This is a genomic window from Streptomyces sp. NPDC053048, assembly GCF_044547045.1.
GTDB lineage: Bacteria > Actinomycetota > Actinomycetes > Streptomycetales > Streptomycetaceae > Streptomyces.
In genome coordinates, this window is record NZ_JBITZS010000001.1 from 393,493 (window position 1) to 449,683 (window position 56,191).

At 72.0% G+C, this 56,191-nt stretch carries 54 protein-coding genes, 2 tRNA genes and 2 pseudogenes (2 of these 58 running past the window's edge); 37 read left to right on the forward strand and 21 right to left on the reverse strand.

The annotated features are described in order from the left end of the window. The 7 genes from nadD to ACIG36_RS01975 all read left to right on the forward strand — a co-directional run. Positions 1-78: the end of a nicotinate-nucleotide adenylyltransferase gene (gene nadD, locus ACIG36_RS01945; protein WP_399920310.1), read on the forward strand. Its footprint begins 534 nt before the window's first position; the window shows 78 of its 612 coding nt (coding positions 535-612); the start codon falls outside the window, past its left edge; its stop codon occupies positions 76-78. 50 nt (positions 79-128) lie between these two features. Beyond that, a complete protein-coding gene (locus ACIG36_RS01950) occupies positions 129-1,667 on the forward strand; it encodes an LCP family protein (protein WP_399920312.1) in 1,539 nt (512 codons plus the stop codon). 159 nt (positions 1,668-1,826) lie between these two features. Continuing rightward, positions 1,827-2,267 (forward strand): ribosome silencing factor, encoded by a 441-nt coding sequence (rsfS, locus tag ACIG36_RS01955; protein WP_399920316.1) that lies wholly within the window; start codon positions 1,827-1,829, stop codon positions 2,265-2,267. Beyond that, entirely contained in the window at positions 2,264-2,917 is a 654-nt protein-coding gene (locus tag ACIG36_RS01960; RefSeq protein WP_399922131.1) for a histidine phosphatase family protein, read from the forward strand. Before rsfS ends, ACIG36_RS01960 begins: the two co-directional genes overlap by 4 nt. Positions 2,918-3,040: 123 nt before the next feature. After that, positions 3,041-3,113: transfer RNA gene (locus tag ACIG36_RS01965), tRNA-Ala, on the forward strand. A 125-nt stretch (positions 3,114-3,238) separates the two neighbouring features. Next, complete coding sequence (locus tag ACIG36_RS01970; protein ID WP_071963321.1) at positions 3,239-3,472, forward strand: hypothetical protein; 234 nt, start codon at positions 3,239-3,241, stop codon at positions 3,470-3,472. Between the two features lie 160 nt (positions 3,473-3,632). Beyond that, a tRNA-Ala gene (locus ACIG36_RS01975) sits at positions 3,633-3,705 on the forward strand. A 68-nt stretch (positions 3,706-3,773) separates the two neighbouring features. Here the strand turns inward: ACIG36_RS01975 and ACIG36_RS01980 are convergent. Together ACIG36_RS01980 and ACIG36_RS01985 are read right to left on the reverse strand one after the other, a co-directional pair. After that, the gene (locus ACIG36_RS01980; RefSeq protein ID WP_399920319.1) at positions 3,774-5,282 is read right to left on the reverse strand and encodes an NADH-ubiquinone oxidoreductase-F iron-sulfur binding region domain-containing protein; all 1,509 of its coding nucleotides are present in this window, start codon (positions 5,280-5,282) and stop codon (positions 3,774-3,776) included. Positions 5,283-5,305: 23 nt separating this feature from the next. Next, positions 5,306-6,028, reverse strand: a complete 723-nt coding sequence (locus ACIG36_RS01985) for a hypothetical protein (protein WP_399920323.1) — start codon at positions 6,026-6,028, stop codon at positions 5,306-5,308. 289 nt (positions 6,029-6,317) lie between these two features. On the opposite strand from ACIG36_RS01985, the gene ACIG36_RS01990 reads away from it, so the two are divergent. The 5 genes and pseudogenes from ACIG36_RS01990 to ACIG36_RS02010 all read left to right on the forward strand — a co-directional run. Further along, complete coding sequence (locus ACIG36_RS01990; RefSeq protein WP_399920326.1) at positions 6,318-9,206, forward strand: leucine--tRNA ligase; 2,889 nt, start codon at positions 6,318-6,320, stop codon at positions 9,204-9,206. Between the two features lie 170 nt (positions 9,207-9,376). After that, positions 9,377-10,162, forward strand: coding sequence for a hypothetical protein (locus tag ACIG36_RS01995; RefSeq protein WP_399920329.1), 786 nt, complete (start codon positions 9,377-9,379; stop codon positions 10,160-10,162). 160 nt (positions 10,163-10,322) lie between these two features. Beyond that, on the forward strand, positions 10,323-11,168 hold the full coding sequence (locus tag ACIG36_RS02000; protein ID WP_399920332.1) for a DegV family protein: 846 nt from the start codon (positions 10,323-10,325) through the stop codon (positions 11,166-11,168). Between the two features lie 153 nt (positions 11,169-11,321). Further along, the gene (locus ACIG36_RS02005; protein WP_399920335.1) at positions 11,322-12,206 is read left to right on the forward strand and encodes a helix-hairpin-helix domain-containing protein; all 885 of its coding nucleotides are present in this window, start codon (positions 11,322-11,324) and stop codon (positions 12,204-12,206) included. Beyond that, positions 12,203-14,740, forward strand: a pseudogene (locus ACIG36_RS02010) (ComEC/Rec2 family competence protein); the annotation flags it as partial. The gene ACIG36_RS02005 and the pseudogene ACIG36_RS02010, both read left to right, overlap by 4 nt. 19 nt (positions 14,741-14,759) lie before the next feature. Here ACIG36_RS02010 and ACIG36_RS02015 read toward each other — a convergent pair. Then, on the reverse strand, positions 14,760-15,038 hold the full coding sequence (locus tag ACIG36_RS02015) for a hypothetical protein (protein WP_399920338.1): 279 nt from the start codon (positions 15,036-15,038) through the stop codon (positions 14,760-14,762). A gap of 72 nt (positions 15,039-15,110) precedes the next feature. Between ACIG36_RS02015 and holA the strand changes: the two genes are divergently transcribed. Continuing rightward, a complete protein-coding gene (gene holA / locus ACIG36_RS02020) occupies positions 15,111-16,100 on the forward strand; it encodes a DNA polymerase III subunit delta (RefSeq protein WP_399920342.1) in 990 nt (329 codons plus the stop codon). 284 nt (positions 16,101-16,384) lie between these two features. On the opposite strand, the gene rpsT is transcribed toward holA, so the two are convergent. After that, positions 16,385-16,651 (reverse strand): 30S ribosomal protein S20, encoded by a 267-nt coding sequence (gene rpsT, locus ACIG36_RS02025; protein WP_399920345.1) that lies wholly within the window; start codon positions 16,649-16,651, stop codon positions 16,385-16,387. 208 nt (positions 16,652-16,859) lie between these two features. Here rpsT and lepA point away from each other — a divergent pair, with 208 nt between their 5' ends. From lepA to ACIG36_RS02050, 5 genes are all read left to right on the forward strand, one after another. Further along, positions 16,860-18,731 carry a translation elongation factor 4 gene (gene lepA / locus ACIG36_RS02030; protein WP_399920347.1) on the forward strand — a complete coding sequence of 624 codons (1,872 nt, stop codon included), beginning with the start codon at positions 16,860-16,862 and terminating at the stop codon, positions 18,729-18,731. A 264-nt stretch (positions 18,732-18,995) separates the two neighbouring features. After that, a complete protein-coding gene (locus ACIG36_RS02035) occupies positions 18,996-20,885 on the forward strand; it encodes an AMP-dependent synthetase/ligase (RefSeq protein ID WP_399920350.1) in 1,890 nt (629 codons plus the stop codon). A gap of 388 nt (positions 20,886-21,273) precedes the next feature. Beyond that, positions 21,274-22,992, forward strand: coding sequence for a SpoIIE family protein phosphatase (locus tag ACIG36_RS02040; RefSeq protein WP_399922134.1), 1,719 nt, complete (start codon positions 21,274-21,276; stop codon positions 22,990-22,992). Between the two features lie 27 nt (positions 22,993-23,019). Then, positions 23,020-24,252 carry a radical SAM family heme chaperone HemW gene (gene hemW, locus ACIG36_RS02045; protein WP_399920355.1) on the forward strand — a complete coding sequence of 411 codons (1,233 nt, stop codon included), beginning with the start codon at positions 23,020-23,022 and terminating at the stop codon, positions 24,250-24,252. A gap of 101 nt (positions 24,253-24,353) precedes the next feature. Then, complete coding sequence (locus tag ACIG36_RS02050; RefSeq protein WP_399920358.1) at positions 24,354-24,911, forward strand: Uma2 family endonuclease; 558 nt, start codon at positions 24,354-24,356, stop codon at positions 24,909-24,911. On the opposite strand, the gene ACIG36_RS02055 is transcribed toward ACIG36_RS02050, so the two are convergent. Together ACIG36_RS02055 and ACIG36_RS02060 are read right to left on the reverse strand one after the other, a co-directional pair. After that, on the reverse strand, positions 24,892-25,731 hold the full coding sequence (locus ACIG36_RS02055; protein ID WP_399920361.1) for a DUF3097 domain-containing protein: 840 nt from the start codon (positions 25,729-25,731) through the stop codon (positions 24,892-24,894). The two genes, ACIG36_RS02050 and ACIG36_RS02055, sit on opposite strands and share 20 nt — an antisense overlap. Positions 25,732-25,749: 18 nt before the next feature. Beyond that, a complete protein-coding gene (locus ACIG36_RS02060) occupies positions 25,750-26,496 on the reverse strand; it encodes an MBL fold metallo-hydrolase (protein WP_399920365.1) in 747 nt (248 codons plus the stop codon). Positions 26,497-26,802: 306 nt separating this feature from the next. On the opposite strand from ACIG36_RS02060, the gene hrcA reads away from it, so the two are divergent. The 7 genes from hrcA to ACIG36_RS02095 all read left to right on the forward strand — a co-directional run bounded on the left by hrcA (position 26,803) and on the right by ACIG36_RS02095 (position 33,498). Further along, positions 26,803-27,819, forward strand: coding sequence for a heat-inducible transcriptional repressor HrcA (gene hrcA / locus ACIG36_RS02065; RefSeq protein ID WP_399920368.1), 1,017 nt, complete (start codon positions 26,803-26,805; stop codon positions 27,817-27,819). Beyond that, positions 27,820-28,959 carry a molecular chaperone DnaJ gene (gene dnaJ / locus ACIG36_RS02070; RefSeq protein WP_399920371.1) on the forward strand — a complete coding sequence of 380 codons (1,140 nt, stop codon included), beginning with the start codon at positions 27,820-27,822 and terminating at the stop codon, positions 28,957-28,959. It abuts the gene before it with no gap. 167 nt (positions 28,960-29,126) lie between these two features. Further along, positions 29,127-30,200: a nitronate monooxygenase gene (locus ACIG36_RS02075; protein WP_399920374.1), complete on the forward strand. Its 1,074-nt coding sequence runs from the start codon at positions 29,127-29,129 to the stop codon at positions 30,198-30,200. Positions 30,201-30,319: 119 nt separating this feature from the next. Continuing rightward, positions 30,320-31,069: a 16S rRNA (uracil(1498)-N(3))-methyltransferase gene (locus ACIG36_RS02080; RefSeq protein WP_399920377.1), complete on the forward strand. Its 750-nt coding sequence runs from the start codon at positions 30,320-30,322 to the stop codon at positions 31,067-31,069. 119 nt (positions 31,070-31,188) lie between these two features. After that, on the forward strand, positions 31,189-32,028 hold the full coding sequence (locus ACIG36_RS02085; RefSeq protein WP_399920380.1) for a LuxR C-terminal-related transcriptional regulator: 840 nt from the start codon (positions 31,189-31,191) through the stop codon (positions 32,026-32,028). A 77-nt stretch (positions 32,029-32,105) separates the two neighbouring features. Further along, entirely contained in the window at positions 32,106-32,900 is a 795-nt protein-coding gene (locus ACIG36_RS02090) for a response regulator transcription factor (protein ID WP_399920383.1), read from the forward strand. A gap of 193 nt (positions 32,901-33,093) precedes the next feature. Next, a complete protein-coding gene (locus ACIG36_RS02095; protein WP_399920386.1) occupies positions 33,094-33,498 on the forward strand; it encodes a DUF6193 family natural product biosynthesis protein in 405 nt (134 codons plus the stop codon). A 46-nt stretch (positions 33,499-33,544) separates the two neighbouring features. Here ACIG36_RS02095 and ACIG36_RS02100 read toward each other — a convergent pair whose 3' ends face one another. Together ACIG36_RS02100 and ACIG36_RS02105 are read right to left on the reverse strand one after the other, a co-directional pair. Then, positions 33,545-34,207 (reverse strand): DUF3592 domain-containing protein, encoded by a 663-nt coding sequence (locus tag ACIG36_RS02100; protein WP_399920389.1) that lies wholly within the window; start codon positions 34,205-34,207, stop codon positions 33,545-33,547. Positions 34,208-34,385: 178 nt separating this feature from the next. Beyond that, positions 34,386-34,793 carry a hypothetical protein gene (locus ACIG36_RS02105; RefSeq protein ID WP_399920392.1) on the reverse strand — a complete coding sequence of 136 codons (408 nt, stop codon included), beginning with the start codon at positions 34,791-34,793 and terminating at the stop codon, positions 34,386-34,388. A 181-nt stretch (positions 34,794-34,974) separates the two neighbouring features. Between ACIG36_RS02105 and ACIG36_RS02110 the strand changes: the two genes are divergently transcribed. The 3 genes from ACIG36_RS02110 (at position 34,975) to ACIG36_RS02120 (ending at position 36,750) form a co-directional block, all read left to right on the forward strand. Further along, positions 34,975-35,424 carry a GNAT family N-acetyltransferase gene (locus tag ACIG36_RS02110; protein WP_399920395.1) on the forward strand — a complete coding sequence of 150 codons (450 nt, stop codon included), beginning with the start codon at positions 34,975-34,977 and terminating at the stop codon, positions 35,422-35,424. Between the two features lie 79 nt (positions 35,425-35,503). Next, complete coding sequence (locus tag ACIG36_RS02115) at positions 35,504-36,007, forward strand: cupin domain-containing protein (RefSeq protein ID WP_399920398.1); 504 nt, start codon at positions 35,504-35,506, stop codon at positions 36,005-36,007. Beyond that, positions 36,004-36,750: an SDR family oxidoreductase gene (locus ACIG36_RS02120; RefSeq protein WP_399920402.1), complete on the forward strand. Its 747-nt coding sequence runs from the start codon at positions 36,004-36,006 to the stop codon at positions 36,748-36,750. The genes ACIG36_RS02115 and ACIG36_RS02120 overlap by 4 nt, the downstream gene beginning before the upstream one ends. Here ACIG36_RS02120 and ACIG36_RS02125 read toward each other — a convergent pair. Both ACIG36_RS02125 and ACIG36_RS02130 read right to left on the reverse strand, forming a co-directional pair. Then, positions 36,747-37,028 carry a DUF397 domain-containing protein gene (locus ACIG36_RS02125; protein ID WP_399920405.1) on the reverse strand — a complete coding sequence of 94 codons (282 nt, stop codon included), beginning with the start codon at positions 37,026-37,028 and terminating at the stop codon, positions 36,747-36,749. The genes ACIG36_RS02120 and ACIG36_RS02125 overlap by 4 nt on opposite strands. Before the next feature lies 1 nt (position 37,029). After that, positions 37,030-37,893, reverse strand: a complete 864-nt coding sequence (locus ACIG36_RS02130; RefSeq protein WP_399920408.1) for a helix-turn-helix domain-containing protein — start codon at positions 37,891-37,893, stop codon at positions 37,030-37,032. A gap of 155 nt (positions 37,894-38,048) precedes the next feature. On the opposite strand from ACIG36_RS02130, the gene ACIG36_RS02135 reads away from it, so the two are divergent. Then, positions 38,049-38,588: an ATP-binding protein gene (locus tag ACIG36_RS02135; RefSeq protein ID WP_399920411.1), complete on the forward strand. Its 540-nt coding sequence runs from the start codon at positions 38,049-38,051 to the stop codon at positions 38,586-38,588. Then, entirely contained in the window at positions 38,582-38,851 is a 270-nt protein-coding gene (locus ACIG36_RS02140) for a DUF6255 family natural product biosynthesis protein (protein WP_399920415.1), read from the forward strand. Before ACIG36_RS02135 ends, ACIG36_RS02140 begins: the two co-directional genes overlap by 7 nt. On the opposite strand, the gene ACIG36_RS02145 is transcribed toward ACIG36_RS02140, so the two are convergent. The 4 genes and pseudogenes from ACIG36_RS02145 to ACIG36_RS02160 all read right to left on the reverse strand — a co-directional run bounded on the left by ACIG36_RS02145 (position 38,790) and on the right by ACIG36_RS02160 (position 44,714). Beyond that, positions 38,790-41,147 carry a galactose oxidase-like domain-containing protein gene (locus ACIG36_RS02145; RefSeq protein ID WP_399922137.1) on the reverse strand — a complete coding sequence of 786 codons (2,358 nt, stop codon included), beginning with the start codon at positions 41,145-41,147 and terminating at the stop codon, positions 38,790-38,792. The two genes, ACIG36_RS02140 and ACIG36_RS02145, sit on opposite strands and share 62 nt — an antisense overlap. Positions 41,148-41,242: 95 nt before the next feature. Then, a pseudogene (locus ACIG36_RS02150) lies at positions 41,243-41,746 on the reverse strand (GtrA family protein); the annotation flags it as partial. Positions 41,747-41,790: 44 nt separating this feature from the next. Next, positions 41,791-43,461 (reverse strand): ArnT family glycosyltransferase, encoded by a 1,671-nt coding sequence (locus ACIG36_RS02155; RefSeq protein WP_399920418.1) that lies wholly within the window; start codon positions 43,459-43,461, stop codon positions 41,791-41,793. Further along, positions 43,458-44,714, reverse strand: a complete 1,257-nt coding sequence (locus tag ACIG36_RS02160) for a glycosyltransferase (RefSeq protein ID WP_399920422.1) — start codon at positions 44,712-44,714, stop codon at positions 43,458-43,460. The genes ACIG36_RS02155 and ACIG36_RS02160 overlap by 4 nt, the downstream gene beginning before the upstream one ends. 204 nt (positions 44,715-44,918) lie before the next feature. Here ACIG36_RS02160 and ACIG36_RS02165 point away from each other — a divergent pair, with 204 nt between their 5' ends. From ACIG36_RS02165 to ACIG36_RS02175, 3 genes are all read left to right on the forward strand, one after another. Beyond that, a complete protein-coding gene (locus ACIG36_RS02165) occupies positions 44,919-45,449 on the forward strand; it encodes a hypothetical protein (protein WP_399920425.1) in 531 nt (176 codons plus the stop codon). 83 nt (positions 45,450-45,532) lie between these two features. Beyond that, the gene (locus ACIG36_RS02170) at positions 45,533-45,889 is read left to right on the forward strand and encodes a histidine triad nucleotide-binding protein (protein ID WP_399922140.1); all 357 of its coding nucleotides are present in this window, start codon (positions 45,533-45,535) and stop codon (positions 45,887-45,889) included. A gap of 4 nt (positions 45,890-45,893) precedes the next feature. Continuing rightward, positions 45,894-46,802 carry a ribonuclease Z gene (locus tag ACIG36_RS02175; protein ID WP_399920428.1) on the forward strand — a complete coding sequence of 303 codons (909 nt, stop codon included), beginning with the start codon at positions 45,894-45,896 and terminating at the stop codon, positions 46,800-46,802. A gap of 76 nt (positions 46,803-46,878) precedes the next feature. On the opposite strand, the gene ACIG36_RS02180 is transcribed toward ACIG36_RS02175, so the two are convergent. After that, entirely contained in the window at positions 46,879-47,679 is an 801-nt protein-coding gene (locus ACIG36_RS02180; RefSeq protein WP_399920431.1) for an HAD family acid phosphatase, read from the reverse strand. A 161-nt stretch (positions 47,680-47,840) separates the two neighbouring features. Between ACIG36_RS02180 and ACIG36_RS02185 the strand changes: the two genes are divergently transcribed. Next, the gene (locus ACIG36_RS02185; RefSeq protein ID WP_399922143.1) at positions 47,841-48,926 is read left to right on the forward strand and encodes an S-(hydroxymethyl)mycothiol dehydrogenase; all 1,086 of its coding nucleotides are present in this window, start codon (positions 47,841-47,843) and stop codon (positions 48,924-48,926) included. Positions 48,927-49,011: 85 nt separating this feature from the next. Here ACIG36_RS02185 and ACIG36_RS02190 read toward each other — a convergent pair whose 3' ends face one another. Further along, positions 49,012-49,905 (reverse strand): NAD(P)-dependent oxidoreductase, encoded by an 894-nt coding sequence (locus ACIG36_RS02190; RefSeq protein WP_399920434.1) that lies wholly within the window; start codon positions 49,903-49,905, stop codon positions 49,012-49,014. Between the two features lie 141 nt (positions 49,906-50,046). Between ACIG36_RS02190 and ACIG36_RS02195 the strand changes: the two genes are divergently transcribed. Both ACIG36_RS02195 and ACIG36_RS02200 read left to right on the forward strand, forming a co-directional pair. Further along, a complete protein-coding gene (locus tag ACIG36_RS02195) occupies positions 50,047-50,403 on the forward strand; it encodes a winged helix-turn-helix transcriptional regulator (RefSeq protein ID WP_399920437.1) in 357 nt (118 codons plus the stop codon). A 281-nt stretch (positions 50,404-50,684) separates the two neighbouring features. Then, positions 50,685-51,059, forward strand: a complete 375-nt coding sequence (locus ACIG36_RS02200; protein WP_399920440.1) for a hypothetical protein — start codon at positions 50,685-50,687, stop codon at positions 51,057-51,059. Positions 51,060-51,223: 164 nt separating this feature from the next. Here ACIG36_RS02200 and ACIG36_RS02205 read toward each other — a convergent pair whose 3' ends face one another. The 5 genes from ACIG36_RS02205 to ACIG36_RS02225 form a co-directional block, all read right to left on the reverse strand. Then, positions 51,224-51,655 carry a DoxX family membrane protein gene (locus ACIG36_RS02205; RefSeq protein ID WP_399920443.1) on the reverse strand — a complete coding sequence of 144 codons (432 nt, stop codon included), beginning with the start codon at positions 51,653-51,655 and terminating at the stop codon, positions 51,224-51,226. A 59-nt stretch (positions 51,656-51,714) separates the two neighbouring features. Continuing rightward, positions 51,715-53,019 (reverse strand): hemolysin family protein, encoded by a 1,305-nt coding sequence (locus tag ACIG36_RS02210; protein WP_399920446.1) that lies wholly within the window; start codon positions 53,017-53,019, stop codon positions 51,715-51,717. Next, positions 53,016-53,513, reverse strand: a complete 498-nt coding sequence (gene ybeY, locus ACIG36_RS02215; protein WP_399920449.1) for an rRNA maturation RNase YbeY — start codon at positions 53,511-53,513, stop codon at positions 53,016-53,018. Before ybeY ends, ACIG36_RS02210 begins: the two co-directional genes overlap by 4 nt. Positions 53,514-53,527: 14 nt before the next feature. Beyond that, the gene (locus ACIG36_RS02220) at positions 53,528-54,523 is read right to left on the reverse strand and encodes a PhoH family protein (protein ID WP_399920452.1); all 996 of its coding nucleotides are present in this window, start codon (positions 54,521-54,523) and stop codon (positions 53,528-53,530) included. A gap of 128 nt (positions 54,524-54,651) precedes the next feature. Beyond that, a complete protein-coding gene (locus tag ACIG36_RS02225) occupies positions 54,652-55,848 on the reverse strand; it encodes a carbohydrate kinase family protein (protein ID WP_399920455.1) in 1,197 nt (398 codons plus the stop codon). 77 nt (positions 55,849-55,925) lie between these two features. Here ACIG36_RS02225 and ACIG36_RS02230 point away from each other — a divergent pair, with 77 nt between their 5' ends. Beyond that, positions 55,926-56,191 carry the start of a 6-phospho-beta-glucosidase gene (locus tag ACIG36_RS02230; RefSeq protein WP_399920458.1) on the forward strand. 1,084 nt of this gene lie beyond the right edge of the window, so 266 of the gene's 1,350 nt are visible here — the first part of the coding sequence; it begins with the start codon at positions 55,926-55,928; its stop codon lies beyond the right edge, outside the window.

Below are 56,191 nucleotides of genomic sequence, written 5' to 3' on the forward strand. Positions count from 1 at the left end.
GAGCCCGTCTGGTACTTGGTGCCCGACGGTGTGGTGCGCTACATCGACAAGCGCAAGCTGTACCGTCACGACGGCTGAGACCGGCCACGGGCGGCCGGCTCCGGCTCGACGGTCATCGAGGGGCGCTGGTGAACGACCGACAGGACCCGTACGCGCAACAGCAGGTGCACGGTTATGACGCCTACGGGCAGCCCGTGTACCGGCCCGACGCCCCTGAACGCGTGTACGACCAGTACGGGCAGCCGGCTCAGCGGTCCCGGGAGCCTCGGCAGCAGGCCGAACAGGAGTGGATCCCCCGGCAGGCGGGCCCGTCCGCACCGGACTTCGCACTGGACTCCGCGTCTGCCTCCGCGTCCTCACCCGCGTCCGCCTCCGCGCCGCCGCGGATTCCGGAGCCCCGGCCGGCCGCCGCCCCGGCGCCCGCCGGTGACTACCGCGCCGAGCAGTTCTCCTTCCTCGAGGAGCCGGACGAGGACTCCCAAGATGTCATCGACTGGCTGAAGTTCAGCGAGAGCCGCACCGAGCGGCGCGACGGGCGCAGGCGCAGGGGCCGCAATCGCCTCGCCGCCCTCGCCGTCGTGCTCGGCCTCGTGGTCGCCGGCGGCATCACCTGGCTCCTGCTGTCCGCAGGTGGCGACGAGGGTGCCGCGCCTGCGGCGGGCGGCGCCCAGCAGCGGGACGTGATCGTCGTGCATCTGCGGCAGACGACCGGCGGCGTGAGCTCGACGGCCCTGCTGGTCGACAACGGGACGGCCCACAGGGCCACCGCTCTCCTGCTGCCGAACGCGCTGGCCGTCGCCCAGGAGGGCGGCGGCGCCACGACGCTCGGCGGCTCCGTCCAGGACGCGGGCACCGGCGGCACCCGGGACGCGCTGAACGCCCTGCTGGGCTCGGGGATCAAGGGCAGCTGGCGGCTGGACACCCCCTACCTGGAGAACCTGGTCGAGCTGGTCGGCGGCATCACTGTCGACACCAACACCACCGTGCCGGGCGCGGAGCCCGGTGAGCGCCCTCTGGTCGACCGGGGCGCGGGCCGGAGGCTCGGGGGGCGGGAGGCGGTCGCGTACGCCGTCTACCGGGCGCCCGGCGAGGGGCAGGAGCGGCAGCTGGCACGGTTCGGGCAGGTCATGCGGGCGGTGCTGGGGAAGATGTCCGGGGACGCGGGGACGGCGACCGGCACGGTCGAGTCGCTGGCCCAGATCCCCGACCCGTCACTGAGCACCCGGCAGCTGGGTGCCTCGCTCGCGCACCTGGCGGAGCGGGCCCGGCAGGGCTCGTACGAGACCCGCGTCCTGCCCGTGCGGCCGGACGGCACGCTCGCCGGGCCGGCGGCCGACTCCGTCGTCAGGGAGGTGCTGGGCGGCACGGTGCGCGCCCCCGGCCGGGACGCCCCGCCCCGGGTGAGCGTGAAGAACGCCACAGGCGGCGCCCCGGCGGGCGGCTCCGCGCGCGTGACGCTCGTCAACGGCGGCTTCACCTACGTCGACGCCGGCGCGGCGAAGGCCCCGCGGAAGGCCTCCGCCGTGCTCTACGCGGACGACGGCCGGGCGGGTGAGGCCAAGGAGGTGGCCAGGACCCTGGGGCTGCCGGAGGGCGCGGTGCGCAAGGGCGAGGGCGCCGCCGGCGCCGACGTCACCGTGGTCCTGGGCCAGGACTACAAGGGCTGACCGGGGGCGGGGGCGGCCGGCGGCGGCCAACGGGGACCGGCGGGGGCCTGGGCCGGCGGGCCGGTCGGTCGGCAGGCAAGGGCGGAAAACCCCCGGAGCGGCACCGGCGGGTCGTGAGACCCTTGAGGCGTACTGACCCTCTTTACGAAAGCATGGCTTGTGACCGCCACGGACCGCTCCATCGAGCTCATCCAGGCCGCCGCCCAGGCTGCCGCCGACAAGCTCGCGCACGACGTCATCGCCTACGACGTCAGCGACGTACTGTCGATCACCGACGCCTTCCTGCTGGCCTCGGCCCCCAGCGACCGCCAGGTCAAGTCGATCGTCGACGAGATCGAGGAGCGGCTGCTCAAGGAGCTCGGCGCCAAGCCGGTGCGCCGTGAGGGCGACCGCGACGCCCGCTGGGTGCTGCTGGACTACGTCGACATCGTCGTGCACGTGCAGCACAGCGAGGAGCGCGTCTTCTACGCCCTCGAGCGGCTGTGGAAGGACTGCCCGGAGATCGAGCTGCCCGCCGACGCCGTCGCCACGCGCGGCAAGGGCGAGGAGCACGAGCGGGACCGGGCCGCCGCGGGCGACCTGGACGGAGGCCTGAGCTGAGCGGCGGCGGGGCCGCCCGCGGCCGCCGGATCGTGTTGTGGCGGCACGGTCAGACCTCGTGGAACGTGGAGCGCCGCTTCCAGGGCTCCACGGACATCGAGCTGACCGGGACCGGCGTCGCCCAGGCGCGCCGGGCCGCCCGCCTGCTGGCCTCGATGCGGCCGGACGCCGTGGTCGCCTCCGACCTCAAGCGGGCCAGGGCCACCGCCGCGGAGCTCACGGCCGTCACCGGGCTCGAGGCCTCCCACCACGCCGAGCTGCGCGAGACGTACGCGGGCGAGTGGCAGGGCCTGACCCACGACGAGATCATGGAGCGCTACGGCGAGCAGTACGCGGCGTGGAAGCGCGGCGAGCCCGTGCGCCGCGGCGGCGGCGAGCTGGAGACCGAGGTGGCCGAGCGGGCCGCGCCGGTCGTGCTGTCGGCCGCCCGGGAGCTGCCGGACGGCGGCACCCTGGTCGTGGTCAGTCATGGCGGCACCATCCGCACCACCATCGGCCGACTGCTGGGCCTGGAGCCCGGCTCCTGGGAGGCCCTGGGCGGCCTCAGCAACTGCTGCTGGTCCGTGCTGGGCGAGGGCGCGCGCGGCTGGCGCCTGCTGGAGCACAACGCCGGGACGCTGCCGGAGCCGGTCCTCGGCGACGACGACTGAGGCACCCGGATGCCGGCCGAGGGACGCCTGGGGCCCGATTTCACATCTGGGCAGGTCGCAGGCTAAAGTTCTTCTTGTTCGCGGGGAACGCGGGGGAAAACCTCCGGGGGATCCGAGAACAGCGGGGCTATAGCTCAGTTGGTAGAGCGCCTGCATGGCATGCAGGAGGTCAGGAGTTCAATTCTCCTTAGCTCCACAGTCCGGACGATCCCGTCCCCTGATCACAGGGGGCGGGATTGTTGCTGTTCCCGCGCGGTGCCGTGGCAGAATCGGACAGCCGGGAGTGAACGCTGCCGAAGGGGAGGGGGTGGGAGCTGACCCATGGGTGCTCACAGCCGAAAGTGCGACTGGTGCGGCAGTGGAACGCCGATCGTCCGCGACATGGAACCGCTCAACTCCGAGTACCAGTACTGGTGTGTGGAGTGCGCGCGGGCGCTGATCATAAAAGGCGACCCGATCGAGACCTACCGTGAGCTCGAGGGCGAGCCGATCTACGGACGGCTGCTCGACGAGCACTGCGCCCTGAAACGGTTCTACTCCTTCGCCACCGCCTGAGGCCGTCGCCGTCACACCCGCAACATCCGGTGGAAATCGGTCAAAACGGGCCCAGGTGGGCCGTGACGGAAACCGATTTGGCGGATAGGGGGGAGGTCCGTGTAATGTTCTCCGTGTCGCCAGGGAGGCCGCAAGGAAACCCCGGCGGAAAACAGAACAAGGGGCTATAGCTCAGTTGGTAGAGCGCCTGCATGGCATGCAGGAGGTCAGGAGTTCAATTCTCCTTAGCTCCACAGGGAAAGAGCGGGTCGTCCGGATGGACGGCCCGCTCTTCGTTTGTCCTCTTCCCGTCGGGTTTCCGCTAGCGGTCCCGCTCCAGGCGCAGGGCCAGCGCCGGGCAGCGGCGTACGGCCCGCCGCACACGGGCCCGCAGGTGACCGGGCACCGCGGCGTCCGCGAGCGCGGGGAATCCGTCCGGCCCGAGGCGTACGAGCTCCGGCAGTAGCCCCGCGCACAGCCCGTGGCCCTCGCACAGGGTCCAGTCCACCGCCAGCCGCTCCACGCGCGCGTCCCCTGCGGCGCCGCCGGGTGCGGGCAGCGGCAGCACGCCCGTCGTGGCCCGCCCGCAGCCGCCGCCCAGGACGTGCGCGGCCAGATCGTCCGTGAACGCCGCCAGGGCGCTCAGCACGAAGCGCGCCGCCCCGTCCGGGTGCCCGCACGCCCCGCGCCCGCGCACGGCGCCCGCGGCCTCCCGTACGGCCTCCAGGGCGCCGCGCCCGCCTCCGGCCACCACGTCCGCCAGCGCTCCCGCCAGGGCCGGCAGGCCCAGCCCGCAGGGCCCGCACTGCCCGGCCGACTCCGCGGCCAGCCAGTGCGCCACCCGGACCGCCTCGCCCAGCGGGCAGGTGTCACCGGGCAGCGGCAGCACGGCGCCGGCCCCGAGGGTCGCGCCGAGGGCCGCCAGCGCGTCCCGCGAGAGCACCGCACCGGCCGCAGTCGTCCCCTCCAGCCAGCAGCCGTGGTAGCCGCCGACCAGCACCCCCTGGGGAGCCGGTACGGCCCCGCACCGCTGCAGCACGTACGACAGCGCTGTACCGGCCGGAGCCTCCACCACACGCGCGCGTGCCACCGCGCCGGAGACGGTGAGCAGGAGGGTGCCGGGCTCGTCCGGGGTGCCGGTCGTGGCGTGGCGGGAGGCGCCCAGGCGGGCGGCGACGGCGAGTTGGGCGTAGGTCTCGGCGTTGGACAGCAGCGTCGGCAGGCCGCTCAGGCCCTGCTCGGCCGCGCGGACGTGCCGGCCCCGGGGGAGCGGGGGGCCGCCGTCGGCGGCACGCAGCAGGGCGGACGACTCGCCGGAGACCATGCGCTCCGGCAGGCGCACGACCCGGGTGCGCACCGATCGGCCGCGCCGGTCGGACAGGCCGCGCTCGCCCAGTGCCTCCTGTACGGAGGCCTCGGTCGCGGTCCGGGTCACCCCGATCACCAGGGTGCCGGCACCGAGCGCCTCGGCGGCCAGCAGGGCGCCGTCCAGCACCAGGTGCGGAGCCCGCCGCAGCAGGACCGCGTCCTTGCGGCAGGCCGGCTCGCCCTCGCACCCGTTGACGACCACCGCCGGAGGCACGCCGCGCCGCCGTGCCGCGCTGCCGGTGGCCCGCAGCTTCCGGGCGAAGGGGAAGCCCGCGCCGCCGCGTCCGCGCAGGGAGACGGCCTCCGCCAGCCGCGTCAGCTCGTCCTCGGTGAGGCGGGGCGCCGTGCCGTGGGCGGCCAGGTGCGCCCGGCGGTCCAGCCGCCCGGCCGCCTCGAAGCCGGCCGTCAGGCGGGGCGGGCCCAGGGCCAGGACGCCGGGCAGGTCGGGCAGAGGGGCGTTCACGGCGCTCCCGGCTTCCCCGGCGCTCACGTCCGCCGTCCCGGCGCGGAATCGGCCGGCGCGGGGACGCTGCCCGCCCGCGCGATCTGCCGGCCGTCGGCGGGGCCGCCGGTCGGCGCGGACGGCGCGGACGGCAGGGGGCGGGCCGGGGGCTCCTTGCCCGCCCTTCCCGCCGCGTGCGCCCCGGCGGGCCGGCGGCGTAAGAGGGCCGGCAGCGCCCCTCGCGCCCGCAGCAGGCGGAACAGCAGCGCTGCGGCCACCGCCGAGAGGCTCAGGGCGTAGCACGCGGTCACCCAAGCCGCCGCGGGACGCCCGGCGTTGAGTCCGTGCAGCACGGCGGCGCACCACGCGCCGTACGCGCAGGCGTGCAGCGAGCGCCAGCGGCGGGCGGTGTGCCCGCGCCCGGCGAAGGCACCCCGCAGGACACCGGTCGCGACTGCCGTCACCATCAGGTAGGCGGCGAGGGAGCCCAGCCCCAGCAGTACGCCGGGGCCGCGCGCGCCGGAGGCGAACGGCACGAGGGCAGCGAGGGCCGGTGCGTGCGCGGCGGCGACCTTGACGGCGACGTGCGCCAGGAGGAAGCCGAGGGCCGCGACGGCGGTGGCCCGGTGCACGGCCTGGGCGAGCAGCCGGGCGCGGGGGGTGAGGACCGGGTGGCCGGCGGCGATGAGCCCCCAGACGACGGTCGCGGTGAGCGAGACCAGGGCGAGCACGCCCCCGGTCTCGTCGAGGAAGCGGGGCAGGTCCATGCCCCGGCACGTTAGGCAGCTGTTCGAGAGCGGCGGGGCGCTTCGCGCAACCCCGGTGCGCGGCGGCGCGGCGCTGCTAACGTCGGCGGTGCCCTTGCCTCGGTGCGGTACCTTCCGCCGCTGCGGTAATCTGAGCCCATGCGTGCCGTACGCCTCCTGCTTAGCGAGCCGCGCTGATCAGCACCGACCGGTGACTTCCGGTCGGCATCGGCGCGGCGTCCCCTCCTGTGCGAGGGGCTTTTTCATTTGCGGCGCAGGCAGAGACGACGATCGATGGAGCTTAAGGACGATGAGCGAGACCCCCACCGCCGCCGAGGTGGCCGCCCCGCACCGCTACACGGCCGCCCTGGCCGCGGACATCGAGGCGCGCTGGCAGGACTTCTGGGACGCCGACGGCACGTACGAGGCGCCCAACCCCGGCGGTGAGCTCGCGGGCGACCCCGAGGTCGTCGCCCGGCCCAAGAAGTTCATCATGGACATGTTCCCGTACCCGTCGGGCGCGGGCCTGCACGTCGGTCACCCGCTGGGCTACATCGCCACCGACGTCTACGCGCGCTACCACCGCATGACGGGCCACAACGTCCTGCACACCCTCGGCTTCGACGCCTTCGGCCTGCCCGCCGAGCAGTACGCGGTGCAGACCGGCACCCACCCCCGGGTGTCCACCGAGGCCAACATCGACAACATGAAGGCGCAGCTGCGCCGGCTGGGCCTGGGCCACGACAAGCGCCGGTCGTTCGCGACGATCGACCCCGCGTACTACAAGTGGACCCAGTGGATCTTCCTGCAGATCTTCAACTCCTGGTACGACGAGGAGGCGAAGAAGGCCCGTCCGATCAGTGAGCTGATCGACCGGTTCGAGAGCGGCGAGCGCGAGGTTCCCGGTACGCGCGCGTGGGGCGAGCTGAGCGCCGCCGAGCGCGAGGAGGTCCTGGGCGGCTACCGCCTGGCCTACGCCTCGGACGCGCCCGTCAACTGGTGCCCCGGCCTGGGCACGGTGCTGGCCAACGAGGAGGTCACCGCCGACGGCCGGTCCGAGCGCGGCAACTTCCCCGTCTTCAAGTCCAAGCTGCGCCAGTGGAACATGCGCATCACCGCCTACGCGGACCGCCTGCTGGACGACCTGGACGCCCTGGACTGGCCCGAGGCCATCAAGCTGCAGCAGCGCAACTGGATCGGCCGCAGCGTCGGCGCCCGCGTCGACTTCGCCGTCGAGGACCACCCCGAGGCCAAGGTCACCGTCTTCACCACCCGCCAGGACACCCTGTTCGGCGCGACCTACCTGGTCGTGGCGCCCGAGCACCCGCTGGCCGTCTCCGACCGCGACAACGGCGGCATCGTCCCCGCCGCCTGGCCGGAGGGCACCCACGAGGACTGGACCGGCGGGCACGCCACCCCGGCCGAGGCCGTCGCCGCCTACCGCAAGGAGGCCGCCGCCAAGTCCGACGTCGAGCGCCAGGCCGACGCCAAGGAGAAGACCGGCGTCTTCACCGGCGCGTACGCGATCAACCCCGTCAGCGGCGACCGGATCCCCGTCTTCACCGCCGACTACGTCCTGATGGGCTACGGCACCGGCGCGATCATGGCCGTCCCGGCGCACGACAGCCGCGACTTCGCCTTCGCGCGCGCCTTCGACCTGCCGATGCGCTGCGTCGTCCGGCCCGCCGACGACCGCGGCACCGACCCGGCCACCTGGGCGGACTCGTTCGACTCCTACGACGCCGAGATCATCGACTCGGCGGGTGCGGACATCTCCCTGGACGGCCTGGTCGTCCCCGACGCCAAGACCCGGATGGCCGAGTGGCTGACCGAGCGCGGCATCGGCGAGGCCACCGTCAACTTCCGCCTGCGCGACTGGCTGTTCAGCCGCCAGCGCTACTGGGGCGAGCCCTTCCCGATCGTCTACGACGAGGACGGCGTCGCCCACGCGCTGCCGGAGTCGATGCTCCCGCTGGAGCTGCCCGAGGTCGAGGACTACGCGCCGCGCACCTTCGAGCCGAACGACGCCGACACCTCCCCGGAGACCCCGCTGTCCCGCAACGAGGACTGGGTCAACGTGGAGCTGGACCTGGGTGACGGCCCCAAGACGTACCGCCGCGAGACCAACACCATGCCCAACTGGGCCGGTTCCTGCTGGTACGAGCTGCGCTACCTGGACCCGCACAACAACGAGCGGCTGGTCTCCGCGGACGCCGAGCGGTACTGGATGGGCCCGCGCGAGGGTCAGCCGCACGGCGGCGTCGACCTGTACGTCGGCGGCGCCGAGCACGCCGTGCTCCACCTGCTGTACGCCCGCTTCTGGTCGAAGATCCTCTTCGACCTGGGCCACATCTCGTCCGCCGAGCCGTTCCACAAGCTCTACAACCAGGGCATGATCCAGGCGTACGTCTACCGCGACGCGCGCGGCATCGCGGTGCCCGCCGCCGAGGTGGAGGAGCGCGACGGCGCGTTCCACTACCGGGGCGAGAAGGTCAGCCGGCTGCTCGGCAAGATGGGCAAGTCCCTGAAGAACGCCGTCACGCCGGACGAGATCTGCTCCGAGTACGGCGCCGACACCCTGCGCCTGTACGAGATGGCCATGGGCCCCCTGGACGTCTCCCGCCCCTGGGACACCCGGGCCGTCGTCGGCCAGTACCGCCTGCTGCAGCGCCTGTGGCGCAACGTGGTGGACGAGGCCACCGGCGAGGTCACCGTCGTCGACGCCGAGCCCGACGAGGCGACGCTGCGCGCCCTGCACAAGGCCGTCGACGGCATCGGCCAGGACATGGCGAACCTGCGTTTCAACACCGCGATCGCCAAGGTCACCGAGCTGAACAACTTCGTGACCAAGCTGCGCGAGGTGCCGCGCTCCGTCGCCGAGCAGATGGTGCTGCTGGTCGCCCCGCTGGCCCCGCACATCGCCGAGGAGCTGTGGCGCAAGCTGGGCCACACCGACTCGGTCGTCCACCGCGACTTCCCCGTCGCCGACCCCGCGTACCTGGTCGACGAGGCCGTCACCTGCGTCGTCCAGATCAAGGGCAAGGTCAAGGCCCGTCTGGAGGTCGCCCCGTCGATCTCCGACGAGGAGCTGGAGAAGGTCGCCCTGGCCGACCCGGCGGTCGTCGCCGCGCTGGGCGGGGCGGGCATCCGCAAGGTCATCGTCCGGGCGCCGAAGCTGGTGAACATCGTTCCGGCGTAACGGCCGGGACAGCGCACCGGGGGTAGCCCCTGAGGGCAGGTCCGGGGTTCCGCAGGAACCCGGGGCCTGCCCTTTGCGTTTACGGTGGAGGGGTACGGGTACGGCCCGTTGATGGTCCGTCGATGGCCTCTTGGACCTTGTTGCAGCTGTTGAGGAGCTGAGGAGCGCATATGGAAGCCGCCGCCGCGATCATCGCCGTGATCTGCGCGATCCTCGTGGCCTTCGCGGTGATCGCCACGGTCAGGGCGGTGCGGGCGGTCAAGCGCGGCGTGGACCGCACGGTCACCCAGGCGCGGCGCACGGTCGAGGACACCCGTCTGAAGGCCAGGCAGTACATCCAGCCGGGCGCGGCGGGCGAGGTCGCCCAACTGCGCGTGAAGCTGCGGACGTCGATGCGCGCCACCCAGGACGTGCTGCGGGCCGGGGTGCCGGACGACTCCTCGCTGTCCGAGTCGATGGCGCTGTTCGAGCGGCTCAGCGCGCACGGCCGCGAGCTCGACGAGGAGCTGCGCAAGCTCGAGGACGAGCCCGACCGCGAGCGCGTCACGGCGCGCCTGCCGGACCTGCGCGAGCGGACCGAGCGCGTCACGGACTCCGCCGACTCGCTGCGCTGGGCGGCGCAGGACCGGGCGCGGCGGTTCGCGGAGGACGACCTGACGCTGCTGAGCGAGCAGATCCGCATGGAGGCGGGGGCGCTGCGGCATTGGGAGGACGGGGCGGAGGCGCCGGCCGCGGGCGGGGCTACCGGTTCTGCGGCTGGGTCTGCGGCTGGTGCCGCGTCTGGTTCTGCGCCTGGTTCTGCGGCGCCGAAGCCTGCGGCTTCGGCTGGGGCCGGGGCGGGCACCGGTGGCGGTCCCGATCCGGAGCGTCCGGCGATCGACGGGCGGAATGACCGGTGGCAGCCCGGGTACTCCTGGCAGAAGACGAAGCGCACGCGTCCGGAGAGCACTGCCTGAGGCGGGCACGTCGCGGCCGGTCCGGAGGCGGTCGGGCCGGAGGCAGTCGGGTCGGCGGCCTCCGGACCGGCGGCGGTGGGCCTGGATGATCGGCCGGAAGTGATCACGCGTATCCGGCTCGTACTGCCGTCCACGCGGCCCGACGGGTAACCTCCGGGGCATGTCCCGCCATGTCGCGATCATCACCGATTCCACGGCCTACCTGCCGCAGCAGGAGATGGAGCGGCACAGCATCACCGCCGTACCGCTGACGGTCGTCCTGGGCGACGAAGCGTTCGAGGAGGGCACCGAGGTCTCCGCCCGGTCGGTCGCCCAGGCCCTGCAGAAACGCAAGCCGGTGACCACCTCCCGCCCCGGCCCCGACGTCTTCGCCGCCGCCTACCGCGAGGCGGCCGCCGCCGGTGCCGAGGGAATCGTCTCCCTCCATCTGTCGGCCGAGCTCTCCGGTACGTACGACGCGGCTGTCCTCGCGGCTCGCGAGGCGCCCGTGCCGGTCCGGGTCGTGGACACCGGCATGGTCGCGATGGCCCTGGGCTTCTGCGCGCTGGCCGCCGCCGAGACCGCGCGGGCGGGCGGCACGCTGGACGAGGCGGTCGCCGCCGCCGAGAAGCGTGCGCACGGCACGGCCGCGTACTTCTACGTCGACAGCCTCGACTATCTGCGGCGCGGCGGCCGCATCGGCGCGGCGCAGGCGCTGCTCGGCTCGGCGCTGGCCGTCAAGCCGCTGCTCCAGCTGGACGGCGGCCGCATCGAGCCGCGGGAGAAGGTCCGCACCGCCTCGAAGGCGATCGCCCGCCTGGAAGAGATCGTGGTCGAACGGGCCAGCGTCGCCCCCGTCGACATCGCCGTCCACCACCTGGCCGCCGCCGAGCGCGCCGCACAGCTGGCCGAGCGGCTGCGGGAGCGGGTGCCCGGCCTGGTGGACCTGCACGTCAGCGAGGTGGGCGCGGTCATCGGCGCCCACACGGGGCCGGGGTTGCTGGGAGTGGTGGTCTCGGCCAGGTAGGCCGCTCGGTGCCGGTGCCGCGCCTCGCGCGCATGGCCCGGCACGGCCCGCCATCCCCCGGCAGGGTGACGGAGTTATCCACAACCGGCCGGTTATCCACGGAAATCCGGGCGCCTCGGCGGGATCGCGCGGATGCGACTACGGTCGCGTTCCATGACTGTTCGATCGCACACCGTTACGGACGTCGGTGTAGGGGCTGGTGTCGGGGCCGATGCCGACGCCCTCGCCGCGGGCCTCGGCTCGCTGCGCGAGCGTGCCTCGGCCGCCGCGACGGCACCCAATGCCCCGCGGGTGCGGGGACGTTGGCGGATGGCCTTGGTGGAGCGGCTGCCGGTGTGGGTGCAATTGCGGTGCGGCATCGAGCCGAGGACGCTCGCCGCGCTGACGGTCGTGCTGGTGGTGTCGGCGGTCTTCGCCACGTACCACTTCTGGGCCGGACGGCCGCAGACGATCCGGGCACCCGCGCGCGAAGCGCAGGTCGCGACCGCCGCGCCGACGGCGGCCGCGGCCGTGCCGTCAGGTGCCTCGGGCGCGCCACCGCCCGGGGGCCGGGCGAGCGCGCGGGACGTGGTGGTGGACGTGGCGGGCAAGGTGCTGCGCCCGGGGGTCCGTCACCTGCCGGCCGGCTCGCGGGTCGCCGATGCGCTGGAGGCGGCCGGGGGCGCCAGGCCCGGTGCGGACACCACCGGGCTCAACCGGGCGCGGCTGCTCATGGACGGCGAGCAGATCGTGGTGGGCCTCCCCGCTCCGTCCGCTCCCGTCGGCTCGTCGAACGGCGTTGGTGGCGCGTCGAATTCGGCTCTCGGGGTGTCGCAAGAGCCTGGCGGACCGGTGCAGGGTTCCGCCGGTCCGCTGAGTCTCAATTCCGCGACGCTGGAACAGCTCGACGGCCTCCCGGGCGTCGGTCCTGTCCTCGCCCAGCACATCCTCGACTACCGCGCCCAGCACGGTGGTTTCCGCTCGGTGTCCGACCTGCGCCACGTCAACGGCATCGGGGCCCGCCGCTTCACGGACCTCAAGCCGCTGGTGCGGCCATGAGCCGGCGGACGGTCGGGGCGCGGCCCGGCGCCGACCAGACCGATGGCGCCGACCGGCCCGATGGCGTCGCGCGGCCCGATGGCGTCGCACGGCCCGATGACGTTGCGCGTCACGGCGTCCTTGCCCGGCCCGGCGGCATCGCGCGGCAAGAAGGCCCGGCGGACCTGCGGTTGGCCGTGCCGGCGCTCGCCGCGTGGGCGGCGGCAGCGCTCGCGCTGACCGCGGACGGTGGAGTGGTCGCCGCCGGGTGCGTGGTGGCCGTACTCGGGGCCGGTGCCCTCCTGGCGGTCAGGCCACGGGGCATGGCGGTGGTGGTCGCGGCCGTGCTGCTGTGCGGCTCCGCCGGCGCGGCGGCCGGAGCCCTGGCGGGCGCCGACTCGCGCCGTGGGCCGCTGCCGGAGCTGGCGCGCCGGTACGCGCAGGCCACGGTCGAGGTGACGGTCACCGGGGATCCACGGCCCAGCAGGCCGCGGGTGCGCGGGGCGGTCCGCAGTGAACCCGCTGTCCTGGTCGAGGCCGAGGCGACCCGTGTCGTCACAGAGGACGACGGTGCGAGTGCCGTCGCCGTGCGCACGCCCGTGCTGCTGATCGCGCCCCGGTCCTGGGTCGGGCTGCTGCCCTCCACGCGGGTCAGGGCCGAGGGCAAGCTCGCCCCGCCGTCCCGGGAGGGCGACCGCGCCGCGGCCGTCCTGCGTGTCGGCGGCGACCAGGGCCCACCCGAGGTCATCGAGCGTCCCGGCGTGCTCCAGCGGGCGGCGGCCCGGCTGCGGGCGGGTCTGCGGGAGGCGACGGACGATCTCACCCCGGACGCCCGTGCGCTGCTGCCCGGACTGGTAGTCGGCGACACCTCCCGCGTGCCACCGGACCTCGAAGCCGCCTTCCGGGCAACGGACCTGACGCATCTTCTGGCCGTGAGCGGCGGGAATTTCACCGTGCTGCTCGCCCTGCTCATCGGGCCCGCGCACCTCGCCTCACGGGCCGAGCGGCGGGGGCTCGCCGGGCGGCTCGGCATCCCACTGCGGCTCACCGCGCTGCTGGGCGGCGCTCTGGCGCTGGGGTTCGTGGTGGTGTGCCGCCCCGAGCCGAGCGTGCTGAGGGCCGCCGCGTGCGGTCTGATCACGCTGCTGGCCCTCGGCACCGGGCGGCGCCGCAGCCTGCTGCCGGCCCTCGCGGCGGCCGTACTGCTGCTGGTGCTCTGGGATCCGTGGCTGGCCCGCAGTTACGGATTCCTGCTGTCGGTTCTGGCCACCGGGGCACTGCTGACGCTCGCCCCGCGCTGGAGCGCCGCCCTGCGGCGGCGTGGGGTGCCGCCCAGGATCGCGGAGGCCCTGGCCACGGCCGGTGCGGCTCAGGCCGTGTGCGCGCCGGTGGTCGTGGTGCTGGCAGCGCGGGTCAGCCTGGTGGCGGTGCCCTGCAATCTCCTCGCCGGGCCGGCGGTCGCCCCCGCCACGGTGCTGGGCTTCGCCGCCCTGGCAGTGGCGCCCGTGGCGATGCCCGTCGCCAGGGGCCTCGCCTGGCTCGCCGGCTGGCCCGCCGCGTGGACGGCGACGGTGGCCCGCACAGGAGCGGACCTGCCCGGCGCCGAGCTGGGCTGGCCGGGCGGTGTGGCCGGCGGGCTGCTGCTGAGCGCCGTCACCGGGGTCGTACTCCTCGCCGGCCGCCGGGTGCTGCGCAACCCCTGGGTCTGCGCGGGCTGCGCCCTGCTCCTGCTGCTGGCGGTCGTCCGCCCGGCCCCGCTGACGCGGGCCGTCACCGGCTGGCCACCGCCGGACTGGCGGCTGATCGCCTGCGATGTGGGGCAGGGCGACGCGCTGGTCCTCGCCGCCGGTCCTGGCACCGCTGTCGTCGTGGACGCCGGGCCCGAGCCGCGCGCGGTGGACCGCTGCCTGAACGAGCTGGGCGTCGAGAAGGTACCGCTGCTGCTGTTGAGCCACTTCCACGCCGACCACGTCGACGGCCTGCCCGGGGTGCTGCGGGGCCGGGCGGTCGGGATGATCGAGACGACGCCGTTCGCGCACCCCCCGGGGCAGGCCGCGTTCGTGTGCCGCGAGGCGCGGCGGGTGGGGGTGCCGGTGGCCGACGCGGTGCCGGGGGAGCGGCGGCGTCTGGGCGAGCTGTCGTGGGAAGTGCTGTGGCCGCCGCCTCCGGGAACGTCGGCCGTCGCGGAGGAGGGGCCCAACGACGCCAGCGTCGTCCTCCTCGTCCGCACGGCCGGTCTGACCGTGCTCCTGCTGGGCGACCTCGAACCGCCCGCACAGCAGGAGTTGCGCGAAGCGCGCCCGGACCTGCCGCCGGTGGACGTCCTCAAGGTCGCCCACCACGGCTCCGCCTACCAGGACGCGGAGTTGCTGGGCGGACTGCGACCGCGCCTGGCGGTGATCTCGGCGGGTGTCGGCAACCCGTACGGACACCCGGCGGCCCGTACGCTCGCGGCGCTCAGTGCGCGCGGCACCGCGGTCGTGCGCACCGACACCGACGGCAGCATCGCGGTGACGGGGACAGCGACGGGCGGGGCGGCCGCCGTGAGCCGTGGCCGCAGGCAGGGGGCGGCGGCTACTCCGCCTCGAGCCAGCCCTCGTACTCCTCGGCCAGTTCGCGCAGGGCGGTGGTGTCCAGCTCGCCGTCGGGGTCCTCGAGGACCACCAGCCACTGGGCGTCCTCGGCGTCGTCCTCCCCGGCCAGGGCCTCGCGCACGATCTGGGGCTCCTCGGGCAGGCCGAAGCGCTGCCCGGCCTCTTCCGCCGCCTCTTCGGCGGCGTCGCGGTCGGGGAGCACCAGCAGGTGCCGTACGGAGTCGGAGGAGGTGTCGGAGTAGGGGTAAGCGCTGGTCACCCGCCCATTGTGCGGTACGGGGGAACGGCCGGGCGCGGGGGTGTGTCAGCGGCGCATGGGATGCTGGACGCGATGGCCAGGAAGACAGCAACCGACGACCTGCTCGCCCCCGTCACGCTCGCCGTGGGACAGGAGGACCTCCTCCTCGACCGCGCCGTGCGGGAGGTGGTGGCGGCGGCCCGCGCGGCCGACGCCGACACCGACGTCCGCGACCTCACCCCCGACGCGCTCCAGCCCGGCACGCTGGCCGAGCTGACGAGCCCGTCGCTGTTCGCCGAGCGCAAGGTGGTGATCGTCCGAAACGCCCAGGACCTGTCCGCGGACACGATCAAGGACGTCAAGGGCTACCTCGGCTCGCCCGCCGAGGAGATCACCCTCGTCCTGCTGCACGCGGGCGGCGCCAAGGGCAAGGGCCTGCTGGACGCGGCGCGCAAGGCCGGGGCGCGGGAGGTCGCCTGCCCGAAGATGACCAAGCCGGCCGACCGCCTGGCGTTCGTACGGTCGGAGTTCCGTGCGACCGGGCGTTCCGCCACGCCGGAGGCCTGCCAGGCCCTGGTGGACGCGATCGGCAGCGATTTGCGGGAGCTCGCCAGCGCCTGCGCGCAGCTGGTCGCCGACATCGAGGGCACCATCGACGAGTCCGTCGTCGCCCGCTACTACACGGGCCGGGCCGAGGCCTCGAGCTTCACCGTCGCCGACCGGGCGGTGGAGGGCAGGGCTGCCGAGGCCCTGGAGGCCCTGCGCTGGGCCATGTCGACCGGCGTCGCGCCCGTGCTGATCACCAGTGCGCTGGCGCAGGGCGTCCGTGCCATCGGCAAGCTCGCCTCCGCGCCCCGCGGGGCGCGCCCCGGCGACCTGGCGCGGGATCTAGGCATGCCGCCGTGGAAGATCGACCGGGTGCGGCAGCAGATGCGGGGCTGGTCGGCGGACGGCGTGGCCGCCGCGCTGACCGCCGTCGCCGAGGCCGACGCCGGAGTGAAGGGCGGCGGGGACGACCCGGAGTACGCCCTGGAGAAGGCGGTCGTCGCCGTGGCGAGGGCGGCTCGCAGCGGCCGCTCCTGAGCGGCCCGGTCGCACGCAGAGCCCCCGCCCCTCAGGGCGGCGGGGGAGCAGCGCGACAGCGCCCGCCCCGAGGCCCTCGAAAGGTCCAAGGCGAAAAGCCCGAAGGCCCCGTGCCGCCCTGGGGAAGGGCGGGCACGGGGCCTCGGGATCGTTCTGTGAGCCGTGAGGCTCATGCCGCACCCGCGTGGCGAACGACCGGGGGCGGCGGGGTGCCGGTCCGGAGCGGTAGAGGGGCCGCTGAATCCGTTACCGGCGAGGGTCGGGGCTCACGCCCCGGAAAGGCTTCAGCCCTTGAGGGCGGCAACCTGCTTGGCCAGCGCCGACTTCTTGTTGGCGGCGGCGTTCTTGTGCAGGACACCCTTGCTGGCGGCCTTGTCGAGCTTCTTGCCGGCGAGGGCGACGGCGGCGGTGGCCTTGGCGGCGTCACCGGCGACGATGGCCTCACGGGCCGCACGGACGGCGGTCTTGACCGAGGACTTGACGGCCTTGTTACGCAGGCGCGCCTTCTCGTTGGTCTTGATCCGCTTCATCTGGGACTTGATGTTCGCCACGAAAAGAGCCTTTTCAGGTTCGTTGGATTTCGATTGCGTGCCATGTACGTGTGAGAGGCACGACAGGCACAGTGGACCAGGCTACCAGTACGCCCTCGGGCGTCCCAAACCGGACCGTACCCGCCGCGCATGGGACCATGGGGGAGTCGTATACCCGACTCCCGCCGAGACCAGCGTTCAAACGCCGAAGTCACCGAATGGATCCTGCGTGCCCGCGACCCCTACCAACGTGCCGGAGCCGAGCCGTACCGACCCGGCTCTGATCCGTAACTTCTGCATCATCGCGCACATCGACCATGGCAAGTCGACGCTCGCCGACCGGATGCTCCAGCTGACCGGCGTGGTCGACCAGCGGCAGATGCGCGCGCAGTACCTCGACCGGATGGACATCGAGCGCGAGCGCGGCATCACGATCAAGTCCCAGGCGGTCCGTCTGCCCTGGGCGCCCACCGAGGGCGAGGAGAATGAGGGCACGACCCACATCCTCAACATGATCGACACGCCGGGCCACGTGGACTTCACCTACGAGGTCTCCCGCTCCCTGGCCGCGTGCGAGGGCTGCATCCTCCTCGTGGACGCCGCCCAGGGCATCGAGGCCCAGACCCTCGCCAACCTCTACCTGGCGATGGAGAACGACCTCACGATCATCCCGGTCCTCAACAAGATCGACCTGCCTGCCGCCCAGCCGGAGAAGTTCGCCGCCGAGCTGGCCAACCTCGTCGGCTGCGACCCCGAGGACGTGCTGCGCGTCTCGGCCAAGACCGGTGTGGGCGTCCCCGAGCTGCTGGACAAGGTCGTCCGCGAGGTCCCGGCCCCGGTCGGCGTCAAGGACGCCCCCGCCCGCGCGATGATCTTCGACTCGGTCTACGACGCCTACCGGGGCGTCGTGACCTACGTCAAGGTCGTCGACGGCACGCTCAGCAAGCGCGAGCGCATCAAGATGATGTCCACCGGCGCCGCCCACGAGCTGCTCGAGATCGGCACCAACTCGCCGGAGATGACCGCGGCCGACGGCCTGTCCGTCGGCGAGGTGGGCTACCTGATCACCGGTGTGAAGGACGTCCGCCAGTCCAAGGTGGGTGACACCATCACCCAGCTCAGCAAGGGCGCCACCGAGGCCCTGGGCGGCTACAAGGACCCCAAGCCGATGGTGTTCTCGGGCCTGTACCCGCTGGACGGCTCGGACTACCCGGAGCTGCGCGAGGCCCTGGACAAGCTGCAGCTCAACGACGCCGCGCTGGTCTACGAGCCGGAGACGTCGGCGGCGCTGGGCTTCGGCTTCCGCGTCGGCTTCCTCGGCCTGCTCCACCTCGAGGTGGTCCGTGAGCGCCTCGAGCGCGAGTTCGGCCTGGACCTGATCGCCACCGCGCCGAACGTGGTCTACCGCGTGGACATGGAGGACGGCGGCGAGCACACCGTCACCAACCCCAGCGAATTCCCCACCGGCAAGATCGCCCAGGTCCACGAGCCGGTCGTGCGCGCCACGATCCTCGCGCCCAGCGAGTTCATCGGCGCGATCATGGAGCTGTGCCAGACCCGCCGCGGTGACCTGCTGGGCATGGACTACCTCTCCGAGGACCGCGTCGAGATCCGCTACACCCTGCCGCTGGCCGAGGTCGTCTTCGACTTCTTCGACCAGCTGAAGTCCAAGACCCGCGGCTACGCCTCGCTCGACTACGAGCCGACCGGCGAGCAGACCGCCGACCTGGTCAAGGTCGACATCCTGCTGCACGGCGACAAGGTCGACGCCTTCTCCGCGATCACGCACAAGGACAAGGCCTACGCCTACGGCGTGCGCCTGGTCGCCAAGCTGCGCGAGCTGATCCCGCGGCAGAACTTCGAGGTGCCGATCCAGGCCGCGATCGGCTCCCGGGTCATCGCCCGTGAGACGGTCCGCGCCATCCGCAAGGACGTCCTCGCCAAGTGCTACGGCGGTGACATCTCCCGTAAGCGGAAGCTGCTGGAGAAGCAGAAGGAAGGCAAGAAGCGGATGAAGATGGTCGGCAGCGTGGAGGTCCCGCAGGAGGCCTTCATCGCGGTGCTGTCCAGCGACGAGAGCGGGGAAAAGGGCAAGAAGTAGTGCCCGCCCATTGACCGCGGAGTGATCGTCGAGTGCCTGTTCCCGTCAGGGGGCGGGCACTCCTCGTCGTTTTCCGCGCTTTTCGCCCCGCCGCATTCCCTGTACAGGTACTTTTCCGGCGGGGCGGCTCCCGGGCCGGGTCGCGATCGTCGCGGGACGCCTTCCCAGGGCTCTTACGCAAAAGGCCCGTCGGCTCTACTCTGATCACTGCTTGAAAAGGTTACTCGCGAGTCACCAGCAACGAAGCGGGCCCCGGAGGATGCCGTGAGCGAGACACAGACTTTGATCGAGAACCGGCCGCCCTCCGTGGCGCACCTCTTCTTCGAACGGGTCGAGGCGACACCGGACGCGGAGGCCTACCGCCGCCCCGTGCCGCCCGCGTCCGGCCACGGCCCCGACGACTGGGAGTCGGTCACCTGGGGGCAGGCCGCCGAACGTGTCTTCGCCATCGCCGCCGGCCTGATCGACCTCGGCATACTCCCCCAGGAGCGGGTCGCGCTCGCCTCCGCCACCCGGCTCGACTGGATCCTCGCGGACCTCGGCATCATGTGTTCCGGCGCCGCCACGACCCCCGTCTACCCCAGCACCAACGCCGACGAGAGCGCCTTCATGCTCTCCGACGCCGAGTGCCGCGTGCTGATCGCCGAGGACGCCGCCCAGCTCGCCAAGGCCCGCGAGCGCCGGTCCGAACTCCCCTCCCTCGCCCACGTCGTCGTCATCGAGGCCGCCGACGCCGTCGCCGCCGAGGACGACCCGGAGGGCTGGGTCCTCTCCCTCGCCGAGCTCGAGAAGCGCGGCGCCGCACTCCTCGAGCGCGACCCCGGCGCCGTACGCGCACGGGTCGACGCCCTGCGTTCCGAGGACCTCGCCACCCTCATCTACACCTCCGGCACCACCGGCCGCCCCAAGGGCGTACGGCTGCGCCACGACGCCTGGTCGTACATGGGCCGCGCCATCCAGGCCACCGAGCTGATGCGCCCCGACGACGTGCAGTACCTGTGGCTGCCGCTCGCGCACGTCTTCGGCAAGGTGCTCACCGCCGGCGCCATCACCGTCGGCCACGTCACCGCCGTGGACGGCCGCGTCGACAAGATCGTGGAGAACCTGCGGGTCGTCCGCCCCACCCAGATGGCCGCCGTGCCCCGGATCTTCGAGAAGGTCTACAACGGCGTGGCCGCCAAGGCCCGCGAGGGCGGCGGGGCCAAGTACAAGATCTTCCGCTGGGCCGCCGAGGTCGCCCGCGAGTACGCCAAGGCCGAGCAGGACAACTACCGCCGCACCGGCAGCCGGAGCGTGCCCTTCGCCCTGGCCGCCAAGCACCGCGTGGCCGACGCACTCGTCTACGCCAAGATCCGTGAAGCCTTCGGCGGCCGGCTGCGCGCCTGCGTCTCCGGCGCCTCCGCCCTCGCCCCCGACATCGGCTACTTCTTCTCCGGCGCCGGCATCCACATCCTCGAGGGCTACGGGCTCACCGAGACCAGCGCCGCCAACCTCGTCAACCCCGGCGAGGCCTACCGCACCGGCACGGTCGGCAAGCCGCTGCCCGGCACCGAGGTCCGCATCGCCGACGACGGCGAGGTGCTGCTGCGCAGCCCCGGCGTGATGGAGAGCTACCACGGGCAGCCCGAGAAGACCGCCGAAGTCCTCGAGTCCGACGGCTGGTTCCACACCGGCGACATCGGCGAGCTGTCCCCGGACGGCTATCTGCGCATCACCGACCGCAAGAAGGACCTCATCAAGACCTCCGGCGGCAAGTACGTGGCGCCCGCCGAGATCGAGGGCCGGTTCAAGGCGGTGTGCCCCTATGTCTCCAACGTCCTGGTGCACGGCGCCGACCGCAACTTCTGCTCCGCGCTGATCGCCCTCGACGAGCCGGCCATCCTCGACTGGGCCAAGGAGCACGGCATGGAGGGCAAGCCCTACGCCGAGGTGGTCGCGGACGAGCGGACCACGGAGCTCATCGACGGCTATGTGCGGCAGCTCAACGAGGGGCTCCAGCGCTGGCAGACCATCAAGAAGTTCCGGCTGCTGCCGCGCGACCTCGACGTCGAGCACGGCGAGCTCACCCCCAGCCTCAAGCTCAAGCGGCCGGTGGTCGAGCGCCAGTACAAGGACCTGATCGAGGAGATGTACGCCGGCGCCCGCGAGGCGTGACGCGAGGGGCCGTTTCCCCCTCGTAGCACTCGTAGCGGCTCACTTACGCAACTCGCTCCACGTGAGCACGGCCGGTCTGTCAGTCTGTCGGTGGTGAAATCCGCACTATGCCGTAGCGGTCAGGAGCACCACCGTGAGGACATCACCAACCGGCGGCAATGACCAGGTGATCGCCCGCGCGCCCGCCCGCAGGACCCCTGCGGGAAGCGAGTCCGGAACGGGCGCGGGGCCCGACGAGAACACCGGCACGAGCACGGGCAGGAGCACCGACAAGTGCTCCGACAAGAGCACCGAGAAGAAGACGGGCACGAGATGCGGCGCGCCCGGCGCGCCGCACCACGCCGACGGGCCGGACCCCGGAGGCGCCCCGCCCACGGCCCGCACCAGCCTGCCCGGCGACGCCCGCGCGCCCTCCGCGGCCCGCCGCTTCGTCCGCAGCGTGCTCGCCGCCTGGAACGCCCACGACCTCGTCACGGACGACGCGACCCTGCTCGTCAGCGAGCTGGTCACCAACGCCGTGGTGCACGCCGGGACGTCCGTGGACCTCGAGTGCCGCCTCGACCCGGCGCCCGGTGGCAACCTCGTCGTCGAGGTCACCGACCACCACCCCGCCCGCGAATTCCGCGCCCGCCCGCGCCGGGCCGGCGGCGACCGGGGCGTGCCCGCGCACGGCGGCCGTGGGCTGCGGCTCGTCGCCGAGCTGGCCGAGACCTGGGGCACGGCCTACCGCCGCACCGACAAGACCGTCTGGTTCCACCTGGCCACCCGCCCGCCCGACACGGGCACCGACAACGCCGCCGTCTGCGAACAGGCCCTCCTGCGCGACCTGCGCGTCGCCCAGATCCTCGCCCCCGCCCCGCGCACCGGCCCGCCCGCCCGCCGCCTCGGCGACCGCGGCCAGCACCGCGCCCTGTCCTTCCTCGCCGAGGCGTCCGAACTGCTCGCCGGCCAGTTCGACGAGGACATGGTCGCCTCCCTCGCCACCCAGCTCGCCGTCCCCCGCCTCGCCGACTGGTGCGCCGTCTGGCTCGACGGCGACGGCGACGGCGCCCTTGGGCACGCCGCCCGCCCCGCTGCCCGCCTGTCCTGCGTCTGGCACGCGCGCGAAAGCCGCGTCGAGCCGCTGCGCCTCGTCCTCCAGCGCACTCCGCCCGCCCTCCCCGCGGCCGGCGGCGCCGCCCCCTGGCCGTACGGGCCCGACGGCACGGCACTGGCCTGCCGGCTCGTCGCGGGCGGCCGGGGCGTGGGCACCCTGCTGCTGGGCCGCGACGGGCCGCCCGCCCCCGGCGGCGACATCACCGCGCTCACCGAGGACTTCGCCCGCCGCGTCGCCCTCGCCCTCGCCTCCGCCCGCCAGTACACCCGGCAGGCCACCATCAGCCGCATCCTCCAGCGCGGCCTGCTGCCCCGGGGCGTCGCGGCCATTCCCGGTGTCGACCGGGCCGTCGTCTACGAACCCAGGGGCGACGCCTCCGCCGGCGGCGACTTCTACGACGTCTTCGCGGTCGGCGGCGGCCGCTGGTGCTTCGCCCTCGGCGACGTCTGCGGCAGCGGCCCCGAGGCCGCCGTGACGACCGGGCTCGTCCGCCCCTGGCTGCGGCTGCTGGCCAAGGAGGGCTACGGCGTCGCCGACGTGCTCGACCGCCTCAACCGGATGCTGGGCGAGGAGGCGGCGGAGGCCGAGGCGGGCTCCGCACCCCGCTTCCTGTCCCTGCTGTACGGGGAGCTCACGCCCCGCGCGGGCGGCGCGCGCTGCACCCTCGCCAGCGCCGGTCACCCACTGCCGCTGCTCCTGCGCCCCGACGGCTCGGTACGGCCGGTGGCGGCGCCCCAGATGCTGCTCGGCGTCGTCGACGAGGTCGGCTACCGCAGCGAGACCTTCGACCTGGCCGCCGGCGAGACCCTGCTGTGCGTCACGGACGGCGTCACCGAGCGCAAGTCCGGAAACCGCCTCTTCGACGACGGCGACGGCCTCGCCGCCGCCCTCGCGGGCTGCACGGGCCTCACGGCCGAGGGCGTCGCCGCCCGCATCCGCCACGCCGTCCACGGCTTCGCCCCCACCCCGCCCGACGACGACCTCGCCCTGCTGGTGCTCCGGGCGGAGTAAGCCGGCGCGTGCTGGACAATGGAACACATGCCTTCCGTACTGCCCGATGGTGAGCCCATGCCCGAGGACGGGGCGCTGCCCCGCCACGCCATCGAAGGCTCCGGGCAGCGGCCCCTCGGCTTCTACCTGCACGTGCCCTACTGCGCCACCCGCTGCGGATACTGCGACTTCAACACCTACACCGCGAGCGAGCTGCGCGGCTCCGGCGGCGCCCTCGCCTCCCGCGACAACTACGCGGAGACCGTCGCCGAGGAGATCCGGCTGGCCCGCAAGGTCCTCGGCGACGACCCGCGCCCGGTGGAGACGGTCTTCGTCGGCGGCGGCACCCCCACGCTGCTCCCGGCCGCCGACCTGGGCCGGATGCTGGCCGCGATCCGCGATGAATTCGGGCTCGCCCCGGACGCCGAGGTCACCACGGAGGCCAACCCCGAGTCCGTCGACCCGCGCTACCTCGAGGAGCTGCGGGCCGCCGGCTTCAACCGGGTCTCCTTCGGCATGCAGAGCGCCCGGCAGCACGTCCTGAAGATCCTCGACCGCACACACACGCCGGGCCGCCCGGAGGCGTGCGTGGCCGAGGCCCGCGCGGCCGGCTTCGAGCACGTCAACCTGGACCTGATCTACGGCACGCCGGGCGAGAGCGACGACGACTGGCGGGCGTCGCTGGACGCGGTGCTCGGCGCCGGCCCCGACCACGTCTCGGCGTACGCCCTGATCGTCGAGGAGGGCACGCAACTGGCCCGCCGCATCCGGCGCGGCGAGGTGCCGATGACGGACGACGACGTGCACGCCGACCGCTACCTGATCGCCGAGGAGATGCTCTCCGGCGCGGGCTTCGACTGGTACGAGGTCTCCAACTGGGCCACGAGCCCCGCCGCCCGCTGCCGCCACAACGAGCTCTACTGGCGCGGCGCCGACTGGTGGGGCGCGGGCCCCGGCGCGCACTCCCACGTAGGGGGCGTGCGGTGGTGGAACGTCAAGCACCCGGGCGCCTACGCGCAGGCCCTGTCCGAGGGACGTTCGCCGGGGGCCGGACGTGAGGTCCTGGCCGACGAGGACAGGCGGGTCGAGCGGATCCTGCTGGAGCTGCGGCTCGAGGAGGGGTGCCCGCTGTCCCTGCTGAAGCCGGCGGGCGCGGCGGCGGCCGCGCGGGCACTCGCGGACGGGCTGCTGCAGGCGGAGCCGTACGCGGCCGGACGGGCGGTGCTGACCCTGCGGGGGCGGCTGCTGGCCGATGCGGTGGTGCGGGATCTGGTGGACTGATTACCTGTTCGGGTGAACTGACGCGCATAGGCCGTGCGCCCGCCTACGCTCTCCATAGGCTGCCGTGAAAAGACACGCGGCGGATGTGGAGGACCACGGAGATGACCGCTGTGGATGAACGCCGGATGACGGAGATCTTCGAGAACCTCGAAGTTCCCGAGGGCATCAGGGCTGAGCTCCTCAGGGGGGAAATCGTGATGATGGCCGCGCCCAACTGGGTGCACAACGACATCGTCGAAAGGGTGCAGGCGCAGATTCCGTTCGACCGTTGGCAGCGGAAGACTACGCAGGCTCTTGATATTCCGGGCGAAGAGAGTGAGCCTCAGCCTGACCTGGTGGTTCTTGAACGAGAGGCGTTCGAGGCGCCCGACAGCCTCATCCCCTCCCCAGATGTCACGATGGTGGTGGAAGTGGTCTCCAAGACCAGCGGAGACCGTGACTACGGGGTCAAGCGCTCCATCTACGCGGCCGGACAGGTGCCCGCCTATCTGATCATCGATCCGTTCGCTGCCCAGTGCCTTCTGCTGACGGACCCCGTTGGCACAGGCTACGAAGCCGCTTACCGGGCGCAGTGGACCACTAAGTTCGGTGATCCGGTTCCCATTAGGGTGCTCGACCTGACCCTGGACACATCCCGGTTCAGGACCCTGGAGCGCTGACCCCCACCGTCACAAAGTCGATCAGCTCCTCGACCCGCCCGAGGAGCTCCGGCTCCAGGTCCTTGTAGGACGAGACCGCACCCAGAATCCGCTGCCAAGCGGCCCCCGTGTTCTCCGGCCACCCCAGGGCCCGGCACACGCCCGTCTTCCAGTCCTGCCCCTGCGGCACCCGCGGCCACTCGGGGATGCCGACGGCCGACGGCTTCACCGCCTCCCACACATCCACGTACGGGTGGCCCACCACCCGCACGTTCTCGCCCGTGACCTCCGCCGCGATCCGGGACTCCTTGGAGCCCGGCACCAGGTGGTCGACCAGGACGCCCAGGCGCGCGTCCGGGCCCGGGGCGAAGGAGCGGACGACGGCCGGGAGGTCGTCGATGCCCTCCAGGTACTCCACGACCACGCCCTCGACGCGCAGGTCGTCGCCCCACACCCGCTCCACCAGCTCCGCGTCGTGGCGCCCTTCTACGTAGATGCGCCCCGCGCGCGCCACCCGTGCCCGCGCGCCCGGCACCGCGATGGAGCCGGACGCCGTGCGCTGCGGCCCGCGTGCGGCCGGTGCCGTGGGGCGTACGAGCGTCACGACGCGCCCCTCCAGCAGGAAGCCCCGCGGTTCCATCGGGAAGACGCGGTGCTTGCCGAACCGGTCCTCCAGCGTCACCGTCGGGCCCTGCGCCGTCTTCTCGCAGCGGATCACCGCCCCGCAGAAGCCCGTGGTGACCTCCTCCACCACGAGGTCCACCTCCGCCGGCACCTCGGGCGCGGGCGCGCTCCGCTTCCACGGAGGGGTCAGGTCCGGTCCGTACTCTCTGCTGCGCATGCGCGCCATTGTGGATCATCACCTGCCGAAGCGGGCCCGCAACGCCTCACGCTGTCCCCGGACGAATTCCGCGTCCACCACGGCCCCGTGCCCCGGCACGTACACCGCGTCCTCGCCGCCCAGCGCGAGCAGCCGGTCCAGTGCCGCCGGCCACGCGCGCGGCAGCGCGTCCGGGCCGGCCTGCGGCTCCCCGGACTCCTCCACGATGTCGCCGCAGAAGACGACGTCCGGGGCGCGGTCCGAGCCCGGCACGAGAACGGCCAGGTCGTAGGCCGTGTGCCCCGGCCCGACGTTCGCCAGCAGCGCCCGCCGCCCGCCGCCCAGGTCCACCAGGACCTCGCCGGACACGGCGTGCTGGGGCGGTACGAGCAGTTCCACCGCCTCCGCCGCGGCCTCGCGCGGCACCCCGTACCGCATCGCCTCGCGCCGCAGCTCCTCGCGCTCGCGCCGGCTGCGCAGCAGTTCGCCGAGCCCCACCGCCCCGTACACCTGCACGCCCGAGAACGCGGCGGTGCCCAGGACGTGGTCGAAGTGGGGGTGCGTGAGTGCGATGTGCGTCACGGACCGGCCGAAGATCTGCTGCACCTCGCGCCGGATCCCGGTGCCCTCGCGCAGGGACGAACCGGTGTCCACGACCAGCACCCCGTCCGGGCCCGCGACCGCCCCGACGGTGGCGTCCCAGCCCGGCAGCCTGCGGCGTACGACACCCGGCGCGAGCCGTTCCCAGTGCGCCCCCGCGCCGCCGGATTCCCCTTGCGTCTCCATACCGTGACGCTAACGGCAGACCGGTGCCGTTGCCCGCCCGGACGGACGCCGGACGGGCACGGGACGGGCACGGGACGGGACGCCGGACGCCCGCGGGAGCGGCGTCCGAGGGCGCGCGGCGAGGACGGCCCTTGCCCTGGCCGTGGTGCCCGGCCGTACACTGGCTGGAGGGTTTTGGCACTCTTGACCTTTGAGTGCCAGGGACGGGGGCCTTCCGAAGTCCCCCGTACGAGCCCTTGCACAACCCGTACAACACGTACAACCCGTACGACGGCTGAACCACTGGACCGACTGGAGGTGCGCGCGATGCTGAGCGAACGCAGGCTCGAAGTGTTGCGCGCCATCGTCCAGGACTACGTGGGCACCGAGGAGCCCGTCGGCTCCAAGGCCCTCACCGAGCGCCACCGCCTGGGGGTGTCCCCGGCCACGGTGCGCAACGACATGGCCGCGCTGGAGGACGAGGGTTTCATCGCCCAGCCCCACACGAGCGCCGGCCGCATCCCGACCGACAAGGGCTACCGCCTGTTCGTCGACAAGCTGGCGGGCGTCAAGCCGCTGTCGACGCCGGAGCGGCGCGCCATCCAGAACTTCCTGGACGGCGCGGTCGACCTGGACGACGTGGTGGCCCGCACGGTACGGCTGCTGGCGCAGCTGACCCGGCAGGTCGCGGTGGTGCAGTACCCCTCGCTGAGCCGTTCGACCGTGCGTCATGTGGAGCTGCTCGCGCTCGCTCCGGCCCGGGTCATGCTCGTACTGATCACGGATACCGGACGGGTCGAGCAGCGCATGATCGACTGCCCGGCGCCGGTGGGGGAGAACGCGCTGGCCGACCTGCGCGCGCGGCTGAACAGCCGGGTCGTGGGGCGGCGCTTCACGGATGTGCCGCAGCTGGTGCAGGACCTTCCGGATTCGTTCGAGCAGGACGAGCGCGGAACCGTTTCTACGGTTCTCGCCACCCTGCTCGAGACGCTGGTTGAGGAGACCGAGGAACGGCTGATGATCGGCGGCACCGCCAATCTCACTCGTTTCGGTCATGACTTCCCGCTGACGATCCGGCCCGTGCTGGAGGCGTTGGAGGAGCAGGTCGTCCTGCTCAAGCTGCTCGGCGAGGCCAAGGACTCGGGGATGACCGTGCGCATCGGTCACGAGAACGCCCACGAGGGACTGAACTCCACATCGGTCGTCGCCGTCGGCTACGGTTCGGGCGACGAGGCCGTCGCCAAACTCGGCGTGGTCGGACCGACCCGCATGGACTACCCCGGAACGATGGGAGCGGTACGCGCAGTGGCACGTTACGTCGGACAGATCCTGGCGGAGTCGTAAGTGGCCACGGATTACTACGCGGTCCTGGGCGTACGGCGCGATGCCTCGCAGGACGAGATCAAGAAGGCCTTCCGCCGTCTCGCGCGCGAGCTGCACCCGGACGTCAACCCGGACCCGAAGACGCAGGAGCGGTTCAAGGAGATCAACGCCGCTTACGAGGTGCTCTCGGACCCGCAGAAGAAGCAGGTCTACGACCTCGGTGGCGACCCGCTGTCCTCCTCGGGCGGCGCGGGTGCCGGTGCCGGCGGCTTCGGCGCGGGCTTCGGCAACTTCTCCGACATCATGGACGCCTTCTTCGGCCAGGCCTCGCAGCGCGGCCCGCGCTCGCGCACGCGCCGCGGCCAGGACGCCATGATCCGGCTCGAAGTCAGCCTCCCGGAGGCCGCCTTCGGCACCACCAAGGACATCCAGGTCGACACCGCGGTCGTCTGCACGACCTGCAGCGGCGAGGGCGCGGCCCCGGGCACGTCCGCGCAGACCTGTGACATGTGCCGCGGCCGTGGCGAGGTCTCGCAGGTCACCCGGTCCTTCCTGGGCCAGGTCATGACCTCCCGCCCCTGCCCGCAGTGCCAGGGCTTCGGCACCGTGGTGCCGACCCCGTGCCCGGAGTGCGCCGGCGACGGCCGCGTCCGGTCGCGGCGGAACCTGACCGTCAAGATCCCCGCCGGTGTCGACAACGGCACCCGCATCCAGCTCGCGGGCGAGGGCGAGGTCGGCCCCGGCGGCGGCCCCGCCGGCGACCTCTACGTGGAGATCCACGAGACCCCGCACCCGGTCTTCCAGCGCCGCGGCGACGACCTGCACTGCACGGTCACCATCCCGATGACGGCGGCTGCGCTCGGCACCAAGGTGCCGCTGGAGACGCTGGACGGCGTCGAGGAGATCGACATCCGGCCCGGCACCCAGTCCGGCCAGTCGATCCCGCTGCACCAGCGTGGCGTCACCCACCTGCGCGGCGGTGGCCGCGGCGACCTCATCGTGCACGTCGAGGTCACCACGCCCACCAAGCTGGACCCGCAGCAGGAGGAACTGCTGCGGCAGCTGGCGAAGATGCGCAACGAGGAGCGCCCGATGGGCGAGTTCAAGCCGGGGCAGCAGGGGCTGTTCTCGCGCTTGAAGGACGCGTTCAACGGGCGGTAGGCCCTGACTCCCGTTCCGGACGGGCCGCGCATGCGGCCCGTCCGGCGTTTGCGGGCACCGACCGGGGCGGGCCGGAAAGAACCGCCCTCCGCGCGGCGCGCGGTCCGGCGCGGGCCGGAAAGAACCGCCCTCCGGGCAGCCCGGTCGGTTTGTGACACGATGTGGTCATGGCTCCGTTGCCCGGACTGACCAGACTCTTCGAGCACCCGATCGTGCAGGCCCCCATGGCGGGCGGCGGCTCCACCCCGGCGCTCGCCGCGGCTGTCAGCGAGGCCGGCGGCCTCGGCTTCCTCGCCGCCGGGTACAAGACGCCGGCGGCGATGTACGAGGAGATCAAGCAGCTCCGCGCCCGCACCTCCCGCCCCTTCGGCGTCAACCTCTTCATGCCGCAGCCGCCCGCCGCCGACCCGGCCGCGGTCGAGGTGTACGCCGAGCAGCTGGCCGGCGAGGCCACCTGGTACCGCACCCCGCTGGGGGAGCCGGACCAGAGCTGTGACGACGCCTACGACGCCAAGCTCGCCGTCCTCCTCGAGGACCCCGTGCCCGTCGTCTCCTTCACTTTCGGGTGCCCCTCGCGTGCGGCCGTGGACGCCCTCGCCCGGGTCGGCACGGTGACGATCGTGACCGTGACCTCGGCCGCCGAGGCACGGGCCGCGCGGGAGGCGGGCGCGGACGCGGTGTGCGTCCAGGGCGTCGAGGCCGGCGGCCACCAGGGCACCCACCACGACGACCCGCACGCGGACGGCGTCGGCGCGGGGGCCGGGTTGCTGCCGCTGCTGGCCGAGGTCCGCGAGAGCGTGCCGATGCCGGTCGTCGCGGCGGGCGGGCTGATGCGCGGCGACCAGATAGCCGCCGTCCTCGCCGCGGGCGCGAGCGCCGCGCAGCTGGGCACGGCCTTCCTGCCCTGCCCGGAGTCGGGGGCGCATCCTCTGCACAAGCGGGCCCTGAGCGACGCGTTGTTCGTACGGACGGAGCTGACCCGGGCCTTCACCGGGCGCCCGGCGCGCGGCCTGGTGAACCGTTTCATCCGAGAACACGGCCCCTACGCACCGGCCGCGTACCCGCAGGTCCACCACCTGACCTCGGGCCTGCGCCGGGCGGCCGCCGCGGCGGGCGACCCGCAGGCCATGGCGCTGTGGGCGGGGCAGGGCCACCGGCTGGCGCGGGAGCTGCCGGCGGGCGAGCTGGTGGGCGTGCTGGTCGCGGAACTGGCCGCGGCGTGCGGGTCGCCGGGTTGCTGACCGGGTTCGCCGATGTGGTGCGTCGATGTGGTGCGTCGATGTGGTGCGTCGATTCGGGTCGTTGACGCGGATTCGGCGATCGATTTGTTGATCAGAAAGTCCGAGAGAGCGAGTACGTCATGACAGCGCCGGTGTTCCTGGTCGAAGAGGGCTCCCTGACGGGCGTCTTCCCCGGCACCGTCTTCCCCCTCGGCGGGTCCGAGGGCCGCCACGCGGTGTCCGTGCGACGGCTGCGCGTGGGCGAGGAGATCGTCCTGACGGACGGCGACGGCACGGGCGCCTTCGGCACCGTGGCCGCCGTCGAGGGCAAGGACCACCTGGAGGTCGCCGTCACCTCCGTACGTTCCGAGCCGCTGCCGCAGCCGCGCATCACGGTCGTCCAGGCGTTGCCGAAGGGCGACCGCGGCGAACTCGCCGTCGAGACGATGACCGAGACCGGGGTCGACGCCATCGTGCCGTGGGCGGCCTCGCGGTGCGTCACGCAGTGGAAGGGCGAGCGCGGGCTGAAGTCGCTGGGCAAGTGGCGGGCGACGGCGCGGGAGGCGGGCAAGCAGTCGCGTCGCCTGCGCTTCCCGTCGGTGGCCGAGGCCATGACGACCAAGCAGGTCGCGGCCCTGCTGGCCGATGCCACGTTCGCGGCGGTGCTGCACGAGGAGGGCAGCACGCCGCTGGCGACGGCCGAGCTGCCGGAGACCGGCTCCATCGTGCTGGTCGTCGGCCCGGAGGGCGGCGTCTCCCCGGAGGAGCTCGCCGCGTTCGCCGACGCGGGCGCCCACCCCTACCGCCTGGGCCCGAGCGTGCTGCGCACGTCGACGGCCGGTACGGCGGCTGCGGCGTTGCTGCTGGGACGCACGGGGCGCTGGGGCTGACGGGGGCTTGGAGGGGGGAAAGGGCCAGGTGGGACTGGCCGTCAAGGCCGGCCGAACGACCGAATGACTGAATGACCGGGTGATTGATTGACGGGGGGAAGGGTGGGCTGGAAGGACACATGGCGCAGCTCCATGGGCGTGATTACGAGCGCATGCTCGACCTGGCCGTAGCGGTTCTGGAGAACGACGCCACGGAGTCGGCGTGGCACCTCGTCACCGGGCACCTGCTCGAGGCGATGGGGTGCGACTCGGCGACCTTCTCGGTGGTGGACGTCGCGGAGGGGACGGGGCGCATCGAGGGGTGGGCGCCCGCGCGGATCGGCCGGTTCGTCGGCGATCTCGTCCCGCGGCGGGTCCGCCAGCACCACCCGCTGCTCGCGTACACCGCGAGCGGTGCGCACGCGCCGGTGACGGTGAGCGAGATCTGCGACGGCTGGCGGCAGACCCAGTGGTACCAGGAGGCCCGCCGGGACTTCGGTGTCACCCAGCAACTGGGCCTGCCCGTTTCCGGCAGCTCGGGCGCCCCCGGCACGGTACGGCTGGTTCTGATGGGCCGCGACGGCCGGTTCAGGACGCACGACCTCGCCTTCGCCGCCCGTGTCCAGCCGTTGCTGGCCACCGTGGGCAACCATGTGCAGGAGCTGAACCGGCTGCGCGGCAGCGCGCCGGCCCTGACGACGGACCACCCCTCGCGGCACGGTCTGACGCCCAGGGAACTGACGGTGCTGGGTCTGCTGGCCGAGGGCCTGACGGCGCTCGGCATCGCGCGGCGCCTGGCGATCTCCCCGAGCACGGTCAACCGGCACCTGGAGAAGATCTACCGGAAGCTCGGTACGAACAACCGGGTCTCGACGGTGCTGCTGGCGCAGGAGGCGGGGCTGGTTCCGGCGCGGGCCGGCTCGGGCGGGGCCACCTCCGCCCTACCGGCGTCGGTGCGGGGGCGGGTCGGCGCCCCGTAACATGCGGTGACAGGGGGCTACCCCGCGTACGGGCGCCGGGGCGGATCGGGGGGTGGATCAAGGGGAAGGCAGCCGCCATGCCACAGCTTCACGCGCGGGACTACGAGCGGATGCTCGACCTCGTCGTCGCGGTGCTGGAGAGCGGCAACCCCGAGTCGCTGCGGCACCTGATCGCGGAGCACCTGCTGCAGGCCCTCGACTGCGGTACGGCGATCTTCGCCAGCATCCCCCGCGAGTCGGCCCCCACGGGTCAGGCCGAGGGCTGGGCGCCGGCCCGGCTCGGCGCCGACGCCATCACCGACGTGGTCCGGCGCCGGACGCAACAGCGCCATCCCGTGATCGGCTACCTCGCGGCGGGCGAGCTCGCGCCCGTGACGATGAGCCAGATCTGCGGCGACCACCGGTGGCGCCACTCGGAGTGGCGCAGCGAGGCCTACCGGGACTACGGCACCACCGACCAGCTGGCCCTGCCCATGCCCGCCGAGGACGGCTCGCTGCGCACGATCTCGCTGGCCCGCGACGGCGAGTTCACCGAGCACGACCTCGCCTTCGCGGTACGGATCCAGCCGCTGCTGGTCTCCGCCGACCGCCATGTGCGCGAACTCCACCGCCTGCGCGAGGCCGCCGCGGCGGCGGCCGCCCGCCCCGCTGCCCGTGCGCTCGCCCCACCGACGTCCCACGGCCTGACTCCTCGCGAACTGACCGTCCTGGGCCTCCTCTCCGAGGGCATCACGGCCACCGGCATCGGCCGCCGCCTGACCATCTCCCCGCACACGGTCAACCGTCACCTCGAGAAGATCTACCGCAAGCTGGGCACCAACAACCGGGTCTCCACGGTACTGCTGGCCAAGCAGGCGGGTCTGGTGCCCTGACGGCTTCCGGCATGGGCAGTTCTTCCCATGGCGCCGCGACCTCCCCAAACGCGATGATTCCGGGGTAACGGGGGACACGGGAGCGCCGACGCCGGCCACGGGGGGATCGACGTCGGCGCTTCTGCCCTATGCACTGGATCCATCAGCAAGTGATCTCTGGCGGCAGGGCCGCAGGACCCGCACAATTCACGGCATGACCAGCATCGTCGATGCAGCCTGGCGCGACATCATCACCACTGCCGGCGAACCTTCCCGACCGGAAGGATCACCGCTGCGGGAACCGTTCGCCGAGCTGGTCCGGGTGGCGCATGCCGAGCCGCTGCTACGTCAGCTCCACCCCTGGACCGGTATGTGGGAGCTGCACTTCAGCAGGTGCACAGAGATCCGCTACACCTGGGACATCCCCTATATCGGCACACTGGGGGACGGCTGGTACTACGTCGAAGGACCGAGTCGGAGCAGCCCGCGGATCGCCGAGACGGACAGCGCGCAGGCCGCGGTAGCGATGGTCGTCGATCGCCTACCACCACACTGCGGCCCGGCCTTCATCGGCAATGCCGAGGAACTGGCCGCCTACGAGAAGGCACGGGACCTGTGAGCCTGTGGGTACGGACCCGGCCCGTTTGCCGGGTCGTCCCGGCGGCCTAACGCGGCGGGTTGCCGGGCGGCTTCGGCATGTCCGGTATGTCGGTGGGCCAGCCGGTGGGGGGCTTGGGGAAGTCCGTGGGGAAGTCGTCCGGTGGGCCGCTGGGGAGCGGGGGGAGGCTCGGGGGCGGCGGGGCGGGCGCGGGGGTGGTGGGGTCCAGGGACGGTTCGTGCTTCCGGATCTTGTCGACCTCGTCGACCGCGTCCGACATGAAGCTCGTGGCCACGAAGAACACGGCCGTCGCCCCCAGACACAGCAGCGTGGCGAAGCCGAGAAAGGCCAGCTTCAGGCGGAACTTGGCCCTCGTCCCCCGGTCGCCCGGCGGCAGGGCCGTCGCCCGGTCCGGCCGGCCCTGGGGGTAGCGCACCGGGACGGTGTCCCCGTCGAAGACCGTGGCCGGTCCTTCCTCCTCGAAGCGCAGTGTCCGCCCGTCCGGGGTGGTGAACTCGTAGACGTGGCTGAGTGTGCTGTGGGTGTTCTCGCGCAGGCCGCGCCGCCAGGTGGTCCGCGTCTCGTATGTCCGCAGGCAGCGGCCCTCGACGGTGACGCCCCTGTACCAGGCCGCGTTGAGGCGACGCCGATTTACGATCACACCGATCGCGGCGGCGAGTGCACCGGCTGCCATCAGCGCGGGCAGGGCGGGCAGGACGTATCGCAGCATGAAACCTCGCGGAGTCGGCGGGAGCGGTCGGCGGAGGCCGCGTCCTGGTCCGTACCAGGCAGCCCGTAAGTGATCTTGACGCTTCGAGGTCCCGAGAGCAACACCGTTCGGCCGCGAACGACCGGGCCGCCGAGGAGGGAACTCCTCGGCGGCCCGGCCTCTTGGCGCCTCGCCTGTGCTAACAGGCGTCGATGTACCAGATGGGGCGCCAGTTGCCGTTCTTGTCCGAGGAGGGCGCTCCGGGCGTCGCGTAGACGAACTCCTTGTGCTCGCCGTACATGATCGCCACCGTGCCCTCGGTCTGGTTGTTGTACCAGGATCCCTTGCCGGTCAGGCCGTCCGGGATCTCCTGCAAGTAGCAGTCCTTGAACCTGAACTTCAGCTCCTTGAAGTTCGGCTTCTTGTAGCCGCAGAAGTAGCCGTACGGGCAGTCCCTCGGGGCGAACGCAGCCGCCGACTCCGATGAGGTCTGCGCGGAAGCCGATGTGACCGATGTGAACGTACCCGCCGAGGCCGCCAGGACGGTCGCCGCACCGGCCATGAGCGCGGTGCGCCGCACGCGGGCGAGTTTGAAGGAAAGTGCCACGACTGTCCCCTTCCGGGAGAATGGGAGAGTTCTGACCGTCGTTGAGCACTGCGCAGCCTACGGAGGCCGCCGACCCGGGTCGTCCAACGCACAGTTGACCCTCTTCGTAAACTTCTGCGGTAGTGCGGCGGCCCACCGAATTCGATGGCGGATGCGGCGCTTTGTGCACATACTGCGCTGCATGACTGCTGTGGAGAAGCCGGCCCTGAACCCGGTCCTGACCGTCGGCGGCAACGACGCCGAGCTCACCGAGCGGCTCGAGAACGAGCTCGACGACTTCAACGACGCGGCCACAGGCCACCTCCCGCACGACGAGTTCTCCGTGAAGGCGACGGACGACGACGGCGGGCTCATCGGTGGCCTGACCGCCTGGACCTGGGGCGGGCTCTGCGGCATCGAGCTGCTGTGGGTGCGCGAGGAGAGCCGGGCGGACGGCTGGGGCGCCAAGCTGCTGCTCGCCGGCGAGGCCGAGGCCGTGCGGCGTGGCTGCGACCGCGTGATGGTCTCCTCCTACACCTTCCAGGCGCCCGGCTTCTATCAGCGGCACGGGTACACCGAGGTCGGACGCGTGCCGGGCGTGCCCGGCGGGCACGCGGACGTGTACCTGTTCAAGGTGCTGGGGGAGGGGTAGGTCGCTACCGAATTGGCCCAGGATCCCGGCGTCGAAATGGCCTCGTCAGCGGGTCAATCAAGATCGTAAAGTCGTGGTCATGAACGAGGAAACGACCGCCGCCCCCTTCCAGCCGGTACTGACCCGCTGTGCCGACGCCGAGACCTGCGCCGACCCCAGCAGCGTGATGACCCTGCTCGGCGAGACGAGCGGCGCCGCCGGCTTCACGAGCTACCGGTCCACCTTCGCCGAGGGCGCGGTGGGCGCGCCCGCCCACTTCCACACCAAGGCGACCGAGCTGTTCTTCGTGATCAGCGGATCCCTGCGGGTGCTGGTCGGTGACGAGATCACCGTCCTCGACGCGGGCGACTTCCTCGCCGTCCCGCCCCACACCCCGCACGCCTTCGCCGCGGCCCCCGGCTCCGAGGCGGACGTCCTGTTCGTGTTCACCCCGGGCATGGGCCGGTTCGACTACCTGCGCCTGCTCGGCCGGGTGCTGCGCGGCGAGGCCGACCCCAAGGAGATCGCCGAGTCGGGCGAACGATTCGACAACCACTACGTCGACAGCCCGGTGTGGCGTGCCGCGCTGGAGGGCTCCGCGTGAACCTCACCGACCGCCGCATCGTCATCACCGGCGCCGGCCGCGACTTCGGCCGCGCCCTCGCCCACCACTTCGCCGGCCTCGGCGCCGAACTCTTCCTCGCCGCCCGCACCCTGGAAGCCGCCGAACGCACCCGCACCGAACTCCTCGACCGCGGCCACGAGAAGGTCCATGCCTTCGCCTGCGACCTCACCGATCCCGCCGCCATCCGGGCCTTCGCCCAGTCGGTCGCCGAACGTACCGACCGCATCGACGTCCTGGTCAACAACGGCGCCCGCTGGCTGGAAGGCCCCGATCTGCTGTCCGCCTCCGACGAGGACGTGGCCGACACCCTCGCCTCCGGCGGCACCGGCACCATCCTGGTCACCAAGAACCTGCTGCCCCTGCTGCTCGCCTCCGACCGCCCCGACGTGGTCACCATGGTGTCCAACTGCGGCGTGCCCGGCGTTCAGCACCCCAGCGCCCACGAGGCGTACTACGCCGCCAAGCACGCCCAGCGCGGCTTCACCGAAGCCCTCTCCCACCGCCTGCGCCCCCAGGGCGTGCGCGTGATCTCCCTGTTCCCGCCGGACTTCGACAGCAGCCGCGATCCCCGGTCCCCGGAATGGGACGCCACCCCGCGCGGCGCGCACGACCCCCTGGCCGCCCAGTCGGTGATCGACTGCATCACCTTCGCCATTCAGCAGCCGCGCGACTGCTACATCAACGCGTTCCACTTCGAGGAAATGGCGGGCTCACACACCTAGCGGGTGGCCTGTGCGGTTCGGGCTGCCGCCCGGTCGAGGGTGCCGGCTTTTATGCCGGATATGAGGGGGCGGAGTCTTTGGGGGGTGGTGGTGAGGATGACGTCGGGGGCGTCGCTCTCGCGGAGGTGGATCGTTCCGGCGGCAGCTGCGTTTACGTAGACGCAGGCGTCGCCTTCGCCGCTGTACGACGACTTCTGTCCGGCTATGTCTGCTGCGAGGTAGAGGCAGGCGTCGCCTTGGGCACTGTACGAAGTCTTCTGCCAGTTGAGAGAGGTCACGTCACTCTCCTTCCAGGGATTGCACGATTCTGTGAATCAGGTCGCGCGAGAGTTTCTCGCGAAGTGCGACATCTTCCATGCGGTCGAGTACAACGCGGTATCGCTCGAGTTTGGCCTCCGAGTCGAGCAGCGTGGACCCCACCTCGGTGTCGAGGTGCACGGCATCGAGCTGCTTGACAGCGCCGTGCGCGTACAGGACGGACTGGCCGGAGCCCGGAAAGTCTCCAGCAGCGAAGGGGATGACGAGAACGGTGACATGCTCGTGTTCCGACATCTCCAGGATGTGGCGAAGCTGGCCGAGCGTCGTGGATGCTCCACCGAATCCCATTCGTAGTGCCGCCTCATGGATGATGGCCGTGTACGGAGTCGGCCTCTCCTGGTGGAGAACGACCTGACGCTTGATGCGGTGAGACACACGATGCTCGACTTCGGGCGGTGAGAAGGCAGGTACGGCCTGCCTGAAGATCGCACGCGCATGTTCCGGTGTCTGGAGCAACCCGGGCAGGTGGGCCACGTATGCCCCTCGCAGAGAGGTTGCGTGATGTTCGATCTCTGCGAGGTCGAGTAGGGCCGGAGGCAGAATGCCTCGGTACTCCTCCCACCAGCCTCGTTTCCGTTCACCGGTCATCGCGGCCAGCGCGTCGATCAAAACCTGATCCGAGCAGTCATAGCTACGGGCAAAGGCGCGCACCCTGTCCGCGCTGACTCCGTAGCGGCCCGCCTCGATGTTGCTGACCCGCGACTGGGTGATTCCGATTCGCGCAGCCGCCTCGGTGGCGGACAGATCCGCTCGTTCGCGCAGCCGTCGCAGCTCGGTGCCAAGGCGACGGCGTCGAACGGTCAGTGGGGGAGTGCTCGGCGGCATGGTGTTCCTCGCGTTACTCGTACACGTGCTTGTTCAGTCACTCGATCCGGTCTAGCGGGCTACGGTTCATTGATTTCATGGAATGCAGTCCATGAATGACGCTACGGTCTCAGCCAACCACTTCACGCCAACTCCACCTCCCGCCAGGAGACTTCATGGCCACCGTATCGCCGTCGCACCCCTGGACGTACACCCTCGAACTCCCGCACGACCCCCGCTCGCCCGGCGTGGCCCGGCTCGCGCTGCGGGCCGTGCTGCACAGTCACGGCATGTCGGATGTCGCCGACGTCGCCGAGCTGCTGGCCAGTGAGCTGGTCACCAACGCGTACGAGCACACCGACGGGCCCTGCTCCGTCCGGCTGCGCGGGCGGGTGGGGGAGAGGGTTCGGGTGACGGTGTGGGACACCAGTCCCGTCGTGCCCTCGGAGAGAAGCGGTGGGGCCGACAGTGAGGCCGGGCGGGGGCTCATGCTCGTGCGGCAGTGGGCCGACGAGTGGGGGAGTTGCCGCCAAGCCTCACGTCACGGCAAGGCGTTGTGGTTCGAGCTGCTGTCCCCCGGGCGCACGCCCCGGTGCGGAATCTGCGTCTTTCTGTGCACCGCCCAGCGGCGGGCCGTGGACAGGGGGCGCACCCGGCAGGCCGTGGACCTGACCGTCGCCGTACGACGGCACCAGGCGGAGGCCCACCCGTGCTGACATCCGGCTGCCCTCACCCCTCGGGGTGGACGCACGACGCCGACGGCAGTCACCGCTGCGAGCGCTGCGGTACCCGGCGGTTCGGCGACTACGCCGCTCTTCGGCCGCCCGGCCTGCCCGCGGCGGTCCCGCAGAGGCCGAGCCCGCGGTGCCGCCGCGCGGCGGACTGCGCGGCGGCGTCGTACGTGGCGTACCGGGGCCTCAGCCGCAGGCCCGACCGTTTCTGTCCGGGTCCAGCCGCAGTGGGTCGTCCCGGCCGTTGAGCCTCAGGTCGCGGTAGTCATGGGACTTCAGCCACGCGCACCGGCCCGCCGTCGTCGGCGGGACCGACTTCGGGAAGGCCGTCGGGACGCAGACGTTCGCGGCTCCGTAGTGCCTGTCGCAGCCGGCGATCTGGGCCGGGACCGGGTGTGAACCGCGCTCCTTCCCCGGGCCCTTGGCCTCGTGGCCCGGCTTCCCCGCGAAGTCGTGCACCATCGGCGCCGCCAGCGCCTCCGGCCCGCCCAGGTGGACCCACGAGGCGACCGAGGGGACGCCGTCCGCGTCGACGGCGAAGAGCATGTACCAGCCCGGCGGGGCCAGGTTGGGGTTGCTGGTGACGTTGAGGTCGATGGTGGTGCCGTCGGTGCCGACGGTCATCGGCAGGTCGACGAAGCGCTGGTTGGGGTCCGACGAGTGGGTCACCGCCGCCGGGCGGATCAGCTCGGCCTTGACGACCGGCCGGTCGACCGTGATCCGCTGCGTGCTCGCGTACTGCCACTTGTTGTTCGCCACCGATGTGATCTGCGGCCGGGCGCCCTTGTAGAGGTAGGGCGGGGTGTAGACGGAGATGTTGTCGTTGAAGGTGCCGTTGCCGGGGTTGTCGCCGACCGCCATCACCCGGCCGTCCGGCAGCAGGAACGCCGACGAGTGGTACGTGCGCGGGATCGGGTCGGTGGCCAGACCGCCGCGGAAGGTGTTCGTCGCCGGGTCGAACATCGACGCCTCGTACACCGGGTCCGCCCGGTCGTGCAGGCCGCCGCCCGTCTCCAGCACCTTGCCGTCGGGCATCAGCACCGCCGAGACGTACATCTTGCCCTGTCCGCCCGTCTGCGGCTTGGGGCCCTGGCCCTGGTCGACCGTGCCCTGGGGGAGCAGCGGGCCGGGGGTGTAGCGGGGGTCGGGCGCCTTGAGGTCGATGATGTCGGTCAGGCGGCTCGCCTCGGGGTTGGTGTTGACCTGGCCGCCGCCCATCGTCAGCACGCGCTGGTCCTGGGCGGGCGGCAGCAGCACGCTCATCGACTGGTCGCGGTGGTCCTTGTCCTGCAGCCCCGGTACGTCGGTGATGCGGTTGGCGTCGTAGTCGTAGACGGACGCGCCCGTGCCCGGCGTGCCGTCGCCGAAGACATGGCTGCCGGAGTAGAACAGCCGCCCGTCCTGCATCAGGATCATGGACGGGTACAGGCCCCAGTACGACCAGGTCTGGTTGACCTCGCCGCGCGGCAGCCATTTCTGCTGCTGGTGGGAGAACTTCTCGGCGGTCACGCTGCCCGTCGAGTCCTCCTTGAGGCCGCCGAAGCTGATGACGTCGCCGTTGCCGAGGATGGTGGCCGAGGGGTACCAGTGGCCCTCGTTCATGTCGTTGGTCCTGATGTACGTCTCCGACGCGGGGTCGAAGACATAACTGTCTTTGAAGCCCTCGTAGCCGTGGCTGCCGTCGGCCGCCGGGTAGTCCTTGTTGCCGCTCATGATGAGGACCCGGCCGTCCGAGAGCTGGACGTGCCCGGCGCAGAACATGTCGACGGGCGTCGGGATCGTCCTCATCGCGCCGGTCTTCGGGTCGTACACGGCCGAGGTGAAGGTGCCCGCCTTGAACATGGCGGGGTCGTTGCCGGAGCCGGCCACCAGCAGCACCTTGCCGTTGTGCAGGACGACCGAGTGCATGCTGCGCACGGGGTTCTTGAACGGCATGACCGCCCAGCTGCCCCTGGTGCAGGCCTCACCGGCACTGCAGGCGGCGCCCGTGGTGGGCTGGGTGGCGTCCTGCATGTCGTAGTCGTCGGTGGTGACCGTGCCGGTGCCGTGGACGGACACGCCCCAGGTGATCTGGTCGGTGCCGGGCGGCACGACGGGGGTACGGACGCTCGCGCGTGTGTACGCGGCGCTGACCGGCAGCGTCTTGAGGTCGGTCCAGTACTGCCAGCCGGCCTTGACGTCATGGCGGAAGACGGTGATGGACGCGTCGGGAGTGGTGCTCTTGTACCAGAGGGACAGGTCGTACTGGTGAGACGGCGTCACATTGGGCGCGCACGAGCTGTCCTCGACCATCAGCGCCTTGCGGTCGCCGTCGACGCGGCGCGTGATGGAGAGCGACAGCGCCCGCGTGCCGCTGTGCGCCTGGTCGGTGGTGGTGATCGTGGCGTCGTTGTCGCCCCACCCCGACTTCGCCCAGCAGGTGGGCATGGCGTCGGAGCCCCGTACGGACTCGAAGCCGGGGTTGACCACCAGGTTCGAGCCCGCCTCGGCCGGGCCGGGTGCCGCGAGCAGCAGGCCGAAGGAGGCGCTCGAGGCGAGGAGCAGGGCGGCTGCCGCGCGAGTGCGTCGTCGCCGTCCGGCACGGCTGGTGCGTCTGCGTGCGGTCACGTTCAAGGGCATGCCATCACTTGTCCCTTCTGTCACGGCGGTGCCGTTCTGTCACGGCGGTGCCGTCCGCCGCGGCGGCTCCTGCCGGGGCGCGGGAGGTAGACCAGCGCCTCCGTGGCGGCGTAGCGCAGTACGAAGGTGGTCAGCAGGGCCAGCGCCGTCGCGGGCAGCACGCCCATGCCGAGGCCGCCGACGAACAGCGCGATCAGCGGGATGCGCAGCAGCAGGTCGGCGTTGGCCAGTGCCGCGACGCGCAGCAGCCGGTCCGGCCATCGGCGGTGGGCGCGGCGGTCGCGGAAGAGCACGGCCTCGGTGAGCAGGAAGTTCCATACGACGCCGAATTGGTTCGCCACGATTTCGGACGGCAGGTAGTGCAGGCCGGAGGCGGTCAGCAGTTTCAGGGCGAGCAGGTTCGGCAGGAAGCCGGTGAGCCCCACGGCACCGAAGACGATCACGCGGGTGAGGGGGGACGCGCTGTTCAGGGAGGTGGCGGCGGCCGGGCGGCGGCGACCGGCCGCCGCCGGGGGTAAGCCCTCGGCGGTCCCGGCCCTGCCTGCCTCCGTGGTGGTTCCGGTTCCGGTCACCGGCCCACCGCGTCCTCGGTCCGGGCCTCGCCCCGGCCCACCGCGCCCTCGACCCGCCGGATCTCGATGCGGTCCTCGCCCTCGCCGAAGACCGCCACCGGCTCGGAGTGCGCCAGCGCGGCCCGTACCAGCGGCAGCGTCACGGCGTCGCGCCGCACGGTGGGCGAGGCGACCACGTAGTCGACGTCGCGCCAGCCGCGCGGCATGGTCGCGGTGACCGCCGGGTCGAGGTCGGCCTTGTAGAACCAGACGGCCCCGGTGCCCGGCCGGTATCCGGCGTGCACCAGGTCGAGCCAGATGGCGTCGTCGGCCAGGACGCGGGTGCGCCCCGGATCGGCGACGTTGCCCTCGTCCGCCAGCCAGTCGGCGGCCGCGCGGTAGGGCGCGTTGGCGTCGGTCGTCAGGGCCGCGCGGTCGCCGTCGTACCAGCGGGGTACGACCAGCACCGCGGCCGTCGCGGCGAGCACCGCCACCGCCGTGCGGCGCACCGTACGCCCGCGGCCGCCCTCGCCGGGCCGGGCGCGCAGCAGGGCGCCGGTGACCGAGGCGGCCGCCCCGGCCAGGCACAGGGCGAGGAAGGGCAGCACCTGGATGACGTACATCGCGGGCAGGTAGCCCGTGGGCCGCAGCGCGACGAGCGCGAGGATCACCGTGGCGGTCGCGGGGCCCGCCAGTGCCCGCCCGGTGCGCGACCAGCGGGCGCCGGCCACCAGCACCACCGCCGCGGCCGTTCCGCACAGCGGCAGCACCCGGTCGTAGTACAGCCAGGAGTGCAGCACCCCGTGCGCGCCGGACCCGGCGTCGAGGACGAAGCCGGACCCCGGGCGGCTCATCTGGTACGTGATGCCGTCGATCAGCGAGACGTGCCCGGGGCCGGGGAACAGCTCGTGGTTGAGCAGCGCGAACAGCGGATAGGCCAGGCCGATCAGCCCGCAGGCCGTCACCGCGCCCGTCACGGCGAACTTGCGGGTGTCGCGGTGGCTGTGCCGCCACATGGTCAGCAGCAGGGCGGGCAGGACGACCAGCATCGTCTCCTTGGACAGCACGGCCACCGCCGCGGCCAGGCCCGCCCCGAAGTGGTGCCACAGATGGCGGCGCGGGGAGGCGGCCAGGCAGAAGGCCAGCAGGATCCACATCACCGCGATGTTGTCGAGGAAGATCTCCCGCTGCAGGACCACGGCCAGCGGGGAGAGCCCGAACAGGGCCATGCCCAGCCCCGCCGCCCACCGCCGCAGCCCCAGCCGCCGCCCCAGTACGTACACCAGCACCGCGCTCACCGCCGACACCAGCAGCATCGCGCAGCGCATGGGGGCGACCGACATCGTCTCGGGCGACAGGGCCGCCGGGATCCAGGTGACGAGCGCCAGCTGCAGCCAGCCCAGCGGCGGGTGGTCGTACCAGTAGGTGTAGTGGGCCAGGCCCCTGCCCTCCTGGACCGCCCACGCCTGCGCGAGATAGGTGCCCTCGTCGTCGCTGAGCGCCGGGAAGCCGGTGATGTTCCAGCCCTGCACCAGCAGGATCGCGGCCAGCAGCACGCCGCACACCACGAGGTCGGGGCGGGAGCGGCGCAGCCGCGGGACGGGCTCCGTGCGGGCCGTGGCGGCGGGCGGCGCGGCGACGGCCTCGGCCGGCGCCGACGCCGGCGCCGGGGGGAGGATGGCGGTCACGTGGTGACGTCCTCTCGGGTCAGATGCGCGCCGACGTGCCGGGTCAGCTCCCAGTCGCTCTGCCCCCGCTGCTCCCGCCAGACCGCGCGGACCGCGGCCCCGGCCAGCAGGAGCTGGTAGAAGGGGCCGCCGAGGACGAGCTTGAGGTAGTGGACGAAGCGGACGCGCAGCCCGTACTGCGTGCCGAAGTCGTGCAGACCGACGATCTCGAACACGAAGGTGACCAGCATGGTGACGGCCGGCAGGAAGGTCACCACGGCGACGCCCGCCGGGACGTCGAGGAAGAGGGCGACGGCGATGTTCAGCGGCACGATGACGCCGGTGAACGCCTGGAAGAAGGGCGTCATCAGGGTGTAGCGGGCGAGCATCCGCTGGGCGAGGGTGGGCAGCCGGCGCCAGTCGCGCTTGCGGTAGACCTGCAGGAAGCCCTGGTTCCAGCGGGTGCGCTGCTTGAGCAGGCTCACCAGCGTGCCGGGCGTCTCCTCGCGGGTGACCATCTCGGAGTCGTAGGCGACGACAACGCGCTTGCCCCGGCTGGAGAGCCGCACGCCCAGGTCGCAGTCCTCCGCCAGGCACTGCGGATCCCAGCCGCCGGCCTCGCGCAGGACGTCGGTGCGCACGAAGACGGTGTTGCCGCCCAGCGGAATGAAACCTTTCTCCGCGTGCAGGTGGAGGCGGCTGCGGAACCAGAAGAAGTACTCCAGGCAGTTGCGCAGGCTGTACCAGCTGGAGTGGAAGTTGATCAGCTGCACCCCGCCCTGGACCACGTCCGCGCCGGTGGCCCGGAAGGCGTGGTCGACGTGGGCCAGCAGCTCGGGGTGCACCTGGTCCTCGGCGTCGAAGACGCCCACGACCTGGCCCGCGCAGTGCGGCAGCGCGGTGTTGAGCGCCTTGGGCTTGTTCTTCTTCTCGTGGGTGTCGACGATGACCCGCACCCGGTCCGGGTCCGCGGCCGCCACCCTCTCGGCGACCTCGGTGGTCTCCGGGTCGTCGTGCCCGACGATGACGAGCACCTCGAAGCGGCCGTGCGTGGATTGCAGCAGCCGGGTGACGGTGTGCTCCAGGACCGCCTGTTCGTGCCGGGCGGGCACCAGCAGCGAGAAGGACAGGGCGCCGTCGCCGCTGGGCCGCTCGAAGCGGGTCGCCGCCAGGGTCTCGGGAGTGCGCCAGGCGTGCATCTGCCACCACAGTGTGAAGGCCGCCATCCAGAAGAGGGCGAGCGCCACCACACAGACGAACACGGATGTGAGCAAGAATCCCCCAACCCCCCGGCCCCCGGCCCCCGTCACGCGACTCCCCGGTCGCGTGTGTGTGCTCGGGGGAGAGAGTAAGGGGGGAAGGTGAAACTCAGGTGCGGAACCGATAAATCCTGTGTTTCCGAACGAACGTGGGGTTGATGAGCCCATGGCCCAGAGGCGTTCTTCCCCACGGAACGGGCCGGTGGGACACTCCCCGTCATGGGTGCGTTGAGGCGCGTACGTCCGGACCGGGCGCGGTACGCGGCCGGTGCCGCCGCCCTCGTCGGCGCGGCGGTCGTGGCCCTGACGGGCTGTGAGGCGACGGGGCTCGAGGCGTCGGCCGTGGCCGTCACCACGCAGAAGCTGGCCGCGGCCTCGCTCGACCACCAGGGCGCGAAGGCGGCCTGGCTCAACTGCAAGGGCAAGGCCGAGAACGGCGGCACGGACGCCGGTGGCGCCACCCATCCGGTGACCGTCGTCGGCGTCGACTGCGAGGGGCGCACCGAGCAGGGCAAGAAGATCATCGTCTTCGGGCGGGTCACCGGAATCACCGGCCAGGCCTGTGTGCGCGGCCTGCTCACCGCCAAGGTCGACGGGCGCACCGTGTTCTCGGTGAGCGTGCTCGGCGACTGCTCCCACACCGGTGGCGGAAAGCCGCCCGCCCCGCCGAAGCCCCCCTCGCCCCCGCACGGCCCCCACCCGGGCCCCTCGGCGAGCTGCACCGACAGGGCTCCCGTGCCGGGGAAGTGACGGACCGGACCGGGTCACCATGCCCGTGCGGACGGACCGGTAACATCCGGACCGTACGAGCCATGACCCGGGAGGAGCCACCGGTGGCGGGAGAACCGCAGGCCGACTGCCTGTTCTGCAAGATCGTCAAGGGGGAGGTGCCTGCGACGATCGTCAAGGAGACGGAGACCACCGTCGCCTTCCGCGACATCAACCCCCAGGCGCCCGTGCACTGCCTGGTGATCCCCAAGGTGCACTACGCGGACGCCGCCTCCCTCGCGGCCGCCGAGCCGGCGATCGCCGCCGACGTGCTGCGCGAGGCGGGCGAGGTCGCCCTCCAGGAGAATGGGGACAAGGGCTTCCGCATCGTCTTCAACACCGGCGCCGGCGCCGGGCAGACCGTCTTCCACGCGCACGCCCATGTCCTCGGCGGCCGCGGCTTCAACTGGCCCCCGGGGTAATCCCTTGTCCGTACGCGAACTCGTCGTCCTCGGCACCGCCAGCCAGGTGCCCACCCGGCACCGCAACCACAACGGCTACGTCCTGCTCTGGGACGGCGAAGGCCTGATGTTCGACCCCGGCGAGGGCACCCAGCGCCAGATGCTGCGCGCCGGGGTGGCCGCCCACGACCTGAACCGGATCTGCGTCACGCACTTCCACGGCGACCACTCGCTGGGCCTGGCCGGGGTCGTCCAGCGCGTCAACCTCGACCGGGTGCCGCACCCGGTCACCGCGCACTACCCGGCCAGCGGGCAGCGCTTCTTCAACCGGCTGCGGTACGCCACGGCCTACAAGGAGACGGTGAAGCTGGTCGAGGAGCCGGTGGCGGGCACCGGAGCGGTGCTGGCCCGCACCCCCTCGTACGTCCTGCAGGCGCGCCGCCTCTCGCACCCGGTGGAGTCCTACGGCTACCGCCTCATCGAGCCGGACGGGCGCCGGATGCTGCCCGAGCTGCTGGCGCGGCACGGCATCAGCGGGCCGGACATCGGCCGGCTGCAGCGCGAGGGCTCGGTCGGCGGGGTCACGCTGGACGAGGTGAGCGAGGTCCGGCGCGGGCAGCGCTTCGCGTTCGTGATGGACACCCGGCTGTGCGACGGCGTCCACGAGCTGGCCGAGGGCTGCGACATGCTCGTCATCGAGTCGACCTTCCTCGACGAGGACGAGCCGCTGGCCACCGACCACGGCCACCTGACGGCGGGTCAGGCCGGGCGGGTGGCCGCGGAGGCGGGCGTGCGGCACCTGGTGCTCACCCACTTCTCGCAGCGCTACGACGACCCGTCCGTCTTCGAGCGGCAGGCACGGGCGGCGGGCTTCGACGGTGAGCTGACCGTCGCCCGGGACCTGATGCGCGTGCCGGTGCCGAAGCGGCGCTGACGTCGGCCGTTTACGCGCCGCTGACGTCGGCCGTTTACGCGGCGCTGACGTCGGCGGCGCTTGACGCGGCGGTGACTCAGGGCAGGTAGTACATCGGGTTGGGGAGCTTGTAGGTGCGGTCGGCGTAGCCGCCCGCCAGGTCGCTGTACTGGTCGCCGAAGTTGGCGACGATGTCGTAGCCCTTGGACTCGATGTACTTGCGCGTGCCCGACTTGTACTCGACGGTCGTGCACTTCGCGCCGCACTCGAGGTAGGCGGGCGGGTTCTGCTTGTTCTTCAGGAAGAAGTGGTCGCGGTCGGCGACGGGCTTGTAGCCGACGTTCTTGAGGTTGCGGGCGCTCCACTCGCGCTGGTGCTCGCCACGGCCGGTGACGTAGAAGACCTCGATGCCCTTGGACTTGGCCCAGTTGACGAGCTTGGGCATGCCGAAGACGGCCGCCATGTCGGTCGACTTCAGGTAGGCGTCCTGCGACTCGGGCGTGAAGTGGAAGCCCACGCGCAGCTCGTAGTTGTAGGTCAGCAGGGTGGTGTCGTCCAGGTCGAGGACGATGGCAGGCTTCTTGCCGCCCTTGCGGTCCTGCGCCCGGTTCTCGACGACCTTCTCCAGCTGGGCCCTGGCCTTCTTCTCGATGCCGGCGACCTGCTTGGCGTAGTTGCTGTCCGGCGAGGCGTAGTGCTCGCCCGAGGCGTCGACCGTGTCGCCGTAGAAGGCCTTGATCTTGTCCTGGACCTGGGTGAGGTTGGGGATCTCCTTGTCCGTGCGGGGCACCGAGTGGTCGGCCGAGGCGGCGCCCGCGGTGTAGAGACCGGCGCCGACGGCCAGTGCGGCGGTGGCCGCGGCGATGCGCACGCGGACGGACTTGGGGGAGAGCGACACGTTCTGACTCCTGGATGACACGATGGGTGCAGCGCGAAGCTAAGGCGCCCCGTACGCGCCGGTCAAGGGTCCTCTACGCGCGGAGAAAGATCCTTGGGCGTACCGTGACCATGTCGGACCATGTCGGACAGACCAACGACGAGAAGGGTGGGGCGCAGACCATGGCGCAGGAAGTCCGCGGAGTCATCGCACCGGGGAAGAACGAGCCGGTACGGGTGGAGACGATCGTGGTACCGGACCCGGGCCCCGGCGAGGCCGTGGTGAAGGTCCAGGCGTGCGGCGTGTGCCACACCGACCTGCACTACAAGCAGGGCGGCATCAACGACGAATTCCCCTTCCTGCTGGGCCACGAGGCCGCCGGCATCGTCGAGGCCGTCGGCGAGGGCGTGAGCGAGGTGGCCCCCGGCGACTTCGTCGTCCTCAACTGGCGGGCCGTCTGCGGTCAGTGCCGCGCCTGTCTGCGGGGCCGCCCGCAGTACTGCTTCAACACGGACAACGCGAAGCAGAAGATGACGCTCAAGGACGGCACGGAGCTCTCGCCCGCCCTGGGTATCGGCGCCTTCGCCGAGAAGACGCTGGTCGCCGCCGGGCAGTGCACCAAGGTCGACCCGGCCGTCTCCCCGGCGGTCGCGGGCCTGCTCGGCTGCGGCGTGATGGCGGGCATCGGCGCCGCGATCAACACCGGCGGCGTGGGGCGCGGCGACTCCGTCGCCGTCATCGGCTGCGGCGGCGTCGGCGACGCGGCGATCGCGGGCTCCTGCCTGGCGGGCGCGGCCCGCATCATCGCCGTCGACATCGACGACCGCAAGCTGGAGACGGCACGCGGCATGGGCGCCACCCACACGGTCAACTCCCGTAACACGGACCCGGTGCAGGCCATCCGCGAGCTCACGGGCGGCTTCGGCGCGGACGTGGTCATCGAGGCGGTGGGCCGCCCCGAGACGTACGAGCAGGCGTTCTACGCCCGTGACCTGGCCGGCACGGTGGTCCTGGTGGGCGTGCCCACCCCGGAGATGAAGCTGGAGCTCCCCCTCCTCGACGTCTTCGGCCGCGGCGGCGCCCTCAAGTCCTCCTGGTACGGCGACTGCCTGCCCTCCCGCGACTTCCCGATGCTGGTCGACCTCCATCTGCAGGGCCGCCTCGACCTGGGCGCGTTCGTTACGGAGACCATCGGCCTCGACGACGTCGAGAAGGCGTTCGAGCGGATGCACGAGGGGGATGTGCTGCGGTCGGTGGTGGTCTTCTAGGGCGGGCGACCACGCCGTCGCGGCCGAGTGCCGGGCCGCCCCCGAGCTGCGCAGCGGCGCGGCTGGGGGCGGCCGCCCTGCGGACCTAGGAGATCCTCTGTCCCGGCTTCCGGAGCGTCTCGACGAGTGCCGCGATGCTGTGGTCACGGTGGCCGTCGGCGACGGCTCGTTCGAGGAGCGCGTGCATCGGCTCGTGCCAGGACACATCGATGCCGGCCTCCCGGGCGAGCTCGGGTACGTTGGCGATCCCCTGGTGGAAGATCCCGACGGTCGCGCGCGGCCGGGTGTAGTCGCCGCTGTCGATCTCATCGGCGATGGCCGGCAGTTCGGAAGCGATCATCTCCAGCCACTTGATGGTGAATCGCACCAACGTGTCGGCCTTCAGGCCGCGCGCCGTGACCAGTGCGGCTCCCTGGAAGAAGCCGAGGAGGGCGGGCAGCAGGAGCCCGCCCACGGCCTGCTCGTAGAGCGCGGCCAGATCCGGCTCGTCACCGAGGTGGACGGTGTCCCCTCCCAGCACCCGTAGTGTCGCCTCGTACGTGTCGAACACGGCTTTGTCGCCGCCGTAGTACAGGAGGGTGTCGGGCTTACCGACAGCCGGAGGCACATTCTTGACCGCGCCGCCCAGGAACCGCACTCCTCGCGCCTCCGCCCAGGCGGCCATCCGACGGGCACCGTCCGGCGTCCCGGTGTTGAGGGTGACCAACGCGCGCCCGGCCAAGGCGGCCGAGGCCGGTTCCAGGGCCTCGCGTGTGGCGTCGTGCGTGGTCAAGCAGGCGATGACCAGCGGCCCGGCGGCCACCGCTTCCCCGATCGTGGCGGCGTGACGCGCGCCCTTGGCGACGAGCGGTGCGGCCTTCTTCGCACTCCGGTTCCATACGGTCGTGGGGTGCCCCGCCCCGATGAACGCCTCGGCCAGCGCCGCACCCATCGCCCCCAGCCCGATGACGGTCACCGGCGTGAGGTCGTCTGCAGGCATGCTCAATGCTCAACTCCAGTCAGATCACGGACGATACGTCCGCTGCGGCCCGTTGCCGCTTCATGTTCCGACTGGCACAGATATTTCCTCAAGTACCGACTATTTTGACGGTACTTACACAGGGGTCAGTGGGGAGTGCCGATGAAGAAGAAGACCTTCACCTGCGGGTTCGACGCCGCCCTCGCCGTCGTCGGCGGCAAGTGGAAGATGCTGATCCTGTGGGCGCTCCATAGCGACGGCCCGCTGCGCTTCGGAGAGCTGCGGCGCGCGGTCGACGGCATCGGCGAGCGTGTCCTGATCAACCAGCTCAAGGAGATGGAAGCGAGTCAGTTGGTGCACCGCGAGGAGTACCACCAGGTGCCACCGAAGGTGGAGTACTCCTTGACCGAGTTCGGGGCATCGCTGCTGGACGCCCTCATGCCACTGGGCACGTGGGGGTCGGCCAACATGGAGCGCATCGTCTCGCTCGCCGCCTCCGAGCCCGCGAGCGACTCGTGATCACGTGGGTGGTCGGCCCCGACCGGGGCTTGTGAGTCGCCAGGGCGCGGTCTTTCACCACCGTGCGCCCTGTCACGGCCCTTCATTAATGTGACTATCGGAGCGCACACTTTCGGCCATGGGTCAGAGGCGCTGCTGGAGCGCAGGCCGCTGCGCAACCCTCTTCCGGTACAACGGCCTTCGCATGGATGTCCGGCGCCCACGTCCGTAAGAGCCCATGCTGCCCGGCCACGCCGTGTGGCCGGGGGGAGAGGATCACTCCGCCGAACCAAGGAGGTTCCATGTCCCGCACACTGTCCAGGATCGTGACGTCCGCTGCCGCAACAGGGTGCCTGGTCGCCGCCATGGTGGCCGTCCCCGCATCCGCCCCGGCAGCACCGTCCTGCCCCGCGACCGATGCCGTCTGCCAGTACAGCGGACTGGCCTTCACGGGCTCAACCGACATTGACCGGAACCCGTCGGTCAATACCTGTACACCGGTCAACTTCCCGGGGCCCGACACCGCCTTCGCCCACTCGGTCCGCAACAGGACCGCACATGTCCTCGTCGAGTTCCTCGACGACAACTGCACGGTCCCTGCAGGCGCCAGCGTGCAACCGTTCAGCGACCAGCCGGCCGGCAACTACGGCAGCTACCTGCTCGACTTCGCCGGCTGAGCACCCACTCGCATCCGACGGCGGTAACGCCCTGAGAAGACTCTCGCCTGCTACCCAGCAGGCAACGGCAGGGCCTCTCGATGGCTCAGGGTGCGATCCCATCGAGCCATGTCAGGAGGCCCTGCCTCGCGAGCGTGTGGTCCGGCCCCGCTGGGCCGGCCGTTTCACCCGCGAGCGCCCGTCCTCGTTCTCTCCCGCCGCCGCGGCCTGTCCGCCGCCGCGATCAGCAGGCCGCCCAGGATCGAGGCGTTCGCGAAGAAACCGATCCGGTGCTGTGCCCGCTTGGCCGGGTCGGTTTCCTTCCAGTACGCGTGGCCCGCCAGTGTCGTCGGTACCAGGCTGGCCGCCAGGGCAAGGGCGGAGAGTCTGGGGAGCCGGCCGAGGGCCAGCAGGGTGCCCGCGCCCACGTGGACGGCGCCGTTCAGACGGACCAGGGCCCGTGCGTCCCGTGGCAGCCACGGGACGCGGCGCGCGATGGCCAGGGCGACCGGGGCCGCCACGGGCGCCAGCATCTCGGGGTGCTGGATCGTCTGCACCCCGCTCGTGAGGAACGCCGACGCCAGCAACGGACGCGCGACACTTCTGACCACTGCCATTGCGCCTACGTTCCCGGCGGGCAGGCAATAAATTCCCCGTGCCGCTGCCATTCGCCCGGTCAGGCGGCGTCTTCCACCCTTACCGGCTCCACCAGCACCGTCACGATGCGGTTGCGGCGGCCGGCCGCCGCCTCGGCGGTCAGTCGCAGGGCCGACAGGGCCGGGTCCTTGCCCCGCTCCAGGAGCTCGACCTCGGCCGTCGCGCCCGCGATCGGCACCCGGCCCAGGGACTTGGCCAGCAGTCCGCCCACCGTCTCGACGTCCTCGTCGTCGAACTCCTCCAGGCCGTAGAGACGGCCCAGGTCGCCGATGTCGAGGCGGGCGGTGACCCGGTAGCGGTCGTCGCCGAGCTCCTCGACGGGCGGCAGCTCGCGGTCGTACTCGTCGGTGATCTCACCGACGATCTCCTCGAGGATGTCCTCGATGGTGACGATGCCGGCGGTGCCGCCGTACTCGTCGATGACGACCGCGCAGTGGTTGCGCTGCTGCTGCATCTCGCGCAGCAGATCGCCCGCGTTCTTGGTGTCGGGGACGAACACCGCGGGCCGCATGGCCGTGGAGACCAGCTCGGACTCGGCGTCACGGTTGATGTGCGTCTTGCGGACGAGGTCCTTGAGGTAGACCACGCCCACCACGTCGTCCTCGTTCTCGCCGGTCACCGGGATGCGGGAGAAGCCCGAGCGCAGCGCGAGGGTGAGTGCCTGGCGGATGGTCTTGCCGCGCTCGATGACGATCAGGTCGGTGCGCGGCACCATCACCTCGCGCACGAGCGTGTCGCCGAGCTCGAAGACGGAGTGGACCATGCGCCGCTCGTCGTCCTCGATCAGCGACTCCTTCTCGGCCAGGTCCACCATGGCCCGCAGCTCCGCCTCGGAGGCGAAGGGGCCCATGCGGAAGCCCCTGCCGGGGGTGAGGGCGTTGCCGATGAGGATCAGCAGCCGGGGCACGGGCCCCATGATCCGGGCGAGCGGCAGCAGGACGTACGCCGCGGCGGTGGCGGTGTTCAGCGGGTGCTGGCGGCCGATGGTGCGCGGGGAGACGCCGACGGCCACGTAGGAGACGAGGACCATCACGGCGATGGCGACCGTCAGCGCCTGCCAGGTGGAGTCGAACTCCTCCAGGCACACATAGGTGACGAAGACGCCCGCCGCCATCTCGCAGGCGACGCGCACCAGCAGCGCCACATTGAGGTAGCGGGTGGGGTCGGCGGCCACCGCCAGCAGCCGGGCGCTGCCCCGCCGCCCCAGCCGTACGGCCTCCTCCGCCCGGAACCGGGTGGTCCGGGCGAGGCCGGCCTCGGCGCAGGCGGCGAGCCAGGCGACGACGAGCAGCAGGACCGCGGCGGCGATCAGCTGGCCGGTCACGTGAACGTGGGAGCCGGGGAGGGCCCTTCGATGCCGCGCTCGGCGCGCCAGCCGTCGATGATCGCCGCCTGGAGGCCGAACATCTCGGCCTTCTCGTCGGGCTCCTCGTGGTCGTAGCCCAGGAGGTGCAGGACTCCGTGGACGGTCAGGAGCTGCAGCTCCTCGTCCATGGAGTGCCCGGTGGGCGCCTCCTGGCCCTGCTTCTTCGCCACCTCCGGGCACAGCACGATGTCGCCCAGGAGGCCCTGCGGAGGCTCCTCGTCGTCCTTGGCCGGCGGGCGCAGCTCGTCCATCGGGAAGGACATCACGTCGGTGGGCCCGGGGAGGTCCATCCACTGGATGTGGAGCTGCTCCATGGCATCGGCGTCGACAACGATGACCGAGAGTTCGGAGAGCGGGTGGATACGCATCCGGCTGAGGGCGTAGCGGGCGACCTCGAGGATCGCCTGCTCGTCGACCTCCGTGCCGGATTCGTTGTTGACGTCGATAGACATGGTGTTACCGGGGTTTACTTTCCGTTGCTGCGGCTGTCGTACTCTTCGTACGCGTCGACAATACGGCCGACCAGCTTGTGACGGACGACGTCCTGGCTGGTGAGCATCGAGAAGTGGACGTCCTCGACGCCGTCGAGGATCTCCCGGACCTGCCGCAGGCCGCTCTTGGTGCCGCCGGGGAGGTCGATCTGGGTGATGTCACCCGTGATCACGATCTTGGAGTCGAAGCCGAGCCGGGTGAGGAACATCTTCATCTGCTCGGGGTTCGTGTTCTGCGCCTCGTCGAGGATGATGAACGCGTCGTTGAGCGTCCGGCCGCGCATGTAGGCCAGCGGCGCGACCTCGATCGTCCCGGCGGCCATCAGGCGCGGGATGGAGTCGGGGTCGAGCATGTCGTGCAGGGCGTCGTAGAGCGGCCGCAGGTACGGGTCAATCTTCTCGTAGAGCGTGCCGGGCAGGAAGCCCAGCCGCTCGCCCGCCTCGACGGCCGGCCGGGTCAGGATGATCCGGTTGACCTGCTTGGACTGCAGGGCCTGGACCGCCTTGGCCATGGCCAGGTAGGTCTTTCCGGTACCGGCGGGGCCGATGCCGAAGACGACCGTGTGCTTGTCGATGGCGTCGACGTAGCGCTTCTGGTTGAGCGTCTTGGGGCGGATGGTGCGACCGCGGCTGGAGAGGATGTTCTGGGTGAGGACCTCGGCGGGGGTCTCCACCCCCTTCTCCTCGTCCCTGAGCATGGCGATCGAACGTTCCACCGCGTCCTCCGTCATCGGCGCACCCGTGCGGAGCACCAGCATCATCTCGGCGAACAGGCGCTGGACGAGAGCGACTTCCCGCTCGTCGCCCACCGCGCTGACTTCGTTGCCCCGTACGTGGATGTCCGTCGACGGGAAGGCTTTCTCGATCACGCGCAGGAGGCTGTCCCCGGAGCCGAGGACCGTCACCATCGGGTGCTTGGCCGGGACCGTGAACCTGGCGGTCGCCTGCGATCGTGTGGGTGTCTGAGTCATGGGCCGGCACTCAGGCCTGCTCATCCCCTCTTTCCTGCGTCCTGTATCCGAAGATCCTTGGAATACCAAGGGTACGACGGTGCCCCCTCGGTACCGAAGGCTTTTCCGGTCGCCCGGTACCGAAGGCCTCACGGTCGCCGGAACCCCAGCGTGGGCACCGCCCGGCGCAGTGGCCAGGGCCGGGTGGCGGCGGGCAGGACGTCGTCGAGGAAGGCGTAGCGGCGCAGGGTGGCCGCCGACTGGTCGTCGAAGGAGCGCACGTGCTGCCACCAGGCGGCGATCTCCACCCAGCCGGGCGCGGACAGCGACCCCCCGAATTCCTGGACGGACAGGGCGGCGGACAGCCCGGCGAAGGCGAGCCGGTCCGCCAGCGGCCACTCGGCGAGGGTGCCGGTGACGAAGCCCGCCACGAACACGTCCCCCGCGCCGGTGGGGTCCAGGGCCTCCACGAGGATGGCCGGCACCTCGGCGCTCTCCCCGGTGCGGCCGTCCACCGCGTACGCGCCGCGCTCGCCCATCGTGACCACGGCCAGCGGCACCTTGTCCGCCAGCGCCCGCGCGGCGGCGCGCGGGCAGTCGGTGCGGGTGTAGCGCATGGCCTCCTCGGCGTTGGGCAGGAAGGCCTCGCAGTGCTCGAGGTCGGCGAGGTCCGCCGGGTCCCAGCGGCCGGTCTCGTCCCAGCCCACGTCGGCGAAGATCCGGCTGCCGCGCCGGGCCGCCGTGGCGATCCACTCCTCCTGCTTGCCCGGCACCAGCAGGGCCACGCAGGCCCGCGCGGCGGGCGGGCACTCGGGGGCGGGCTCTCCGCCGGCTACCGCTGGGGGTGCCCCCACCGGCGGCGGGGCCTCGTGCCCGTGCGAGACCATCGTCCGCTCGCCCTCGTACGCCATCGAGACGGTGACGGGGGAGTGCCAGCCGGGCACCGTGCGCGACAGGCCCAGGTCGATGCCCTCGCCCCGCGAGAGGGCCTCCCAGCAGTACTCCCCGTACATGTCGTCGCCGAAGGCCGCCGCCAGCGAGGTGCGCAGGCCCAGCCGGGCCAGGGCGGTGGCCATGTTGGCGATGCCGCCGGGGCTGGAGCCCATGCCGCGCGCCCAGGACTCGGTACCGCGCACGGGCGCGGAGTCAAGGCCCGTGAAGATGATGTCGAGGAAAACCGTTCCCGTCAGATAGACGTCGGTCCGCGGATCACTCTCCGAACGAACCTCTGCGAGCGGGTCGAAAACCGGGGCCGCGCCCTCGTGGCGTTCGACGGGGATCTGCCCGCCGTGGCCGCCTGCCTGCGACGTGACGTGCGGTGTCGTGTGCGGTGAAGGGAACGGCATGCTCGCTCGTTGCTCCTCTCAGGGATGCACGGGTGCGGGTCCGGACAGTCTGCCCGATGCTGCGGTACGTTCCGGCCATGAGGCTGACGATTCTCGGCGGTGGCGGTTTCCGGGTGCCGTTGGTGCACCGGGCCCTGTTGGACGACGCCCGGCGTGACGCGCCGGGCCGCTGCACGGAACTCGTGCTCTACGACACCGATTCGACCCGTGCCAGAGTGATCGCCTCCGTACTGGCCACCCAGTCCGCCGGCGTGCGCGGCGCCCCGTCCGTGCGCATCGCCGACGACCTGGACCAGGCCTTGCGGGGCGCTGACTTCGTCTTCTCCGCGATCCGGGTGGGCGG

Coding starts and splice junctions, on each gene's coding strand:
- ACIG36_RS01970 (WP_071963321.1), top strand. CDS start 3,239: ATGGGTGCTCACAGCCGAAAGTGCGACTGGTGCGGCAGTGGAACGCCG.
- ACIG36_RS01985 (WP_399920323.1), bottom strand. CDS start 6,028: ATGGACCTGCCCCGCTTCCTCGACGAGACCGGGGGCGTGCTCGCCCTG.
- ACIG36_RS01990 (WP_399920326.1), top strand. CDS start 6,318: ATGAGCGAGACCCCCACCGCCGCCGAGGTGGCCGCCCCGCACCGCTAC.
- ACIG36_RS01995 (WP_399920329.1), top strand. CDS start 9,377: ATGGAAGCCGCCGCCGCGATCATCGCCGTGATCTGCGCGATCCTCGTG.
- ACIG36_RS02000 (WP_399920332.1), top strand. CDS start 10,323: ATGTCCCGCCATGTCGCGATCATCACCGATTCCACGGCCTACCTGCCG.
- ACIG36_RS02005 (WP_399920335.1), top strand. CDS start 11,322: ATGACTGTTCGATCGCACACCGTTACGGACGTCGGTGTAGGGGCTGGT.
- holA (WP_399920342.1), top strand. CDS start 15,111: ATGGCCAGGAAGACAGCAACCGACGACCTGCTCGCCCCCGTCACGCTC.
- hemW (WP_399920355.1), top strand. CDS start 23,020: ATGCCTTCCGTACTGCCCGATGGTGAGCCCATGCCCGAGGACGGGGCG.
- ACIG36_RS02050 (WP_399920358.1), top strand. CDS start 24,354: ATGACCGCTGTGGATGAACGCCGGATGACGGAGATCTTCGAGAACCTC.
- ACIG36_RS02055 (WP_399920361.1), bottom strand. CDS start 25,731: ATGCGCAGCAGAGAGTACGGACCGGACCTGACCCCTCCGTGGAAGCGG.
- ACIG36_RS02060 (WP_399920365.1), bottom strand. CDS start 26,496: ATGGAGACGCAAGGGGAATCCGGCGGCGCGGGGGCGCACTGGGAACGG.
- hrcA (WP_399920368.1), top strand. CDS start 26,803: ATGCTGAGCGAACGCAGGCTCGAAGTGTTGCGCGCCATCGTCCAGGAC.
- ACIG36_RS02075 (WP_399920374.1), top strand. CDS start 29,127: ATGGCTCCGTTGCCCGGACTGACCAGACTCTTCGAGCACCCGATCGTG.
- ACIG36_RS02080 (WP_399920377.1), top strand. CDS start 30,320: ATGACAGCGCCGGTGTTCCTGGTCGAAGAGGGCTCCCTGACGGGCGTC.
- ACIG36_RS02085 (WP_399920380.1), top strand. CDS start 31,189: ATGGCGCAGCTCCATGGGCGTGATTACGAGCGCATGCTCGACCTGGCC.
- ACIG36_RS02090 (WP_399920383.1), top strand. CDS start 32,106: ATGCCACAGCTTCACGCGCGGGACTACGAGCGGATGCTCGACCTCGTC.
- ACIG36_RS02095 (WP_399920386.1), top strand. CDS start 33,094: ATGACCAGCATCGTCGATGCAGCCTGGCGCGACATCATCACCACTGCC.
- ACIG36_RS02100 (WP_399920389.1), bottom strand. CDS start 34,207: ATGCTGCGATACGTCCTGCCCGCCCTGCCCGCGCTGATGGCAGCCGGT.
- ACIG36_RS02110 (WP_399920395.1), top strand. CDS start 34,975: ATGACTGCTGTGGAGAAGCCGGCCCTGAACCCGGTCCTGACCGTCGGC.
- ACIG36_RS02115 (WP_399920398.1), top strand. CDS start 35,504: ATGAACGAGGAAACGACCGCCGCCCCCTTCCAGCCGGTACTGACCCGC.
- ACIG36_RS02130 (WP_399920408.1), bottom strand. CDS start 37,893: ATGCCGCCGAGCACTCCCCCACTGACCGTTCGACGCCGTCGCCTTGGC.
- ACIG36_RS02135 (WP_399920411.1), top strand. CDS start 38,049: ATGGCCACCGTATCGCCGTCGCACCCCTGGACGTACACCCTCGAACTC.
- ACIG36_RS02165 (WP_399920425.1), top strand. CDS start 44,919: ATGGGTGCGTTGAGGCGCGTACGTCCGGACCGGGCGCGGTACGCGGCC.
- ACIG36_RS02185 (WP_399922143.1), top strand. CDS start 47,841: ATGGCGCAGGAAGTCCGCGGAGTCATCGCACCGGGGAAGAACGAGCCG.
- ACIG36_RS02190 (WP_399920434.1), bottom strand. CDS start 49,905: ATGCCTGCAGACGACCTCACGCCGGTGACCGTCATCGGGCTGGGGGCG.
- ACIG36_RS02195 (WP_399920437.1), top strand. CDS start 50,047: ATGAAGAAGAAGACCTTCACCTGCGGGTTCGACGCCGCCCTCGCCGTC.
- ACIG36_RS02200 (WP_399920440.1), top strand. CDS start 50,685: ATGTCCCGCACACTGTCCAGGATCGTGACGTCCGCTGCCGCAACAGGG.
- ACIG36_RS02205 (WP_399920443.1), bottom strand. CDS start 51,655: ATGGCAGTGGTCAGAAGTGTCGCGCGTCCGTTGCTGGCGTCGGCGTTC.
- ybeY (WP_399920449.1), bottom strand. CDS start 53,513: ATGTCTATCGACGTCAACAACGAATCCGGCACGGAGGTCGACGAGCAG.
- ACIG36_RS02220 (WP_399920452.1), bottom strand. CDS start 54,523: ATGACTCAGACACCCACACGATCGCAGGCGACCGCCAGGTTCACGGTC.
- ACIG36_RS02225 (WP_399920455.1), bottom strand. CDS start 55,848: ATGCCGTTCCCTTCACCGCACACGACACCGCACGTCACGTCGCAGGCA.